This window comes from uncultured Dubosiella sp., from assembly GCF_964018005.1.
Lineage (GTDB): Bacteria > Bacillota_I > Bacilli_A > Erysipelotrichales > Erysipelotrichaceae > Dubosiella > Dubosiella muris.
In genome coordinates, this window is the sequence record NZ_CAXHOA010000014.1 from 1 (window position 1) to 56,966 (window position 56,966).

56 protein-coding genes, 1 tRNA gene and 1 other annotated feature are annotated in these 56,966 nt (G+C 53.0%); of the genes, 6 read left to right on the forward strand and 51 right to left on the reverse strand.

All coding sequences use genetic code 11. From position 1 onward, the window contains the following. Window positions 1-142 precede the first annotated feature (142 nt). The 6 genes from ABNS49_RS10035 to ABNS49_RS10060 form a co-directional block, all read right to left on the reverse strand. The gene (locus tag ABNS49_RS10035) at window positions 143-937 is read right to left on the reverse strand and encodes an ATP-binding cassette domain-containing protein (protein WP_135980381.1); all 795 of its coding nucleotides are present in this window, start codon (window positions 935-937) and stop codon (window positions 143-145) included. Continuing rightward, on the reverse strand, window positions 924-1,895 hold the full coding sequence (locus ABNS49_RS10040; protein WP_135980380.1) for an ABC transporter permease: 972 nt from the start codon (window positions 1,893-1,895) through the stop codon (window positions 924-926). Before ABNS49_RS10040 ends, ABNS49_RS10035 begins: the two co-directional genes overlap by 14 nt. A 1-nt stretch (window position 1,896) precedes the next feature. Beyond that, complete coding sequence (locus tag ABNS49_RS10045; RefSeq protein ID WP_277820816.1) at window positions 1,897-2,871, reverse strand: ABC transporter substrate-binding protein; 975 nt, start codon at window positions 2,869-2,871, stop codon at window positions 1,897-1,899. Between the two features lie 101 nt (window positions 2,872-2,972). Next, entirely contained in the window at window positions 2,973-3,530 is a 558-nt protein-coding gene (locus ABNS49_RS10050) for a hypothetical protein (protein WP_135980379.1), read from the reverse strand. Between the two features lie 44 nt (window positions 3,531-3,574). After that, the gene (locus ABNS49_RS10055; RefSeq protein ID WP_135980378.1) at window positions 3,575-4,711 is read right to left on the reverse strand and encodes a DUF4317 family protein; all 1,137 of its coding nucleotides are present in this window, start codon (window positions 4,709-4,711) and stop codon (window positions 3,575-3,577) included. 75 nt (window positions 4,712-4,786) lie between these two features. Next, complete coding sequence (locus ABNS49_RS10060; protein ID WP_135980377.1) at window positions 4,787-5,380, reverse strand: GNAT family N-acetyltransferase; 594 nt, start codon at window positions 5,378-5,380, stop codon at window positions 4,787-4,789. 98 nt (window positions 5,381-5,478) lie between these two features. On the opposite strand from ABNS49_RS10060, the gene ABNS49_RS10065 reads away from it, so the two are divergent. Next, the gene (locus ABNS49_RS10065; RefSeq protein WP_135980376.1) at window positions 5,479-6,543 is read left to right on the forward strand and encodes a hypothetical protein; all 1,065 of its coding nucleotides are present in this window, start codon (window positions 5,479-5,481) and stop codon (window positions 6,541-6,543) included. 40 nt (window positions 6,544-6,583) lie between these two features. On the opposite strand, the gene ABNS49_RS10070 is transcribed toward ABNS49_RS10065, so the two are convergent. From ABNS49_RS10070 to parE, 11 genes are all read right to left on the reverse strand, one after another. Continuing rightward, window positions 6,584-7,369 carry a metallophosphoesterase gene (locus ABNS49_RS10070; RefSeq protein WP_168353584.1) on the reverse strand — a complete coding sequence of 262 codons (786 nt, stop codon included), beginning with the start codon at window positions 7,367-7,369 and terminating at the stop codon, window positions 6,584-6,586. Further along, a complete protein-coding gene (locus ABNS49_RS10075; RefSeq protein ID WP_135980374.1) occupies window positions 7,366-7,854 on the reverse strand; it encodes a gamma carbonic anhydrase family protein in 489 nt (162 codons plus the stop codon). The genes ABNS49_RS10070 and ABNS49_RS10075 overlap by 4 nt, the downstream gene beginning before the upstream one ends. A gap of 15 nt (window positions 7,855-7,869) precedes the next feature. Beyond that, on the reverse strand, window positions 7,870-8,577 hold the full coding sequence (locus ABNS49_RS10080) for a biosynthetic peptidoglycan transglycosylase (RefSeq protein WP_135980373.1): 708 nt from the start codon (window positions 8,575-8,577) through the stop codon (window positions 7,870-7,872). An 80-nt stretch (window positions 8,578-8,657) separates the two neighbouring features. After that, entirely contained in the window at window positions 8,658-9,830 is a 1,173-nt protein-coding gene (locus tag ABNS49_RS10085) for a HAMP domain-containing sensor histidine kinase (protein WP_135980372.1), read from the reverse strand. Beyond that, window positions 9,823-10,500 (reverse strand): response regulator transcription factor, encoded by a 678-nt coding sequence (locus tag ABNS49_RS10090; RefSeq protein ID WP_135980371.1) that lies wholly within the window; start codon window positions 10,498-10,500, stop codon window positions 9,823-9,825. Before ABNS49_RS10090 ends, ABNS49_RS10085 begins: the two co-directional genes overlap by 8 nt. A gap of 37 nt (window positions 10,501-10,537) precedes the next feature. Then, the gene (locus ABNS49_RS10095) at window positions 10,538-11,272 is read right to left on the reverse strand and encodes a hypothetical protein (protein WP_135980370.1); all 735 of its coding nucleotides are present in this window, start codon (window positions 11,270-11,272) and stop codon (window positions 10,538-10,540) included. 59 nt (window positions 11,273-11,331) lie between these two features. Next, a complete protein-coding gene (gene lgt / locus ABNS49_RS10100; RefSeq protein WP_288342902.1) occupies window positions 11,332-12,105 on the reverse strand; it encodes a prolipoprotein diacylglyceryl transferase in 774 nt (257 codons plus the stop codon). A gap of 55 nt (window positions 12,106-12,160) precedes the next feature. Further along, complete coding sequence (locus ABNS49_RS10105; RefSeq protein WP_135980368.1) at window positions 12,161-12,376, reverse strand: YneF family protein; 216 nt, start codon at window positions 12,374-12,376, stop codon at window positions 12,161-12,163. A 70-nt stretch (window positions 12,377-12,446) separates the two neighbouring features. After that, window positions 12,447-13,361 (reverse strand): DMT family transporter, encoded by a 915-nt coding sequence (locus ABNS49_RS10110; RefSeq protein ID WP_135980367.1) that lies wholly within the window; start codon window positions 13,359-13,361, stop codon window positions 12,447-12,449. Then, window positions 13,354-15,843: a DNA topoisomerase IV subunit A gene (gene parC / locus ABNS49_RS10115; protein ID WP_135980366.1), complete on the reverse strand. Its 2,490-nt coding sequence runs from the start codon at window positions 15,841-15,843 to the stop codon at window positions 13,354-13,356. The genes ABNS49_RS10110 and parC overlap by 8 nt, the downstream gene beginning before the upstream one ends. Next, the gene (gene parE, locus ABNS49_RS10120) at window positions 15,843-17,774 is read right to left on the reverse strand and encodes a DNA topoisomerase IV subunit B (protein WP_135980365.1); all 1,932 of its coding nucleotides are present in this window, start codon (window positions 17,772-17,774) and stop codon (window positions 15,843-15,845) included. The genes parC and parE overlap by 1 nt, the downstream gene beginning before the upstream one ends. 314 nt (window positions 17,775-18,088) lie before the next feature. Between parE and plsY the strand changes: the two genes are divergently transcribed. Together plsY and ABNS49_RS10130 are read left to right on the forward strand one after the other, a co-directional pair. Next, window positions 18,089-18,712, forward strand: a complete 624-nt coding sequence (gene plsY, locus ABNS49_RS10125) for a glycerol-3-phosphate 1-O-acyltransferase PlsY (RefSeq protein WP_135980364.1) — start codon at window positions 18,089-18,091, stop codon at window positions 18,710-18,712. 44 nt (window positions 18,713-18,756) lie between these two features. Then, window positions 18,757-19,233: a competence protein ComK gene (locus ABNS49_RS10130; protein WP_277820815.1), complete on the forward strand. Its 477-nt coding sequence runs from the start codon at window positions 18,757-18,759 to the stop codon at window positions 19,231-19,233. Here the strand turns inward: ABNS49_RS10130 and ABNS49_RS10135 are convergent. From ABNS49_RS10135 to ABNS49_RS10170, 8 genes are all read right to left on the reverse strand, one after another. Further along, window positions 19,160-19,579: a RidA family protein gene (locus ABNS49_RS10135; protein WP_135980362.1), complete on the reverse strand. Its 420-nt coding sequence runs from the start codon at window positions 19,577-19,579 to the stop codon at window positions 19,160-19,162. The two genes, ABNS49_RS10130 and ABNS49_RS10135, sit on opposite strands and share 74 nt — an antisense overlap. Before the next feature lie 31 nt (window positions 19,580-19,610). After that, a complete protein-coding gene (locus tag ABNS49_RS10140; RefSeq protein WP_135980361.1) occupies window positions 19,611-22,064 on the reverse strand; it encodes a DNA translocase FtsK in 2,454 nt (817 codons plus the stop codon). A gap of 21 nt (window positions 22,065-22,085) precedes the next feature. Then, window positions 22,086-23,768 carry a ribonuclease J gene (locus tag ABNS49_RS10145; RefSeq protein WP_135980360.1) on the reverse strand — a complete coding sequence of 561 codons (1,683 nt, stop codon included), beginning with the start codon at window positions 23,766-23,768 and terminating at the stop codon, window positions 22,086-22,088. Window positions 23,769-23,807: 39 nt separating this feature from the next. Beyond that, window positions 23,808-25,247, reverse strand: coding sequence for a tRNA (N6-isopentenyl adenosine(37)-C2)-methylthiotransferase MiaB (gene miaB / locus ABNS49_RS10150; RefSeq protein ID WP_135980359.1), 1,440 nt, complete (start codon window positions 25,245-25,247; stop codon window positions 23,808-23,810). A 66-nt stretch (window positions 25,248-25,313) separates the two neighbouring features. Beyond that, entirely contained in the window at window positions 25,314-25,490 is a 177-nt protein-coding gene (locus ABNS49_RS10155) for a 4Fe-4S binding protein (RefSeq protein WP_135980358.1), read from the reverse strand. A 162-nt stretch (window positions 25,491-25,652) separates the two neighbouring features. Further along, window positions 25,653-27,209 (reverse strand): ribonuclease Y, encoded by a 1,557-nt coding sequence (rny, locus tag ABNS49_RS10160; protein WP_135980402.1) that lies wholly within the window; start codon window positions 27,207-27,209, stop codon window positions 25,653-25,655. A 140-nt stretch (window positions 27,210-27,349) separates the two neighbouring features. After that, entirely contained in the window at window positions 27,350-27,520 is a 171-nt protein-coding gene (rpmF, locus tag ABNS49_RS10165) for a 50S ribosomal protein L32 (RefSeq protein WP_135980357.1), read from the reverse strand. An 11-nt stretch (window positions 27,521-27,531) separates the two neighbouring features. Continuing rightward, window positions 27,532-28,071, reverse strand: coding sequence for a DUF177 domain-containing protein (locus ABNS49_RS10170; RefSeq protein ID WP_135980356.1), 540 nt, complete (start codon window positions 28,069-28,071; stop codon window positions 27,532-27,534). A gap of 115 nt (window positions 28,072-28,186) precedes the next feature. On the opposite strand from ABNS49_RS10170, the gene ABNS49_RS10175 reads away from it, so the two are divergent. Both ABNS49_RS10175 and ABNS49_RS10180 read left to right on the forward strand, forming a co-directional pair. Beyond that, a complete protein-coding gene (locus tag ABNS49_RS10175) occupies window positions 28,187-29,206 on the forward strand; it encodes a nucleotidyltransferase family protein (protein ID WP_135980355.1) in 1,020 nt (339 codons plus the stop codon). After that, entirely contained in the window at window positions 29,196-29,774 is a 579-nt protein-coding gene (locus ABNS49_RS10180; protein WP_135980354.1) for a YdcF family protein, read from the forward strand. The genes ABNS49_RS10175 and ABNS49_RS10180 overlap by 11 nt, the downstream gene beginning before the upstream one ends. 10 nt (window positions 29,775-29,784) lie before the next feature. Here the strand turns inward: ABNS49_RS10180 and ABNS49_RS10185 are convergent, their stop codons facing one another. The 7 genes from ABNS49_RS10185 to ABNS49_RS10215 all read right to left on the reverse strand — a co-directional run bounded on the left by ABNS49_RS10185 (window position 29,785) and on the right by ABNS49_RS10215 (window position 37,834). Further along, entirely contained in the window at window positions 29,785-31,989 is a 2,205-nt protein-coding gene (locus ABNS49_RS10185; RefSeq protein ID WP_277820813.1) for a bifunctional (p)ppGpp synthetase/guanosine-3',5'-bis(diphosphate) 3'-pyrophosphohydrolase, read from the reverse strand. A 40-nt stretch (window positions 31,990-32,029) separates the two neighbouring features. Beyond that, window positions 32,030-32,551, reverse strand: a complete 522-nt coding sequence (locus tag ABNS49_RS10190) for an adenine phosphoribosyltransferase (RefSeq protein WP_135980353.1) — start codon at window positions 32,549-32,551, stop codon at window positions 32,030-32,032. Window positions 32,552-32,655: 104 nt separating this feature from the next. Beyond that, window positions 32,656-34,212, reverse strand: coding sequence for a DHH family phosphoesterase (locus ABNS49_RS10195; RefSeq protein ID WP_135980352.1), 1,557 nt, complete (start codon window positions 34,210-34,212; stop codon window positions 32,656-32,658). 227 nt (window positions 34,213-34,439) lie between these two features. Continuing rightward, the gene (gene ruvB, locus ABNS49_RS10200; protein WP_277820812.1) at window positions 34,440-35,456 is read right to left on the reverse strand and encodes a Holliday junction branch migration DNA helicase RuvB; all 1,017 of its coding nucleotides are present in this window, start codon (window positions 35,454-35,456) and stop codon (window positions 34,440-34,442) included. A 3-nt stretch (window positions 35,457-35,459) separates the two neighbouring features. Beyond that, window positions 35,460-36,041 (reverse strand): Holliday junction branch migration protein RuvA, encoded by a 582-nt coding sequence (gene ruvA, locus ABNS49_RS10205; RefSeq protein ID WP_135980351.1) that lies wholly within the window; start codon window positions 36,039-36,041, stop codon window positions 35,460-35,462. Window positions 36,042-36,166: 125 nt separating this feature from the next. After that, entirely contained in the window at window positions 36,167-36,919 is a 753-nt protein-coding gene (locus tag ABNS49_RS10210) for an exodeoxyribonuclease III (RefSeq protein ID WP_135980350.1), read from the reverse strand. A 57-nt stretch (window positions 36,920-36,976) separates the two neighbouring features. Further along, the gene (locus ABNS49_RS10215) at window positions 36,977-37,834 is read right to left on the reverse strand and encodes a YitT family protein (protein WP_135980349.1); all 858 of its coding nucleotides are present in this window, start codon (window positions 37,832-37,834) and stop codon (window positions 36,977-36,979) included. Between the two features lie 96 nt (window positions 37,835-37,930). Here ABNS49_RS10215 and ABNS49_RS10220 point away from each other — a divergent pair, with 96 nt between their 5' ends. After that, on the forward strand, window positions 37,931-38,587 hold the full coding sequence (locus tag ABNS49_RS10220) for a Crp/Fnr family transcriptional regulator (RefSeq protein WP_135980348.1): 657 nt from the start codon (window positions 37,931-37,933) through the stop codon (window positions 38,585-38,587). On the opposite strand, the gene ABNS49_RS10225 is transcribed toward ABNS49_RS10220, so the two are convergent. The 19 genes from ABNS49_RS10225 to pyrH all read right to left on the reverse strand — a co-directional run bounded on the left by ABNS49_RS10225 (window position 38,588) and on the right by pyrH (window position 56,863). Next, window positions 38,588-39,382 (reverse strand): DUF3658 domain-containing protein, encoded by a 795-nt coding sequence (locus ABNS49_RS10225; RefSeq protein WP_288342583.1) that lies wholly within the window; start codon window positions 39,380-39,382, stop codon window positions 38,588-38,590. It abuts the gene before it with no gap. 13 nt (window positions 39,383-39,395) lie between these two features. After that, complete coding sequence (obgE, locus tag ABNS49_RS10230) at window positions 39,396-40,679, reverse strand: GTPase ObgE (protein ID WP_135980346.1); 1,284 nt, start codon at window positions 40,677-40,679, stop codon at window positions 39,396-39,398. Between the two features lie 122 nt (window positions 40,680-40,801). After that, complete coding sequence (gene rpmA, locus ABNS49_RS10235; protein WP_135980345.1) at window positions 40,802-41,086, reverse strand: 50S ribosomal protein L27; 285 nt, start codon at window positions 41,084-41,086, stop codon at window positions 40,802-40,804. Window positions 41,087-41,088: 2 nt separating this feature from the next. After that, the gene (locus ABNS49_RS10240; protein ID WP_135980344.1) at window positions 41,089-41,403 is read right to left on the reverse strand and encodes a ribosomal-processing cysteine protease Prp; all 315 of its coding nucleotides are present in this window, start codon (window positions 41,401-41,403) and stop codon (window positions 41,089-41,091) included. A gap of 3 nt (window positions 41,404-41,406) precedes the next feature. Further along, entirely contained in the window at window positions 41,407-41,709 is a 303-nt protein-coding gene (gene rplU, locus ABNS49_RS10245; RefSeq protein ID WP_135980343.1) for a 50S ribosomal protein L21, read from the reverse strand. A 20-nt stretch (window positions 41,710-41,729) separates the two neighbouring features. Then, window positions 41,730-41,800, reverse strand: a sequence feature (ribosomal protein L21 leader region). A gap of 69 nt (window positions 41,801-41,869) precedes the next feature. Further along, window positions 41,870-44,944 (reverse strand): DNA polymerase III subunit alpha, encoded by a 3,075-nt coding sequence (locus ABNS49_RS10250; RefSeq protein WP_135980342.1) that lies wholly within the window; start codon window positions 44,942-44,944, stop codon window positions 41,870-41,872. 38 nt (window positions 44,945-44,982) lie between these two features. Continuing rightward, window positions 44,983-45,936, reverse strand: a complete 954-nt coding sequence (locus ABNS49_RS10255; RefSeq protein WP_135980341.1) for a bifunctional oligoribonuclease/PAP phosphatase NrnA — start codon at window positions 45,934-45,936, stop codon at window positions 44,983-44,985. Further along, entirely contained in the window at window positions 45,920-47,122 is a 1,203-nt protein-coding gene (locus tag ABNS49_RS10260; protein WP_135980340.1) for an acetate kinase, read from the reverse strand. The genes ABNS49_RS10255 and ABNS49_RS10260 overlap by 17 nt, the downstream gene beginning before the upstream one ends. Window positions 47,123-47,127: 5 nt before the next feature. Continuing rightward, window positions 47,128-47,439, reverse strand: a complete 312-nt coding sequence (ylxM, locus tag ABNS49_RS10265; RefSeq protein WP_135980339.1) for a YlxM family DNA-binding protein — start codon at window positions 47,437-47,439, stop codon at window positions 47,128-47,130. After that, window positions 47,432-48,394, reverse strand: coding sequence for a signal recognition particle-docking protein FtsY (gene ftsY / locus ABNS49_RS10270; RefSeq protein ID WP_135980338.1), 963 nt, complete (start codon window positions 48,392-48,394; stop codon window positions 47,432-47,434). The genes ylxM and ftsY overlap by 8 nt, the downstream gene beginning before the upstream one ends. Window position 48,395: 1 nt before the next feature. Continuing rightward, window positions 48,396-51,329 carry an AAA family ATPase gene (locus ABNS49_RS10275; protein WP_135980337.1) on the reverse strand — a complete coding sequence of 978 codons (2,934 nt, stop codon included), beginning with the start codon at window positions 51,327-51,329 and terminating at the stop codon, window positions 48,396-48,398. Window positions 51,330-51,423: 94 nt separating this feature from the next. Next, window positions 51,424-51,500, reverse strand: a tRNA-Pro gene (locus tag ABNS49_RS10280). A 47-nt stretch (window positions 51,501-51,547) separates the two neighbouring features. Beyond that, window positions 51,548-52,210 (reverse strand): hemolysin III family protein, encoded by a 663-nt coding sequence (locus ABNS49_RS10285; RefSeq protein ID WP_277820811.1) that lies wholly within the window; start codon window positions 52,208-52,210, stop codon window positions 51,548-51,550. A gap of 48 nt (window positions 52,211-52,258) precedes the next feature. Continuing rightward, on the reverse strand, window positions 52,259-52,834 hold the full coding sequence (locus ABNS49_RS10290; protein ID WP_135980336.1) for a helix-turn-helix transcriptional regulator: 576 nt from the start codon (window positions 52,832-52,834) through the stop codon (window positions 52,259-52,261). Between the two features lie 97 nt (window positions 52,835-52,931). After that, window positions 52,932-54,005: an RIP metalloprotease RseP gene (rseP, locus tag ABNS49_RS10295; RefSeq protein ID WP_135980335.1), complete on the reverse strand. Its 1,074-nt coding sequence runs from the start codon at window positions 54,003-54,005 to the stop codon at window positions 52,932-52,934. A 23-nt stretch (window positions 54,006-54,028) separates the two neighbouring features. After that, window positions 54,029-54,799, reverse strand: a complete 771-nt coding sequence (locus tag ABNS49_RS10300; protein WP_288342679.1) for a phosphatidate cytidylyltransferase — start codon at window positions 54,797-54,799, stop codon at window positions 54,029-54,031. Then, entirely contained in the window at window positions 54,796-55,485 is a 690-nt protein-coding gene (locus tag ABNS49_RS10305; RefSeq protein WP_135980334.1) for an isoprenyl transferase, read from the reverse strand. The genes ABNS49_RS10300 and ABNS49_RS10305 overlap by 4 nt, the downstream gene beginning before the upstream one ends. A 115-nt stretch (window positions 55,486-55,600) precedes the next feature. After that, window positions 55,601-56,146, reverse strand: coding sequence for a ribosome recycling factor (frr, locus tag ABNS49_RS10310; RefSeq protein ID WP_135980333.1), 546 nt, complete (start codon window positions 56,144-56,146; stop codon window positions 55,601-55,603). Between the two features lie 12 nt (window positions 56,147-56,158). Further along, window positions 56,159-56,863, reverse strand: a complete 705-nt coding sequence (gene pyrH, locus ABNS49_RS10315; RefSeq protein WP_135980332.1) for a UMP kinase — start codon at window positions 56,861-56,863, stop codon at window positions 56,159-56,161. Between the last annotated feature and the right edge of the window lie 103 nt (window positions 56,864-56,966).

Below are 56,966 nucleotides of genomic sequence, written 5' to 3' on the forward strand. Positions count from 1 at the left end.
TATGCCCTCCTGATTCATTTGGTTTGGTCACCATTAGTGTATCATGGGTGCTTCTATGTTCCACTTTTTTAGTGTTGAACTTAAAGTGTAAATTCAAGACCTAAAAAGAAAAACAGCGATTGCTTTCTCGCTGTTTCCTTCTCTAAATCAACACGCCCCGGTCGTCCGAAAACTCCTCGCCGGACGCTTCCCGGAACTTTTGGTGCAAATCGTTGACAGTCAGTTTCTTCTTTTCCTCGCCTTTCACGTCGTAAATGATCCGGCCATCGTACATCATGATCAGCCGGTTTCCGATTTGAATGGCGTCGTTCATGTTGTGGGTGATCATCAACGTCGTCAGCTGCTGCTCCTCGACGATTTCCTTCGTCAAATCAAGCACTTTTTTCGCCGTCAAAGGATCGAGGGCCGCTGTATGCTCGTCAAGCAAAAGCAGTTTCGGCCTTTGCAGACTCGCCATCAAAAGCGTCAGCGCCTGTCTCTGCCCTCCCGAAAGCAGCCCCACCTTGCTGGACATCCGATCTTCCAGTCCAAGACCCAGACGTTTCAAATCGTTTCGATACGCGGCCTTTTCCTCTTTCGTGCAGCCCCAGCGCAGCGTCCGCGCCTTGCCGCGCCGTTTGGCCAGCGCCAGGTTTTCGGCAATCTCCATATCGGCCGCCGTCCCCATCAACGGATCCTGGAACACGCGCCCGATCCAGCGAGCCCGCTTGTATTCCGGATCCAAGGAAATGTCTTTTCCATCCAGAACAATGTGTCCGCAGTCGATTGGATACACCCCCGCGATCATATTGAGAAGCGTGGATTTACCCGCGCCGTTGCCGCCGATAACGGTGACGAAATCGCCATCGTCCAGCGTCAGCGAGAGCTGGTCCAGCGCCTTTTTTTCATTGACCGTTCCGGCATTGAACGTCTTGGATACTTTTTTAATGGTCAGCATGGAACGCCTCCTCGATCGCGTCGACTTCCGCGGTCAGTTTTTTGTATCGGGCCTTTTGTTTTGAATTTTCCATCATGATTGGAATCGACAGCGCGATGCCGACAAGAATCGCCGTGAACAGCTTCAAGTTGTCCGCGCTCAATCCAAGCTGGAGCACGATCGCCACGATGATCCGGTACGCGATCGAGCCAATCACAATAGAAGTCAGCCGTCTGGCAAAGCCGCCTTTGCGTCCAAACAGAACCTCGCCAAGCACGATGGACGCCAGCGCCATGACGATCGCACCAATTCCCATCTTGACGTCCGCGTAACCTTGCTGCTGGGCGACAAGCGCGCCGGAAAACGCGTTCAGCGCGTTGGAAAGCATCAAAGCGACCATGATCGTCTTCTTCGTGCTGATACCGTTGGCGCGCACCATATGCTCGTTGTTTCCCGTCGCCCGAATGGCCGAGCCGATTTCCGTCCCGAAAAACCAGTACAAAATTCCGATTACGACGACCGCCAAAACGATTCCAATCAGCAAAACCGTCAAATTGTTCGTCGAGATCCATTTCGATATCGAGCGCGGCAAATGGATGACATCGCTCACATTGGAGAAAATAGTCTTCGTGTTCAGCAGCGGCAAGTTGCTTTTGCCCATAATCATCAAATTAATCGAATACAACCCGATCTGGGTCAGGATTCCCGCCAAAATGGCCGGGATCTTGCAAATCGTGTTCAGAAAACCGGTAACGGCCCCGGAAGCCGCGCCAGCCAGCAGCGCGGCAAACAAGGAAAGGACGGGATCGACCCCGCTGACAATCAAAATCGCGCTAACCGCGCCACCCGTCGCGAAGCTTCCATCCACGGTCAAATCGGCAAAGTCGAGCAGGCGGAACGTGATGTACACGCCAAGGGCCATGATGCCCCATAAAATTCCCTGCCCGATCGCGCCTTCTACGGATAATAAAATCGACATACTACTCAATGATCACCGCGTCGCTTTCCAGCGTTTCCGGAATCTCGATTCCCAGCTTGCCGGCCGTCGTCTTGTTGATTGTCAGTTCGCATTTTTCACCTGGCAAATATTCGATGGCCATCTCCGCGGGATCCTTTTCCCCTTTCAAAATGTCGGCTGCCTGCTTGCCCGCCATTTTTCCTAATTCGAAATAGTCGATTCCATAGGTCGCCAAACCGCCGTTTTGAACCATGCCCTCTTCGCCGACGATCGTCGGGATGCCGTTTTCATTGGCGACTTGCGTCAGACTCGCCATGCCTTCCGCCAGCAAGTTGTCCGTCGGCACGTAAATCGCGTCCACTTTGCCGACAAGGCTTTCCGTCACCTGCTGGATCTGGTTCGAGTCCGTCACGGTCGCTTCCACGACGTCCAAACCAAGCTCTTTCGCTTTTTTCTTCGCCAGATCCGCCTGGAACGCCGAATTGTCTTCCGCGTTGCAGTACATGATCGCGATTGTCTTCGCGTCTGGCACCAGCTGTTTGAGCAAGTCCAGCTGAGCATCCACCGGCGTCAAATCCGACGTGCCCGTCACGTTCGTGTCCGGCTTGTCGTTGGATTTCACCAAACCGCTTGTCGCCGGATCGGTAACCGCGCTAATGACGATCGGAATGTCCTTCGTCTCGTTGGCCGATGCCTGGGCGGCCGGAGTCGCCACGGCGTAAATCAAATCCACATTGTTGTTGACGAACGTATTCGCGATCGTCTTGTTGTTGGACTGGTCGCCCTGGGCGTTTTTGTAGTCAATCGTTACCGTCCCGTCCTCCGCGTCGTATCCGTTTTCCTTCAATCCTTCCACAAATCCCTCGTGGGCGTTGTCAAGAGCCGGATGTTCCGCGTACTGAATAATTCCAACGCTGGCGCCTCCTCCCTTGTCCGAACAGCCTGCAAACGACAGCGCCATCGCCGCGCATGCCAATAGTTTCATTCCATTCTTCATATAGATCTTCCTCTCCTTTTATTTATAATGTTTAATTTTACACTATTTACATCCGAATGAAAAGAATGAAAAAAGGAATGAAAGATTTTTCATTCCCGAAATCAAATGTGTTCAATAATGACTTTCGCCACATACAGCACGGTGGACACGGTCAGGATCGCGACCGCCCGGTTGTACGACTTTTGCTTGCTTTCCAGCATCGCTTTAAGCGAGACGACAACTTGCTCCAGATCGAGGATCATCTTGCGCGCCAGAGCGTTGGCGTTCATGCCCATGACCGCCTCGGTCGTGAACTTAGAACTGTCGAGTTCCTTGTCGCGGTTGCTTGTCGACAGGCGCAGCGTGATAAACGTCGCGATCAGCATCCCGACCAGGGACGTGATCGAGCAGATTTGATACACGCACGTGTGCAGGATCGCCTGGCTCGAGGAAAAATCCCATACTTCCAGCATTTTCTTCCAGTGCATGTCGTTGACAACGACAATCAGCAGCGCCGACATGAACGCGATCAGGATCGACACCTTTTGGAAAATGTCGTCATGCATGCGCAGCAGCCGCTGGTATTGCGTATAGCACACGATGCCAATCACAAAGTACTGAGGATTGATTGGATCGTTTCGTTCCGCTTGCAAGTTTTGTTCGTTGTTTTGGGTTTCCATGCCTTCATTGTAAAAGGCGTGGCGACAAAAAGCATGTTCGATGCTTAAGGTTTCAATTCGATGCCGTTGATTTCAATCGAGTCGTCCATCTCGATCACGAGGCATTTTCGCCCGTTCAGCGTTTCCATTTTCACTTTCGTGTCGCCGCCATTTTTGACATTGATCGAAACATCCGGCACTTTGATCGCCATCCGGTTCAAATCGGTCATGTTGACCGCCTTAATGGGCTGGTCGTTGAGCACCTTGGCGTACACGTCGTCGAAATGGGACATCGACACCTCGTCCGCGCCGGAAACCTCCAGCAGGCGACGGACGTTTCCTTTCGAGTACGTCAGCTCGCTTTCGTCTTCCTCGCTTTCCTGGATCGCGTCGTAAATGTTCTCGTGAATAGCGGTCAACACGTCACAGCTGAGCCGATCCTCGAACATCCCGATCAGCATTTGCGAAAATCCGCTTTCCTCGTCGAGAGGCGAAAGCGGGAACGCGCAGTCAAGCACATCCTCGATAAAAAAGGGATTGAGCGACTTGACGTTTTTGGCGTGGTACAGCACGTGGTTGACATCGGCGGCCCGCTCCGAAAAACACGGGTATAAAATCGCGTCCTCGGGCGTCGGTTTGATTTCCATCTCCGAGTTCACCTTGCGCTCGACCTCGTTGGTGTCACGGTTGAAAAACAAACCAATGTTCGTCTGCTGGGCCGGCGTCACGGAAACGAGGATAAAATCGTATTTGTAGCCGTCCTCGTAGCTGGCTTCCAGATTTTTGGATTTAAGAGGAACCGAATATTCCCCGTACGCCACCGTGATGAACACATGGTTGGCATAATGTCCGTTTTCAAGGATGTCGTCGACGAATTCCCGGAACAGCGACTCGTCTTCCAGCTTGGAGCTGACAAGCGCGTACAGCTTTTCCTGCGCCGGATTTTTCTCGCCGTTCTCCCGCGGGAACCGAAACTGGAGCAAGTTTTTTCCCAGCTGTCCCGCCAGACTTTTTTTCATAATATTCAAATACAAGGTTCCCTCTTCTTCCGAAAGCAAGGTGAAATCCTTGATATCGTAGGAGAGCACCTTTTTCTCTTCCGAAGAAATGGAAGCATACGCGCTCGCGATGCGCGGAATGTACAACGCGTCGTTTTCCCATTTGATTTGCCGCTTGAGCTCGTTTAGTTCTTTTTTATTCATATTCCATCCTCCCTGAAAATCGCATGCCACACAGCACCCTGCATCTTACCATATTTCCACGGCAATTTCGACGACTCATTGTTTGGGGTCGTAGATCATGTCGTAGATCGCCACCCCTTCGCGCAACGTCCGGGTTCTTCGCAAGACGAACCCTAAATGCAAATATTTGTCCCGTTTGACACGCTCGTCCGTTTCCAAAATGCACACGCATCCCCGGCGCCGGGCTTCCGCTTTCGCGAATGCGATCATTTCGCTCATCAAATGCTCGCCCCAGTGCTCCGAGCGGACGGCCAGCAGTTCTATGTGGATGAACGGAATCTTTTTTTTGCGCAGCTCGACTTCCTGGCAGATGCCCGCTTCGGTACCGCGCTCGATTTGCCGGTATACGCGGGCGGGCCCGACGATCCACAGCATTCCCCACAACAAACGGAAATACTGCAAGATCGGGGTCATCGACGACTCATTGGAAATCATCATGTAGGCCCGCTCGTCCAATGAGTAAATTTCGCAATACGTTTTCATGACGGACGTCGTCAGCAGCAAATACCGCTCGATCATTTGCTCGTCTTGAAACCCGTCGAAAGAAGCCGACGGGTTGGGATACCATGCGAACGCGCGCGCGATGGCCAGCATTTCCTGCTCTGTCAAATTCGCTTTCCTTTTTATCATGCTTTTATCGTACACAATGGATGGACAATGCACAACAAAAGCTTTTTAGAAATACGCCCCGTATAATGAAATAGAAACCCAAAAACAAAGGAGGAACCATGAACAAATCCAAAAAATGGCTCGTTTCCTTGTGCGCCGCCGTCGCTTTGTCGTTTTCTCCAGTCACCTTGCGCGCGGCAGAAGAGACGAGTACCAACACCGAACCGACGCTGTATAAAACCGTCGACGAGCAAAAAAACGCCTTATCCGCCTATCCGTCCGTGATTCGCGCCGGATTTGACGCCAACCAGAGCCAGACCGATCAGGGCACGTATGTGATTCCCGGCTTGATCGAGACGCAAACGCTGGACAAAACCGGAAAAGTCGCCGAGTGCGACGAGATGACGCCCCAGGGTGTCACCATCGCGGACGACTATATTTTGATTAGCGCCTATTGCCACAAGCACGAGCACAACACCGTTTTATACGTCCTTTCCCGCGACGACCACAAGTATTTGAAAACGATTGTCCTCGAAAACCGGCCGCATGCCGGCAGTATCGCTTACGACACGCTCAACCGGAACGTGTGGATCGCCACCAAAGACGAAAAGACAAAAAAAGGCAGTGTTTCCTTCATTAAGCTGGCCAACATGGACAACTATGATTTCGAACACGACCATAAAGCGCTGAAATACGACTATTCCATCGAAACGCCGCAGTTGAAAGACGACTCGTTTTTAACGTATGCCGACTCGAAGCTGTACTGCGGCTACTTCACGAAAGACGAAGGCAGTGTAAAAGTGTACGATTTCGATATCGACCCGGCTTCCGGCAAGCTGGATACGACACGCCGCCACGTCGCCAAAGCGTATGGCTACGACAACATCGGCGACAACTGCCAGGGCATCGCGATGGACGACCACTTCATTTATCTGGCCGCCAGCGACGGTCCCAGCATGCAGTCGACCTTGAGCGTGTTCAAACGGGGCGAAACCTCGCTGTTAAACTCCAACGCGCAAAAAATCATCACCTTGCCGCCTCGGCTTGAGCAAATCTATCCGGATGGAAACGGCGGTCTGCTCACGTTGTACGAATCCGCGGCCAGCGCGTACCGGAACGAAGGCAGCGATCACATCGACCGCGTATTGACGATGAACATCCAGGATATGCTCGCCAGCAAATAGAAAACATCTAAAGCAAAAAAAGATCTCATCGAGATCTTTTTTATTTTGGCATTAACGTCACAAACAACAGCTCTTTCGGATTGTTGAACCGGGGCAGCTTGACCGTATTGGACAAACCAGCGCTAATCAGCCAGTGTCCCTTGTTGGTTTTTCGCATGCCGCGCGTGTAGGGGGGAAAAAGTCCCTGCCCGGGCGCGAACAAGCCCCAGTCAAACAGCCGACACTGCCCGCCGTGGGCGTGCCCGGACAAAATAAGATCCAGCGGACCAATTCCCGCATCCGACAGGATCCGGCCGGCGACATATTCCGGATGGTGAACCATGAGAATTTTTACGCCCGGCTTTCTGGAAAACGCGGCGCACCAGTTCCAGTCGGCTTTCGTGCTCAAACCGCCAATTCGAATCGGTCTTCCCTTCCAGTCCATTTCCAAATCGCTGTTGTCTACGATTCGCACACCCCACTGCCGCAGTCTGGCGCGGTCTTCCTCCTGGATGTACTTTTCATGGTTCCCAAGCGAATAAAAAGTCGGCGCGATGGCGACGCATCGCTGAAAGAACCGCATTCCGCCATCCGGCAACCCTTCTTTCGATATAAACCAGTATAAAATATGATGCGGTTTCTCGATTTTGCGACGCTTCAGCCGGCGCTGGCCGTTTCGGGTGTGCCGCTCCAGCATGTCGCCCGTGCATAAAATCACGTCCGGCTTTTCTTTTTCAAGCGCCGCGAGCACCTCCTCATACGCGTGCTCGTGCAAATCGGACACATGGGCAATCCGGATCGGCTGCGCAAGACCTTGGACGTCGACCGCGTACCTTCGTTGCTTCATGCCCATTTCCCGGCTTTGTATTCGGCGGCCAGCGCCACGTATTCGGCGGCGTTTTGGCGATTGGCCTCGATTTCCTCCTCGGTCAGCGGCCGCACCGCCCGGGCCGGACTGCCCATAATCAGCATTCCTTCCTCAAAGCGCTTTCCGCTGGTCACAAGCGAACCGGCGCCCACGATTGAGTTTTTGCCAATGTCCGCGCCGTTGAGCACGATCGCCCCCATGCCAATCAGCGTGTTTTTATGAACATGGCACCCATGCAAAATCGCCCCGTGCCCAATCGTGCACCCTTCCTCCACGATCGTGTCGTAATGCGCGTCGGTATGAAGGACGCAGCGGTCCTGAATGTTCGTGTTCTTTCCAATGCGGATGTTGGCGTGCTCGCTTCGAATGACCGTTTGAAACCACACGCTCGCGCCGCTTTCAATTTCGACGTGGCCTTTCACGCAGGCGTCGGGCGCGATCCACGCGTTCGTATTGATATGCATTTCGTTTCCTTCTTTCTAAAAGACGGGTGTTTCATACAAGGCGTCGGCTTGCGCCTCGCTCAAATAGCCGTTGTCGACCATCGTGTCCAGCACGACGCGCTGCCGGCGTTTGGCCGCGTCGTAATGGTCGCTTAGCTGAAAGTTGGCCGGCGACTGCGGAATGCCCGCCAGCAAAGTGCATTGCGCCTCGCTCAGCGCGGCCGGCTCTTTCCAGAAATAGCCGTTCGCCGCCTCTTTGATTCCCGTATATCCATCGCCATAATTAATAATATTGACGTACAAAGCCAAAATCTGCTCTTTTGTGCAGTCGCGTTCCAAATCTTTGGCTAAAAAGATTTCCGCCACTTTCCGCGTCACGCTGGACGTGAACATGCCGTACATGTTTTTGACGGTTTGCTGGGTGATGGTCGACCCGCCGCTTTGCACAAACACGTCTGGAAAAACCTGGGACAGCAGCGCGCGGACGATTCCGATGTAGTCAACGCCGCCATGTTCGAAAAACCGCCGGTCCTCGACGGATACAGTCGCGTTGATCAAGGTGGCGGGAAGCTGCTCGTACGGAACGAAATCCGGCGAGGCTTCGATTTGCGCCACCATCGCCTGTACCGGCGTTTGGGCGGTCAAATCTTTATAACGCCGATAGCCGGCGGTTCCCACGATCGCGACGATGGCGACTAGCGCGACCAAAAGAAAAACAAAAATCGAACGGAACAATTTTTTCATTGCGTCCAGGATCCCCGAAGATCCCGTTCCTCCTTTCTTGTCTGTTTCGGTAGTTTTACCTTATCACGTTCCCCGCGTTTCTATCGAACATTCTTGTAAGATTTTCCCCGGACGGAAAACGTGATCGCGCCCGTCTGGCACGTCACGCTCAACGCCAGCTTGTTCCGGCTGGCGATCTCCATTGCGATCGACAAGCCCAGTCCGTAGCTTCCGTCTTTTTTCCGCGATGGATCCGCTTTGTAGAAGCGGTCAAACACATGCGCCATTTGCTCCGGTGTCAGTGTGCCCGGGTTTTCCACATCCAGCTGGAAGCGGTGGTCCTTTCGCTTCAACCGAATGGACACGACGCCCTGGTCGGGCGCGTATTTCACGGCGTTGTCCACAAGCAGCGCCACAAGCCGATGGGCGTCTTCCGGTTCGCAAAACGCCAGGACATTCGATTCGATGTCTTCCTCGATCAAAACCCGATGGGCGTACGCGCGCTCGTACGCTTCCAGCGCGATGGTCTGACACAAATTCGAGAGATCGACTGGCTCCGGTTTGGCTTGCGGCAGCGCGTCGTAGCGGGCGAGCGCGAGCAAATCATAAATAAGGCGCTGCATCCGCAACGCTTCCTCGTGGAGCGAATGCAGCCACGCGTTTTCGGGATCGCCGGCTTGCAGCAGCTCGCAGTCCGCCAAAATAATCGTCAAAGGCGTTTTCAACTCATGGGAAGCGTCCGCGATAAACCGCTTATGGGCGTCCCACGCTTCTTGGACCGGCCGCACGATCCAGCGGCTCATGGCCCACACGGCCGCGAAAAGAACGGCCATCGTACCGAAAAATAAAACAACGCTGCGCGAAATCAGGTTTTGGTATTGGGCGTGCAAAACGGAAGCGTCCACCAGTCCGGCGATGTAGCCTTGCCGCGTTCTTTGTTTTTCCAAGTATACCCCATCTTTTCTTTCCACGCTATTGTAGGGCATGTCGTCGGTCATTTGACGCAGCGACTCGACGTCGTATAGCGTGTTGCGCCGATCCCCGAGCAGGACATACGAATCGCTTGGGGCGTCGTACAGCAGCGTATACGACGGAAGCGCGGGCACTTGTGCGGACGATCCTGTCGCTTCCAGACACCACGACAACGCGCGTCGGATTTCGTCTTCGTTGCGGACAGCGGTTTGCTCGCACAACAAAAAAAGAACGACAAACAAAAGAGCGCCTAAAAAAAACATCGTCATCCATATGAACTTTTTTTGCAGCTGCTTAATCATGGCTATCCTCCAGCCGATAGCCAAGCTTTCGAATCGTGCAAATTTTCACTGTGGTTCCCAGATAGGCGAGCTTCTTGCGCAAAAACGAAACAAACACTTCGACGTTGTTGTCCATCGCCTCGCTTTCGCTTCCCCACACCCAGGTAATCAAGTCCTCTTTGGAAAACGTTCGTCCCGCCTCCATCATGAGCCGCCGCATGATTTCAAATTCCTTATGACCCAGATGGACGCTTCGTCCGTCGCACGACAAGTTTTGCTGGCCCAGATCAAGCGCGAGATCGCCAAACCGTAAATGGTCGAGAACGACTTCCCCTTTGCGCCGGGTCAAGGCTTTCGCCCTCGCCAGCAGCTCCCGTGTGGAAAAAGGCTTGCTCATGTAATCGTCCGCGCCCGCATCGAGCCCGTCGACTTTGTCTTCGATTTCGCCTTTGGCCGACAACATGAGCACAGGCGTCTGCCGGCCCGAGGCACGCAGGCGGCGAAGTACGTCCAAACCGGAGCAGCCGGGCAGCATCCAGTCCAAAACAATCAAGTCGAACTCGTATGTTCGCAAATAGTCGAGTGCCTCTTTTCCATCCAGCGCGATCTCAACGCGGTCTTTTTGCTGGTGAAACATTTCCGCTATGGCTTGCGCCAGACGGGCTTCATCTTCGACAATCAATATGTACATCGTTGCACCTCCTTAAAAAAGAAAAGCGTTTGAGCACTCAAACGCCGGATTGGAAAAACCGCTGCGGATCCCAAATCACATTCATCAACACGCCAAGCATCGTCCCCGCCAGGCTCATCGCTAAAAACGCCAGCATGAGCGCGGCAAGCCAGGAGCCAAACAAGCCGAACGCCCAGACACCGACAGCGACGAACGCCTCCGCGGCAAACGCCGCCAAAAAAAGCCGGATATTCTTTTTCGCCAATAGAAACGCCCCGACGGCGGCGACGGCCAGCGACACCCCCGGATGGCCAAGCCCGATCATATACACGGAAACCGCGATTTGCACGCCCAGCCAAAGCTTCTGCTCGAAATCGACCGGTTTTTGGACACTCAACCCGTCAAACCATGAAAAGCGCCCGCCAAAAGGAACCCAGAGCAGCCGCGCAAGCGGAATAAGCGCCAACCCCCAGGAAAGCGAAAACAACGCGCCTTTCCATCCCGCCAAGCCAAGCAAGGCGGCCAAAATCGCGAAAAGAAACAAATCCGTCGTTTGCCTCAAGCGGCTGTCCAGCTGTTTCGCTCTGGACAAAGACGATTCGAAACCGTCCTGCGCCCGCCCTTTTCCAATCGTCCAGACACTGGAAAACACCAGTCCGATCGCGGCGGCCAGCGGTTCGATGACGATGCTTTGCACCGGCGAGCTGGAGAGCAGCAGCGCGACGCTGCCAACCCAAAGCGCGATGACGATAAAACGAAGTGCGAGTTGTAGTACGATTTCCCATTGATTCATGATTTGTATATCCCCTTTTTTTCTATTCTAGCACGAAGCGAAAAAAAACGCTTCAAAACTTACTTGTTTCGAAGCGCTTTTTGCCGTCGCGGCAAATACACGAGCAACGCCGCCGCCAGGGCGAACATAATCAAAGAAATGATTTGCGAAGTCGACAGTCCTTCCAAGCCGCCGCGAATGAGATCCCCGCGGTAAAACTCGATCACGAACCGGCCGATGCAGTACAGCATCAAATACCAAACCGCCACCTCGCCTTCGAACATGTCTTTCTTTTTCTTCACCAGAAAGAGCAGGAAGAAAAACAGCGCGAAATCAAAAAGCGAGCACAGCAGCTGGGTTGGAACGAGCGGGATGCCCGCCGGCGCCAGCGAACCTTCCGGAAACACGACGCCCCACCAGCCATGCGTTTCGACTCCGTAGCAGCATCCGGCAAAGAAGCATCCAAGCCGGCCAAACCCTTGCGCGAGGGCGACCGAAGGAATGATGAGGTCGACTTGCTGCCAGAAATCCATGTGGTGGATCCGGCAATACACATAGCCGCCAATCAATCCGCCAATGATGCCGCCCCAAACGACCCAGCCGTCCAAAAGATTCGATACGACGGATGGATCTTTCAAAATATCCTGGATCCTTGTTAGAAAATACAGGCATTTGGAGCCGACGAAGCCTGAAATCACAAAGCAGAAAGCGAGCGAATCCAGATGCGACACGTCGACACCTAGTTTTTTTCCCCGCCTTTCCGTGACGATGTACGCGGCGATGATGCCAATCGCGACAAACAGACCATACGTGTGGATCGTCACCGGACCAATGGAAAATAAATCGTTGTACATGTTCCCTCCTTTAAAAAGAAAAAGTGCTCACGCACTTTTGATTATGAATAGACGTTTATCGGTTGGAATTGACCGATTTCATGATCTGACGAATTTGTGCCTCGCTTGGCTTGCGCCCCATCTGCAAAAACATCGCACGAATCATCTTCTCGTTGATCGGTGGGTTTTCCTTGAGTTCCTTTTCGAACTTTTTACGCGTGAAATAGAACGTCAGGATACCGCCAATCAGTGCTCCAACTAAAGTAAACCCTACGGAAGCCCAGAAATTCATTTTGTTACCCCATTTCTCTAATAGGGATTTTACTCTATTTAATACAGTTTTACAAGCTTTAAGATCGAAATCACAAACTATCACAAAGACGCTCTTCCTTTGCTTCCGCTTCAGGATCGGATGCACTTTTGCGATGGAACACGCCTTCGACAAGAAGAACGGATAAAAAGATCAGAATTCCGCCCAGCACCATGACCGGCGTCTTCGTTTCACCCAAAAGCAGCCAGCCAAACACGTTCGCAAACAGCGACTCCGTGCACAGCAGCACGCTCGCGCTCGCCGCGTCTGTGTACTTTTGCGCCCATGTCTGCAGCATGTACGCCAACGTGGTGGCAATAAAAATGCTGTAGGCGATACTGCCCCACGCCATCGCCGGCACCGACGCCGGCCACGTTTCCATACCCAGGGCGTACGGAAACGACAACAGCGCCGCCACGCTCATCTGGATGGCGTTGACCGCCATGGGATTTCCGGTTTTTGCCGCCCGTTCCGTGGCGATGATCTGCGCCGCGAACAACACGGCGCAGCCCAAAGACAACCCGTCGCCCACGTTGAAGGAAAACGAGCCGGAGGAAAGCGAAAGACAGCCAATGCCGCCAAGGCAAAGCAAACTGGCCGCGAACTGCCTTCTTTGCGGTCGCTTTCGAAAAACGAGCCAAACCAAATAAGGCACCAGCACGACATTGACCGCCGTCAAAAACGCGTTCATTCCCGTACTCGTATACCGCAGGCCAATCGTCTGAAGCAAAAACGCGCTATACAAAAACACGCCGCTCCAGACGCTCGCCTTCACACACGCCCGGTTAAACCGGATTTTTGCCACAAGGCAAATGAGCCAGAACACGATCGCCGCCCCGCTGAAACGAAGCATCAACGTCGTTCCCGGGTCGAATGTCCTGAGGGCGGCCGCCGTCGCGATAAACCCGCCACCCCACACCATGGCGGTGAGCAGGCACGCCAGATTCGCCTGATTTTTCTTACGCATCCTCAAACAACCCCACCTGCTTGTACTCGTCTTTTTTTGGTTCCCACGATCCGTCTGGAACCATCGGCAGCGACGGAAGCCACTCCATCGTTTCCAGTTTGCCAAACGGCGTCGAGTACGTGGCGGCTGGCGCCATCAACGCGATATCAGACGGCTTGAACTCGATTTTCTCATCCGCCACAAAGGCGTAGTTCCGATCGGCGGTAAGCAGCCGCTCCAAACGGCCCGGACGCGACTTGACGAGCTTGAACATCCGGTTTCCCTTGGCTGGACGGGACACGTTCGCGAAGTCGCTGGCGTGCATCCGCTTCATTTGTCCCTCCTGCAAAACGAGAATGAACTGCTGGGCGCCATCGGAAACGACAAGATCGGCCACCTGGTCCTCGGCGCTTAAATTCATGCCTTTCACGCCTTTCGTTTTCAGCCCGTTTTCCGGAATTTGCTCCACGTTGTATTGAAGCCCCAAGCCATCACGGCTAGCGAGCACGACTTGATCCGCACTCGAGGTGGACATTTCGACTTTGATCAGCGCGTCCAGATCGCCCACCTTCATGCACACCATCGTCTTGTTGGGCCTGGCGACTTCAAATGCGGACAACGGCGTGCGCTTGATGCTCCCCGCTTTTGTAACCATCACGACGTGGTTTTTTGGCGTAAACGCGTCCACCCCGAACGCGGCGATGATTTTTTCGTTGTCGTCCAGACGCAAATAGCCGGAAAGGTGCGTGCCAAGATCCTTCCATTTCGCCTCTTCGATTTGATGCACCGGAATGTAGCCGTATTTGCCGCGGTCGGTAAAAAACAAAAGCTTGTGCCGGGTGTTGATCTCCCCGCTGGCGACCATCACGTCGTTGTCCTTTTTTCCGGCGAACAACTCGGAGCTGGCGTTGTACGAACGCAGCGAGACCCGCTTGACGTAGCCGTCCTGGGTCAGGCAAACCATGACCTGCTCGCTTGGAATCATCGCCATCTCGTCGATGACGATTTCGTCGATTTCGCTTTGAATGCTCGAACGTCTTGGCACGACAAACTCGTCGTTGACTTCCTGCAGCTCTTCGATGAGCTTGCGGATGCGCACAGCCGGCTTTTGAATGATTTCCTGCAAAGCCTTGATTTCCTTTTTCAGGCGCTTGTCCTCCTGCCGCAGTTCCAGGATGTCGGTATTCGACAACCGGTACAGCCGCATCGTGACAATGGCTTCGGCTTGCAGCTCGCTAAACTCGAACCGCTTCATTAAATTGCGTTTCGAGTCTTTCTTGTCCTTGCTTTGGCGGATGATCGCGATGATTTCGTCCATCACGGAAACAGCCTTCATCAACCCGTCCAAAATATGGGCGCGTTCCTGCTTGAGCTGCAAATCGAAGGCGCTCCGTCGCAGCACGACGTCCTCGCGATGTGCTAAAAACGCGTCGATGGCTTGCAGCAGTCCGAGCTGGACCGGCGCCTTGTTGACAATCGCGATCACATTGTAGTTGAACGAAATCTGCAACTCCGTATTCTTATATAAATAGTTTAAAATCGTATCCGAAGGCGCCCCTTTTTTCAAATCAATGACGATTTTGAGTCCGTTCCGGTCGCTTTCGTCCCGCACGTCGAGCATACCTTCGACTTTTTTATTGAGCCGGATGTCGTCGATTTTTTTCACCAGATTCGATTTGACGACTTCGTATGGAATTTCCGTCACGACGATTTGATCGACGGTCCGCGTGGATTCGATGGCCGCTTTCGAGCGGACGATAACCTTTCCGCGCCCCGTTTCAAACGCCTGGCGGATGCCTTCTTTCCCCATGACGATTCCGCCGGTTGGAAAATCCGGCCCTTTGACAAGCGTCATCAGCTCGTCCAAAGTGCAATTTGGATGCTCGAGCCGGTACATGCAGGCGGATACGATTTCGTTGAGATTGTGCGGAGGAATATTGGTCGCGTACCCGGCGGCGATGCCCGAAATGCCGTTGATGAGCAAATTGGGAAACCGGGCCGGCAGCACGGTTGGCTCCAGCTTCTCGTCCGAGAAATTTGGCGTCCACTCCACGGTTTTCCGGTCGATGTCCATGAGCAGGTAGTTCGCGATTCTGGCCAGCCGCGACTCGGTATACCGCATCGCGGCCGCCGGGTCGTCGTCGATCGACCCGTTGTTTCCTTGCATGTCGACAAGCGGTGTCGTGATCTTCCAGTCCTGGGACATTCGAACCATCGCGTCGTACACCGAGGAGTCGCCATGCGGGTGGTAGTTGCCGATGACGTTGCCGACGGTTTTCGCCGATTTGTGGTACGGACGGTCGTACGTGTTTTTCGCCTCGTACATCGCGTACAAAATCCGCCGCTGCACCGGCTTGAGTCCGTCACGGGCGTCCGGAAGCGCCCGCTCCTGAATGATGTATTTCGAATAGCGGGCGAACCGGTCCGCCATGATATCTTCCAGCGTCAGCTTGCGTACCGACTCCTCGACGGTTTCCTGCGTTTCCTTTTTCTTTTTCGCCATTATGCTTCCACTTCCTTCCCGTATTCATCTTCCAGCGTGAAGACGACATTTTCCTCGATCCAGTTTCTTCGCAAATCCGCCCGGTCCCCCATCAGCTCGCTGACGCGTTTTTCCGCCATGCGGGCGTTGTCGATCGTCACGCACACCAGCGTGCGCGTTTTCGGATCCATGGTCGTTTCCCAAAGCTGGGTGGCGTTCATCTCACCCAATCCTTTGTAGCGGGTGATCGTGTAGCCGGCTTTGAATTTCTTTTTGCTTTCCTCCAGCTCCTCGTCCGTATACACGTATTCCTCCTGGGCGCCTTTGGAAATCCGGTAGAGCGGCGGCAAGGCGATATACAGCATTTCGTGCTCGATGAGCGGACGCATGAACCGGTAGAAAAACGTCAGCAGCAGATTTTGGATATGCGCTCCGTCGTCGTCGGCATCGGTCATGATAATAACTTTGTAGTAGCTCGAGTCCTCGGCGACGAATCCCGCGCCCACGCCGGCGCCCAGCGCGTGAATGATCGTGTTGAGCTCCTCGTTTTTTTCAATCGCGTCCAGTTTCGCCTTTTCCGTGTTGAGCACTTTTCCCCGCAGCGGCAAAATCGCCTGGTATTTGGAATCGCGGCCTTGTTTCGCGGAGCCACCCGCCGAATCGCCCTCCACCAAATACAGCTCCTTGCGGCGGGCGTCCTTGGATTGGGCGCTGGCCAGCTTGCCGGACAACACGCGCTCGCTGCGGTTTTTCCCTTTTCCCTTCCGGGCATCCTCCCGCGCTTTGCGAGCGGCCTTGCGGGCGCTGGACGCGCGGGCGATTTTGCGGACAAGCGTGTTGGCCAGCTCGCGGTTTTCCTCCAGAAAATAGCGCAAATGTTCCGATACGATCGCCTCGGTGGCCGGTTTGGCTTCAGGCGTGCCTAGTTTTTCCTTCGTCTGCCCTTCAAACTGAAGCAGCTCTTCGGGTACGGACAAATTGAGCACAAGCGTCAATCCCTCCCGGACATCGCTTCCCTCGTACCCCTTTTCTTTTTCCTTTAAAAACCCGTTTTTCCGGGCGTACTCGTTGAACACCTTCGTAAAGCCGAGCTTGGCTCCCGTTTCATGGCTGCCGCCATCGCGCGTGCGCACCATGTTCGTAAACGAGAAAATGTTTTCCTGGTAGTCGTCGGTGTACTGAAACGCGCCTTCGACGCGGATCCCGTTGACCTCGCCGGCAAACGAAACCGGCTCGTGCATCGGTGTATGGTCTTTGTTCACTTCGTCGATAAACGCCTTCAAGCCATCCTCGTAGGCGTATACATGCTCCCGTCCTTCCTTGGAGCGCTGATCCCGGACGATCATCGTCAGCCCTTTTAATAAAAACGCGTCCTCCTGGGCCCGTTCGCAAATTTTGGAAAAGGAAAATTTCGTTTGCTTAAAAATGGCGGGATCCGGCAAAAACGTGACTTTGCTGCCGGTTTTTCTCGTCTTCCCTTCGTGAACGAGCTCGCCAACCACGCGGCCGCCTTGCTCGAACCGCATCGACCACATGTCCTTGCCGTCGCAAACCTCTACCTGACACCAGGCGGAAAGCGCGTTGACGACGCTGGCGCCAACACCATGCAAGCCGCCGGCGTTGCGGTAGCCGCCCGAGCTTGTGAACTTGCCGCCCGCGTGCAGCACGGTGAAAATCACGGCGAGTGTCGAAATACCCGACTTGTGCGTTCCCACCGGCATCCCGCGTCCTTCATCCTCGACGCTGACGCTGCCATCTTTGTTGAGCGTGATCGTGATTTGGCTGCCAAACCCGTTGAGCGCCTCGTCGATGGCGTTGTCCACGATTTCCCAGACGAGATGGTGCAGCCCTTTCAAATCGGTTGAGCCAATATACATACCCGGTCTTTTTCGAACCGCATCCAGCCCCTCCAAAATGACGATGCTTTCTTCATTGTATTGTTTTTGTGTCATAGATCCTCCTTCCGCGTGAAGCCTTTTCGACCGATTGGACTCAGCCGGTCCCCAGGACGGACAGCTTCGGATCCGGTTGGGGTGTCTTCGTCTATAATACCACTTTTTATGATTTTACACGATAAAAACACAGAATATTTTATTCTTTTCTATAAAATTCGCAGAAAAGTGGACGCTCTCTTCCCGAGCGCAGACAGTCTGCCTTCTATTATAGGAGTTTTTTTTGATTTGGCAAAACAAACATTGCCGAATCTGCGAATTCGATTCCGGCAGTTTTTAAAAAATGTGTTAAAATGAACTACGAGGTGAATGAAATGAATATATTGTACTCGCTCTTGTGTTTGGTCCTGGGCTACCTGCTTGGCTCCATCCCGTTTGCGCTCATTATTGGTAAACTCTTTTACCATACCGATATTCGAAAACACGGTTCCGGAAACTTAGGCGGAACCAACGCCGGGCGGGTGCTCGGCAAAAAAGCCGGCATCGCGGTCATCGTGTGCGATGTGCTCAAAGTCGTCGCGGCGCTTGGCGTAGCCAGCCTGATTTCGCCTGTCGTCGCCACGTGGACCGGACTGGCGTGCTGCATCGGCCACTGCTATCCGGTTTTCGCCCACTTTCATGGCGGGAAGGCGGTCAGCACCGTATTTGGTTTTTTATTGGGAATGAGCCTTTTCGTTTTCAAAGACGCGTCGTTCTTTCTTGTGCCGTTTGCGATGTTTTTTATCACTTTGTATTTGTTCAAGTTCGTATCGCTGGCCAGCATTTGCGGAATCCTTTGCGGTACGCTATACATTACAGCGGTTTTATGGTATTTTAATGCGGACAACATCCTGATCATTCTCGCCTGCTGGCTCATGTCGGCGCTTGTTGTTTACCGGCACACGAAAAATATTGTCGCGATTCGCAACGGCGAAGAACGAAAAATTTCATGGATGTAGCTTTTGGCACGTTTTGGACACCTTACTTTTGTAAGGTGTTTTTTATGATAAATTATATGATGTACAATTTCGCTCAATCCGTCGTGAACGTGCTCCACGTCCACGGGCCGATGAGCTTTTCTTTCCCGACCATTTCCTCTTTTCTTAACGAGATGTGCCTTTCTTTCGGTTCTTCCCTAGCCGGACGGATCGAAGCGTTCAAATACCATGTGGATATCCGCAAGCACGTTCCGGTGTATGTCAACGACGAGCATATTTTTTTCGAAGCAGAGGACAATTTATGGATCAACGCGCAAGCGATCGCCCGCATCGACCACACCAACAAAAAAAGATGCGAGGTCGTTTTCCACGATCACACATCCATTGTTTGTATTCATCCGCGGCGAATCGAGCGTCTAATCGGTTTGATTTTCTGCTTCCGCCACAAACTGGCGAACGAGATCCTTCCTAATGCGTCGTCTCCTCATCGCAATCTGAGCAGTTCGAGGACTGCATTGTCTTTTCATGCCGAAGCGTGTTGACTCCCGTTCCTTCGATCGCGACCATCGCGTTGTTTTCCAACCCACTCACCTCTACGATCGTCATCGCCGGATACGGCGCTTCCACAAAGTTTTTAAATACGGATAAAAATTCCTCTCTTAACGTAATGTCTGTTAAGTAAACAGTGTATTTGACGAGATGATCCATCCTCAAATCAAGATCTTTCAATACGTCAATGACTCGATAGCAAGCGGTCACGCATTGCTCCTGAAAGGTCTGTCCCCGGCCCGTTTGCGCCGACATGTACACAAAATCGCCCAGCTGCACGATTTCGGAAATGCATTCATCCCGCGGAACGGAGTCACCAATCTTTAAAAAAATATTCATCTTCGTTTACGGCCTTCCTTTCATAGTTGTATTATATGGAATCTTCCAAAGGTTCCATAGCGTTTTGCACAAGCACCTCCCGCGGCTTACTTCCATTCGCCGGACCGATAATGGAGTTTTCCTCCAAAACGTCGATCAGACGAGCCGCCCGGGAATACCCGATGGAGAACTTTCGCTGGATCAAGGACGTCGACGCCTTCCGCGTCGTAATCACGAAATGCTTCACCTCGTTATACAGCGGATCCGCGCTTTCGCTGGCGACCTCCTGCCCCTGGCTTTGCAAGTCTTTCAGCGTGATGAACGCGTCGTCGTACTTTGGCTTCGCCTGCGCCTTCACATGGGCGGCGATGCGGTTGACTTCGTCGTCTTTAATAAAGACGCCCTGCACCCGCCGCGGCGAGTTTTCGCCGTTTGGCAAATACAGCATGTCCCCGTATCCAAGCAGCCGCTCGGCGCCCGCCTGGTCGAGAATCGTCCGCGAGTCCACCAGCGAGGCGACCGCAAACGCGATCCGGCTTGGAATATTCGACTTGATGACGCCTGTAATGACATCCACGCTTGGCCGCTGCGTAGCGACAATAAGCACGATGCCGGCCGCCCGGGCCAGCTGCGTGATGCGCTGGATGGATTGCTCGACTTCCTTAGCGGCTACGAGCATCAAGTCTGCCAGCTCGTCGATAATGACGACGATTTTCGGAAGTTCCTTCAGGTTTTCTTCCGGATGGGAGCGCACATACTCGTTGTAAGCCGTGATGTTGCGCACCCCGGTCGTGCCAAACAAGTCGTAACGCGAATCCATCATTTGCACGACGACTTTTAGCGCCTTGTTCGCCAAATCGCCGTCCGTGATGACGGGCGCGAGCAAATGCGGAATGTCGTTGTACGGCGTGAATTCGACTTTTTTCGGATCGATCAAAATGAGTTTCACCTCATCCGGACGGGTACGCATGAGCAACGAGCAAATGATCGTGTTGACGCACACCGATTTTCCCGAACCGGTCGCGCCCGCGATCAGCAAGTGCGGCATCCGGTCCAGCACGCCAAAGACGTTGTCGCCCATCAAATCCTTTCCGAGCACGAACAACAGCTTCTGCCCGGCTTTGGAAGCGGGAACGCTGCGCATCAAATCCTTCATTTGCACCGGAGTCTTGTCGATATTCGGAATCTCGATGCCGACCGCGCTTTTGCCCGGAATCGGCGCCTCGATGCGGATGTCCGTCGCCGCCAGCGCCATTTTGATGTCGTCCTGAAGTCCCGAGATCCGCGACACCCGCACGCCAAGCTCCGGCTTGATTTCAAACTTTGTGACCGAAGGACCGATATGGATCTCCTTGAGCTCCGCCTTGACATTGAATTCCTCTAAAATTTCAATAAGCTTTTGTCCTTGCGTTTTGGCGGCCTGCATATTGGACGAGCCGCGTGCCGGCGACTGGATGTCGTCGAGCAAGTCAAGCGGTGGCAGCGCGTATTCGGCATCGGTCGCGTCGTACGATGCCAGCGGTTCCACAATGTCCGGCGCCGGACCGGATTCTTTTTTCGAAGCCCGGGCCGGCTTTCGAGTCCGCTCCTCTTTAAAAGGATTGGCCGCGCTGTCGTGAATGACGACATCCTCGTTTTTTTGCGTCGAATGCGACGTGGAAGCAGCGGGTTCCGGCGGCGTTTTCACCGGTTTGGCGGCCTTCGTTTTTTTCTCGGCCACGATATCCGGCGTCATGCCAAGCATCGTCGCCTTTCTCGCTTTTTTTGTTTTCTTCTTCGCTGGCTTTTCCTCGTCGTACATGGAAGCGGCGTCGATGATCCGAAACGGGCTTTGTTTTGGGGCCGGCTCGAATTCCTCGTACACTTCATCGAAGAGCTCGTCGTATGGATCGGGTTCTGTTCGCTCCTTGCGCTTGGGCAGCGTGATGGATTGCGGATGATCCAAAAACCACGTGTAGCTGAGCATGATGACACCGATCAAAGCGAAGATGCCCGCAATCAAATACGTTCCGGTTTTGTCGAACATGCTGCGCGTGACGCCACTGAGCAGCGCCCCGACCAGTCCCGAGGAAAAGCGAATCTGGCTGCTAAGAACAGGCCACAAATTCACAAAGATCTTCTGGGCCCCGTACCACGCCTCATGCGCCTCGAATTCGCGGCATCCTTGAAAAAGCAGGATCGCGATCCCGATGAACGCCGTCCCGGCATAGTAGCGCTTGGGAATCTTTTTTTTGTCGTTGTTGTAGATGATCCAGACCGAATAGGCCACGCCGCCAATCAGGACCGGATACGTCAGCACTCCGAAAAAGTACGCCACCAAGTTAAAGAAAAACGAGCCCACGATCCCCAGCTTGAAGCTGGCGAGCAAAAAGGCGCAGATGACGCAAAGCAGAAAGCACAAACGGAACAACCGGGACTTTTGCCAGTACGTTTGTGCTTTTTTAGAGGCTGATTTTGAGGCAGTTGTTTTCTTTCGTGTTTGTTTTCGTTTTTTGGCAGCTGCCATATTACCCTCTCTTTCTACGTGTTATTGGTTGATCTCCAGGATCACCGGCAGAACCATCGGCCGTTTGGCGGTTTGTTTGAACAAGTATTTCGCCACCTTGTCGCGGATGTCCTGTCTTGTTTCGAGGTTGTCGTACGTCTTGTTTTTGACGTTTTCCTCGATCGTTTCCTCCATGATTTTCGCCACATCGCTCGTGATGTATTCCGAATCCTTGAGGTAGATCAGCCCCCGCGACTGGATATCCGGTCCGTTGACGATCTTTTTCGTTTTCGCGTCGACGCCGATGGCCAGGATCATGACCCCATCCGTCGACAGGATCTCGCGGTCCTTGAGAACGACGCCGGCCATATCCCAGTTTTCCTTACCGTCGATCATCGTGTCGTGAAGCTGGAGCTCCATTTTGGTGGAAACAAGCTCGCCGTCTTCAAACTGCGCCACTTGTCCGTTGTCCAGCAATAAGATGTGTTCCGGCGGAATGCCCATCTCCTCGGCGATCATCGCGTTGGCGCACAGCATGCGGTACTCCCCTTTGACTGGAATGTAGTATTTTGGCCGCGTCAGGAAGATCATCATCTTCAAGTCCTCCTTGGACGGATGCATGCTCAGCACGTTTTTATCGAGAATCTGCAACCGGCCGCCCCGTTTGTAAATATCGTTTTCCATGTTTTTGAACACTTTCTCAACACCTGGAACGATTGGCGAGGCGATGACGATCAAGTCCTCCGGACGAATGTCGATGTTTTCCACCTCGTCGTTGGCGATATTCGACATCAAGGTAAACAGAGGCCGTCCTTGTCCGCTAATGAGAACCACGACGTCCTTGATCTTGCCGATTTGCGACGTGTCGACAAGCAAATGATCCGGAATTTGGAATCCGATTTGCTGGAGGCCCTTGATGCGCTCCTGAAGCTCCCGCGTGTAAAGGACGAACTTTCGATTGTGCTTGATACAGCACTCGATGATTTCCTGGATCCGGTAAACGGATTGCGTATACACGCTGACAAAGATCCGGGTATCGTGGTTCAAGTCGAGAATCTGGTCGAAGTTTTTCGTCACCTGATGACTTGGCGACGTGTGCCCGGCCCGCTCGGCGCCTTTGCTTTCCTGCAAAAGAACGAGCACGCCCTCTTTGCCGAGTTTGGCTCCAATCGTGATATTGCCCCGGTAGTTGTCGTCCAAGTCATTATAGTCTTCGATGAACTCGCCCGAATAGACGACGTATCCTTGCGTGGTCGCGATCGCCACCCCGAACGTGCCCGGGTAGGCGTGCGTGATCGGGAAGAACAGCACCTTGCGGCGCGCGATTCGTTTTTGATCGTGGCGCTTGACCGTGTGGACGCGAACGCCCGTGATCTTCTCTTTTTTCAGCATCTTCATGATTTCTTTGGCGGCCAGAGGCGACGTGTAAATATCCGCCTTGACCTGCTTGAGCAGATGCGGCAGCGCGCCCATGACATCGTCGTGTCCATGCGTAATGATAATTCCCGCAATATTATCTTTGTGTTCAATCAAATAGGAAAAATCCTGAATAATGTATTCGATTCCCAGCGATTCTTTCGCGTCCGGGAATTTCAAACCTGCTTCGATAATGTAGATTTTTCGCTCGACTTCGACGCAGATCATGTTTTTTCCATCTTCGTCCAGTCCGCCAAGCATAAAGATCCGGATTTTTTCTTTTTTTAGTTCCGGTTTATTTTCGCTCATAATACCTCCTGTTGTTTCGTTGACATTTTATACATTATATCACAATTCAACAGCTTTCCCGTCGAGAGAGAATGTTTTTGCGTCGGTAATCAAAACCTCGACGAAATCGCCGGCGCGCACATTCGTCCCTGTAAAGTTGACAAGCTTGTTCGTATCGGTGTGGCCGGCAAAGACATTTTGGTTGTTTTTGCTCGCGCCATCGACTAAAACCGTCACTGTTTTTCCGACATACGCCTTGTTTTTCTTTAAAGCGTGCCGGTTCCACTCCTCGTTGAGCCGATACAGGCGCTCCCGCTTCGTATCCATGTCGATATCGTCTTCCATCCGGGCCGCCGGCGTACCCAGACGCGGAGAGTAAATGAACGTGAACGCGTTGTCAAACTGGCACTGGCGCACCAGCTCAAGCGTGTGCTCGAACGCCTCGTCGCTTTCGTTTGGAAAACCGACGATGATGTCCGTCGACACGGCGGCGTTCGGAATCGTGTCCATGATTTTTTTGTACAGCTTCAAATACGATTCGGCGCTGTAGCGACGTCCCATCCGGCGCAGGATCTCATCGTCACCGGATTGAACAGGTAAATGGATAAACGGCATGATGTTGTCGTATTGGGCAATGACGTCAACCATCTCGTTTGTGAAATCCCAAGGATGGCTCGTCATAAACCGGATCCGCGGAATGCCAATCTTGGCGGTTTCTTCCAGCAAAGTCGCGAAGTCGATGCCTTCGTCCAGATCCTTGCCGTACGCGTTGACGTTTTGTCCAAGCAGCGTCACTTCCTTGTAGCCGGCATCTTTGAGTTCCTGCACTTCTTTTAAGATCTCGTCCATCGTCCGCGAACGCTGCTTGCCACGGGTGTACGGAACGATGCAGTACGTGCAAAACTTGTCGCAGCCGTACATGATATTGACCCAGGCTTTGTGCTGTCCAAAGCGTTTCACAGGCAGATTTTCATACACTTCCCCTTCTTTGGAATACACTTGCACGACTTTTTCGTGATTCACCATCACGTCATACAGCATCACGGGAAGATCTTGAATGTTGTGCGTGCCAAACAGCAGACGCACTTGCGGATATTTCTCAAGCACGAGATGGACGAACGCGTCTTCCTGGGCCATGCAGCCGCAAACGCCGATCACGAGGTTTTTATTGTTGCGGTACAGGCGTTTGAAGTTGCCGATTTCGCCAAGCACCTTTTCCTCCGCGTTTTGGCGAATCGCGCACGTGTTGATGATAATGAGGTCGACGTGTTCAAGATCGTCGGCCGGCCGGAAACCGATCGTTTCCAAAATACCGGCAATCGTTTCCGAGTCCCTTTCGTTGGCCTGACAGCCATACGTGGAAATCGCGTATGTTTTGCCCTCTCCCAAATCAAGGGCGTTGGCTGGAATATAAAACTGGTCCACCCGTTCCACAGCGGAGCGGGTCCGCCGCGCTGCTTCCTTCAAATTCGGGAGCGACCATTTCTCTTTGATTTTCATAGAAAACTCCTCCAAAAAAAAACCAAGCGTTTTCGCTTGGTTTCATTATAGCATGATTAATGCCAATTATTCTAATGTGATTGCGCCAACTGGGCAAACGCCTACGCAAGCACCACAGTCGATGCACATATCAGCGTCTACATGCGCTTTTCCTTCGTCGTTCAACGTGATTGCGCCAACTGGGCAAACGCCTACGCAAGCACCACATCCGATGCAAATTTCCTGATCTACTTTTGCTGCCATTTCCTGGTTCCTCCTGTTTTCATTTTTATTTCACTTATAAATTTATTATACTCATAGAAATCGTTGAATCAAGGCGGTTTGGTAAGCGATGACTTACTTGTAAGAGGTTTCTTTCGCATAAAAAAAGAGGAAACCGGTTGGTTTCTTCTTTTCTCGGATTGTTTATTTCGCCAGTTCCTGCGCCCGAACTTCGCGGATGACATTGACTTTGATCTGACCGGGGTATGTCAGCTCGCTTTCGATCTTCTCGCGGATCTCGCGGGCGATCTTCACGCAAGTCACGTCGTCGACGCGCTCCGGATTGACGAGGATGCGAATTTCGCGTCCCGCCTGGATCGCGTAGGCCTGTTGTACGCCATCGAAGCTTGTGGCAATCTTTTCCAGATTTTCAAGCCGGTTGATGTACGCCTGCGCGCTTTCCTTGCGCGCGCCTGGTCTGGCGGCCGAAATCGTATCCGCCGCGATCACAAGATGCGAAGTCAAATACTTCGGTTCCACATCGTAGTGGTGGGATTGAATAGCGTTGAGCACGATGTCCTTTTCCCCGTGCTTTTTACAGAACTTGTATCCCAGCTCCACATGGCTGCCTTCCTGCTGCTCGATATTGAGCGCCTTGCCGATATCGTGAAGCAGTCCGGCCCGTTTGGCGATTTGCTGGTTCAAGCCCAGTTCCACCGCCATGGCGCCGGCCAGAAACGCGACCTCGATACTATGCTGCAACGCGTTCTGCCCGTAGGAGTAGCGGTATTTCAACGTGCCGACCAGACGGATGATCTCGCGGTCGATGCGGCCGATTCCCAGTTTGAAAATGGCTTCCTCTCCCGCCTTCATGATCTCCTGATCGACTTCGTTTTGATACTTTTTCACGACTTCCTCAATGCGGCCCGGCTGAATGCGGCCATCCCGAATGAGATGCTCCAGCGCCAGACGCGCCACTTCGCGCCGAATCGGGTTGAAGCATGTGATCGTGATCAAATCCGGCGTGTCGTCGATGTTCAGCTCGACGCCGGTCGCCTGTTCGAAACAGCGAATGTTTCGCCCTTCGCGGCCAATGATCCGGCCTTTCATCTCCTCGCCCGGAATGGCGACAACCGATACGGTGCGTTCCTGCGTTTCCTGCTGCGCCATCCGCTCGATCGCCAGCGCGATAATGTTTTGTGCTTTCTCGGTTGCGGTCGCTTTCGCTTCTTCTTCTTTGTCTTTGATATAAGCGACCGTTTCATGTTCCATCTTTTTTTCTACTTTCGCAAACAGTTCCTTTTGCGCGTCCTGGCTCGACATCTTGGCGACGCCCTCCAGCACGACGATCTGCTGGTCGATCTGCTTTTGTAGCTTTTTCTCTTTTTCATCTAGGGATGAGAGCTTTTCGGTTACTTTTTGCAGCTTATCCGAAATCTGGCGCTCTTTTTGCGAGAGAGCCTCATCACGAAAATTCAAGTTGTCCTCTCGACGAAGCAGCTTGTTTTCAAACTGCATGGATTCTTGTTTTCTCTCTTTGATTTCCTTCTCCGCTTCAATACGCAGTTCATGGACCTGCGTCTTTCCATCGAGAACGGCCTGCTTTACCTTCGCGTCCGCTTCGATTTCCGCCTCTTTCAAGATTTGCTCTGCTTTTTGCTGATTTTTATTCAAACCTGCGCGGGAGTACCCGACCATAATCAGAACTCCCAAAACTATACCTGCGATCCCAGACAAAGAGACGATAACACCTGTGTTCATCATGACCCTCCTTTGTCTTTAAAATGAGTCCGTAAAGCACGTTTATTATACTCCAGAACCCGATGATTGTCTATATTGCGTAAACGTCGCCATTTTCTTTCAAAAAATACAAAAAAAAAAGGAATGTATCTTCTACATCCTTATTTTTCAACGACTTTTCTGCCGTTATATTCTCCACAAGAACACATTTTATGCGCCAGTTTGTATTCACCGCAGCTTGGACATTTCGTCAGTTCCGGTTTTACCAATTTGTAATGAGTTCTGCGCTTTGCTTTCCGTGTTTTTGAATTTCTTCTTTGTTGAACAGCCATGCCTGCACCTCCTAGTCATCATCCAATTTGAATTCACTCAGTTTTTCCCATCGCGGATCAATCTTTTCCTCGTGATCGTTCTGGTCCTGATCCGAAATCACCTGCCATCCGTTTCCTTTCGGATATTGATCTCTTGGAAGACGGGTGATGCTCATCGGCGCCTCGTACAGCACCGCCTGAAACACCTCGGGGTTGATGTCGATCGTGTCGTGCTTGACGACGATGACCTCTTCATCCCGCCTCTCCTCTTTGATCGGAACAAATGAGTACGTTTCATGCGACTCCGTGTCAAACTCCACTTCCAGATCCTCCAACGTAATGGAATCCAGAACGATCATCACGCCCTCCAATTCCAGATTGGAATAGACTAAAGTGGATCCGTCATATTGCAGATCGCCTGTAATATGCACCTTTGGAATGGACTTGACTTGAGTATGATGAAGCAAATCGTTTTCCTCGACCGCGATCCATTCATCGACGGCGATTTTCCCCAGCGGGGCGGATAAAAATTCTTTTTTCGTAAACTTCACGATTTTCACCTCATGCCGCATCTGATATTATAAAGAATCCCAAAATAAATGTCAACGTTTCTTCTCCGGTTTCTTCGGATGCGGTTTTCTTTTTCTATCATATCACAATCCTTGCCATCCATGATAAGATAACCCTATGAAAACTTGTGGAATTATTGTCGAATACAATCCCTTGCATGCAGGCCACCTGCACCACTTGCAGCAGGCCCGGCAAGTCAGCGGCTGCTCTGTGCTTGTCGTCGTGCTCTCCTCATATTTTACCCAGCGCGCACTGCCCTCGCTTATCGAGCCTTACCAAAAAGCCCGTCTGGCCATCGAGCATGGCGCCGACATCGTCGTCGAGCTGCCGGCCGTCTACGCGGCTCAAAGCGCCGACCGCTTCGCCCGCAACGCCATCGACACGCTGCGCAACCTGCACGTCGATGGGGTGTGCTTTGGCTCGGAAACCAACGACATCGACGAGCTGGAACGACAGCTGGCCGCCTTGAACGCGCTGGAAGCCAATCCCGGGACGAGCTGGCAAAAAAACATCGGCGCCCGCGTCGGGCCCAACGATATTCTTGGCATGCAGTATATTCGTTACGCGCGGCAAGCCGGCATCACGCCTTTGTGCATTCAGCGCGACGATCGGTTCAAAAGCGCCACCAAAACGCGCGACGACTTTTTTTCCGGTTCCCAAAACGAATGGATGAGCGAATGGTTTCTTCCCGAGCAGCGGTGGGAATCGTACTATCCTTATTTACGCACCTTTTTACAAATGAGCGCGCCCGCCGCGCTTTCGAAGCTATTTCTCGTCAACGAGGGAATCGAACACCGCCTCATTGAAAACGCGAAAAAGCACGCGGACTGGAACGGATTTTTAAACGCCTCCATTTCCAAGACGTACACCAAGGCGCGTATTCAGCGCACCTGCTTGTTTTTGATGCTGCAAATCACCAAAGAACAAATGCGCGAGCACGAACGTCTGGAAGGCTCGATCCTGCTAGCCTGCAACGAAACCGGCCGCAAGTATTTGAACACGATTAAAAAAGACTGCGTGCTGTACTCGAAATTCGCCCAGATGCCGCCCTTCCTGAAAGAAGTGCGCCTGAAAACCAAAGCGCTGTACGAAAGCGTCATGACCCATCCGGTCCGGGAGGAGTTGTATGTCCGCTAACGCTTTTTTGTGGCTCCTGCTCCTCTTTCTTTTGCTTGGCCTTCTCGTTGCCTTTCGCGTGTACCGCGCATATATCCCGCCCGTTCAGCCGGCGCGTTTGCATTATCCGTACGCGCTGCTGCTTGGCTGCCCGAGCCACGACGACGGCACGATGTCCACTTCCCAGCGTCTGCGGTGCGAAACCGCGCTCGAAGCCTGGCGACAGGGCCGGTTCGACACGCTGGTCATTAGCGGTTCGAACGTGAAAAACGAATTCGTCGAAGCGCGGGAAATGGCAAAATGGATCGAGGCGGCGGCCCCGGTTCCACTCATTCTCGAAACCAAAGCCCGTAACACGTATGAAAATTTAAAATACGCAAAGGAGCGTATAGGAGATGTCCCGCTTTTAATTATCACGTCCTCTCTCCACGCCCCGCGCGCCGACGCCATGGCTCGCGATTTTTTCACAGACCACAGCGTTTATACGTATCCGGATCACAAGCCGCGCCATATCCTTCGCGAAATCGCCTCCCGCTGGATCTTCATTTCCATCGAACGGCAAAAAAAAGCGACAAAAAAAGAAGTTTGAAACTTCTTTTTTATTGGATCGTCCGCACGATCTCATTGACGGAGCGGACTTTTTTTAAATTGGCGATAATGACTTGCAAGTGGTCTGCGTTGCGTACGCCCACCGTCAGCTTCGTAGTCGCCGTCAGCCGGTTGTCGTCCACCGACGAATCGACCTGCTTTAAATACGCGTTGGATTGCTGAAGCATGGTGACGATATCGCTCAGCAAATAGTTCCGGTCATCCGAATACACGACAAGCTTGACTTCGTAAATTTTCTCTTCCAGATTTTCATCCCACGCCACGGGAATGAGCCGTTTCGTCTCGTTGACGATGTTCGGACAGTCTTTGCGATGCACCTTGACTCCCTGCCCTTTGGATATATAGCCTAAAATCGTGTCTCCCGGAATCGGGGAGCAGCAGTTGGCCAAAGACACCGCGATCGTGTCGATTCCCGGCACCACGACGCCGCAGCCGCTTGACTTCGGCGTTTTTTGTGGCGATTTGTTGATGATCTTGACAATTTCCTCGGCGCTGAGCGCGGAGTTCCGGTTTTTCGCCAAACGATCCACCATCGCTTGCAGCGAAACGCGCCGGTTGGCGATGCCGACAAACAAATCGTCCACCGTCTTGAAAGACAGCGTCTGCAAAATCGACTCGATCCGTTTATGGGTGCGCAGCGAGTCGTCCAAATCGAGCCGTTTGAACTCCTCCGCCAAATCGTGCTCGCCCTTTTTGATTAGCTCCTTGCGGTTTTGATGCTCCTGTTTTTGCAAAAAGGCGCGGATCTTGTTGCGGGCGTGGCCCGACTTCACGATTTTGATCCAGTCCTTGCTCGGGCCGTTGGAATTGTTGCTCGTCAAAATGTCGACGACGTCCCCCGTCTTCAACTCGGTATTCAACGGAACGATCGCTCCGTTCACCGTGGCGCCCACCGTTTTATGTCCAACCTCGGTATGGATGCGGTACGCGAAGTCGATTGGTGTCGAGCCCGGCGGCAGCGCGATGATTTTGCCGCGCGGCGACATGCAGTACACGTTGGCCTCGAAAATATCTTTTTGCAGTACGTTCATGTACTCGAGCGGATCCTCGCTCTCCTCGTCGGTCATCATCGAGAAATCGCGGAACCACGACAGTTTGTCCTCGATCTCTTTTTGCTGGATTTCCATGGACGCGCCCGGTCTTTCCTTGTATTTCCAGTGAGCCGCCACGCCGCGCTCCGCCACCGCGTCCATTTGCTCGGTACGGATCTGGATCTCGAAAATATGGCCGTTTTCCGGATCTACGATTGTCGTGTGCAGCGACTGGTACATATTGGCTTTCGGCATCGCGATGTAATCTTTGAAACGGCCCGGAATCGGCCGGTACTTGGCATGGATATACCCGAGAATCTCATAGCAGTGCACTTCGGAGTCGGTGACGATTCGAATCGCGAGCAAGTCGAGAATTTCCTCGAACCGCTTGTTTTTCGTTTTCATCTTTTTATAGATGCTGTAAAAATGTTTGGAACGACCAAAGATCCGGTACGGGATCTTGTATGTCTTCATGATTTGCTCGATTTCGCCAATCATATTTTGCACCTGCTCGTTGCGGTCGCTTTCCCGCTGCCGCACAAGCTGCTTGATTTGCTCGTATTTTTCCGGGAACAAATACTTGAAGGACAAATCCTCCAGTTCGTTTTTGACCTGGGAAATACCGAGCCTGTGCGCGATCGGCGCGTACACCGCCAGTGTTTCCGAGGCGATTTTCTTTTGTTTTTCGGGCTTCATGTATTCCAGCGTGCGCATGTTGTGCAGCCGGTCCGCCAGCTTGATCAAGATGACACGCACGTCTTTGGCCAGCGCAATAAACAGCTTGCGGTGGTTGCTCGCCAAGTATTCCTTCTCGTCTTTGAACTTGATCGCCTTGATTTTCGTGACCGCGTCCACAAGCATGGCGATTTCCTCGCCAAACGATTCGACGATCGTGTCGTGATCCACGCCTTCACAGTCCTCGACTGTGTCGTGCAGCAACCCGGCCGCGATGGTTTTCGGTCCCGAGTGAAGAAGCGCCAGCGTGTTGGCGACTTGGATGACATGGACCTCGTAGGGCGCGCCGCTTTTCCGGAACTGCCCGGCATGATGCTCGTGCGCGAACGCGTACGCCCTTCGAATCAAATCGAGATTTTCCGGTCTTTTGATATATGTCTGCACGTTTTGCATGCATTCTTCAAATGTCACTTCGTTTTTTACACCCAACGCCAATCACCTTTCCTTTCATCGCCTCGTTTTGTTTTTTTTATTCTCCCTCGTAATGGGTTAGAGCGAGGACGGGAATGTCCTTGAATTTCTCTCTTCCTTTTAAATCATCCAGCTCGATCACAAACGCGATGCCCACCACTTTGGCTTTGCGCGATTCCACGAGCCGCACGATCGCGTCCACGGTTCCGCCGGTCGCCAGCAAATCGTCCACGATCAGCACCCGATCCCCTTCGTGGATCGCGTCCACATGCATTTGCAGCTCGTCCTCGCCGTATTCCAGCTCGTAGGTTACCGACATCGTCTCGCGCGGCAGCTTGCCTGGCTTGCGCACCGGCGCGAAACCGATATTGGCCTCGATTGCCGCCGGCGTTCCAAAAAAGAACCCGCGCGCTTCCGGCGCCACAATCAAGTTGGCGTCCACTTTTTTGGCGAACTCCACGATTTGCCCGGTCACATAACGCATCGCTTCCGGATGTGCCAAAATCGGCGTGATATCGCGGAACATGATTCCTTTTTTTGGAAAATCGGGAATGCTCTCGATGTAGTTTTTGATATTCATAGATTGTCCTCTTTCTAAACCCATGAAATTGGATTCAATGGTCTTCGTGTTTACATTTACTTATTTTATCGGGTAACGAAAACGAATACAAGAAATTCCGCCCTTTAGTCGTACACGATTTTGTCGATCATAAAGCTGGCTTGCTTGCGTCCCCGATACTCGCTGATTTGCAGCTCGCCCTCAAAGCACTGGATCCGGTTGACGCTTTTGGAAATCTCGCTTCTTGGCTGGTTGAAACGCATGCAGCACACCCCGCTTTGCAGCGTGTACCGCCGATGGCGCGCGTTTTGGAAATCGTACAGGTTTTTAATGGCCGGCTTGCTGATTTTAAACACCGGCATCTCAAAGCCCGGTCCAAACGGACGCAAGGCGTCCAGACTCTCGATGGCCTCGATTTGGATCTGGCTTTCGTCGATTTCGATTTCGTTTTTTTCCAGCGGCACGCTCCACTCGTACTGGGCGCCCCGCTGCCGGATAAAGCGCTCGAACGCCTCGTAGTCGTCTAAATCGACCGAAAATCCCGCCGCCTGCTTATGGCCGCCACACGCCGAAAACGAGGGAAACGGATTGAGAAACGCCATGCAGTCGAACCCTTCCGGCGCCCGCATGCTCATTTTAAACCCGTCGACGTTTTTCGCCGCCACGATCGTCGGCTTGCCGGTCTGGTTCATCAAGTTGCCGGCAACCAGCCCGATGATCCCTTCGTGAAATCCCGGGGACATGATCAGGTTGACCGGCTGTCCCGGATCGACCTGTCGCATCGCCTGTTCACTCATTTGCGCGGAAATCGTCTTGCGGCGCTCGTTGATTTGCTCGATTTGGGCGTTCAGCTTCATAATTTCCGCCGGATCCTCCGAAAGCAAATACCGGACGACGTTGTTGGCGTTCGCCATGTTCGACAGCCGGCCGATCGCGTTGATTTTCGGCACGACCTGGAACGCGAGCGTCGTTTCCGTCACGTGGCTGTCTTTAATAAAGCTGGAAATATGGATTTCCTTTTTCTCGTTGAGCCGGTCAAGGCCATGCTGAATGAGGCGACGCGTCTGTTTTGTCACCGGCATCACGTCGGCAATCGAAGCCACCGCCGCCATGATCAAATGATAGTCGGTAGCCTGTCCGAGCGCGCGGACGCACTCGTACGCCACCCCGGCTCCACACAGCGTGGAAAACTCGTCTTCCAGCCTGGCGGGATGAATGAGCACATCGCAGTCCGTTTCCTCCTCGATCGTATGGTGGTCGGTAACAATGGTCGTCATGCCCAGCGTTTTGGCCAGCTCCAGCGCCTCGGCGGCCTTGATGCCGTTGTCGACCGTCACAATGATCTGGTATCCTTTTTCATGCGCGAGCCCAACGGTACGCGGATGCAGTCCATAGCCTTCCTTGATGCGGTCCGGAATGTAAAATCCGACTTCCAGCCCGAACGCGCGCAACCCCGAAACCATGATCGAGGTCGCCATGATTCCGTCGCAGTCGTAGTCGCCCGCTACGAAAACCTTTTGACCTGCTTGCTTGGCCTCTTCCATCCACTCTTTAAAGCTTTCCATTTCCGGATCCTGGCTGACTGGATACAGCGGCGCGTGTTCGAGCCATTGCGCCTGCCGGGTTGGATCGGGTTCGAGCGTCTGCAAAATTTCCTGCGCCAAAGGTGTCAAATGTTTCATCGCGATTCAGGAGCGGATACTCGCGGCAGCGCCGCGCGAGGAACCTCCTGCTTCTCCTTTCGATCTTTTATCCTTTTCATCCTCTGTTTTCTCAAATTCAAATGTTGTTTTTCGGAAGTCCGTGTCCAGGCTCCCTGTTTGCATGCCCTTCATTATACGGCAATGCGGCTGAAAACGAAACAAAAAAAGCGCTCCGCAGCCGGCCATCCGCCACCGAACGCTTTTTCTCATTTGTTTCCTGTTGCTTTTTCCTCTCGCGGAATATGAAAGTGGTCGTACGCTTTTTGCGTCGCGATCCGTCCTTTCGGGGTCCGGTTGATGAATCCGATTTGAAGCAAATACGGCTCGTACATATCCTCGATCGTCATCGGCTCCTCCCCGATGCTCGAAGACAACGCCTCCAGTCCGACCGGACCGCCCCGGAACCGCTCGATAATGCCAAGCAGATATTTGTGATCGACCGCGTCCAAACCGAGATGGTCGACATGCAGCCGGTCCAGCGCGTCTCGCGCCACATCCAGCGAAATCACGCCCTCGTTGTATACCTGGGCGAAATCGCGCACGCGCCGAAACAACCGGTTCGCGATCCGCGGGGTCCCCCGCGAGCGAAGCGCCACCTCGTCCAGCGCCGCCTCCTCGATGGGCGTGGCCATGACCCGTGAGGTGCGGGCGACAATTTTTCGCAAGTCCGCCAGTTCGTAATATTGAAGCTGATCCACGATACCAAAGCGGTCGCGCAGCGGCGCGCTCAAATCTCCGGCCCGCGTCGTCGCTCCCACAAGGGTGAACGGCGGCAGCGAGAGCCGGATGTTGTGCACCGATCCCGTATCCTTGCCAACCACGATATCCAGACAATAGTCCTCCATCGCCGGATAGAGCACTTCCTCGACTTGTTTGGGCAGACGGTGGATCTCGTCGATAAACAGCACGTCCCCTGGCTCGAGCGTGGACAGGATCGCCGCCAGATCGCCGCTTTTTTCAATGGAAGGCCCGCTGGCCGTTTTCAGGTTTCCGCCCATCTCATGCGCCAAAATATACGCCAGCGTCGTCTTTCCAAGCCCGGGAGGCCCGTACAGCAACACGTGGTCGAGCGCCTCGTTGCGCGCTCTGGCCGCGTGGATAAACACCCTCAAGTTCGCCTTCAGCTCGCTTTGCCCAATGTATTCCTCCAGGCTCGCCGGCCGCAGCGACACCTCGATCTGGTCGCCCGCCTGCTCTCTGGCGTCCATCGTTCTTTCTTCCATTGATTACACCCCGTTTCGTTTGGCCAGCAGCATCAGCGCGTGGCGAAGCATTTCGTCCACGCTCTCATAGCCGGCGTCCTGCAGTTCCTTCTTGATGGACTGCAGCGTGTTCGCTTTGTATCCAAGCGCCTCGAGCGCCTCCTGCGTCTGCATCCAAACCGGATCGCCGATCTCGATTTCCTCGCGCTGGATCGAAACGAGCTTTCCTTGCAGATCCAGCACGATTTGGCTGGCGCTCTTGACGCCGATGCCCGGCAGGCTTTTAAGCAGTTTGACATCGCCTTCCTCGATGGCGCGCGCCATGTCGGCGCCCGGGCATTTTGTCAGCATCGCCAGCGCGGTTTTGGCGCCGATCCCTTTCACGTTGAGCAGCCGCGTAAAAATCTCGTAGTCCATTTCCGTATCGAATCCAAACAACGTCTGCGCGTCTTCCCGGATTTGATGATACGTGTAAAGAAACGTGACTTTTCCGATTCTATATTTATAAGGATCGCACACGAACACCTCGTATCCGACGCCGTTGACGTCCAAAACAACGGACGCCGGCCGGACGATGCGAACGATCCCTTCCACAAAAGCTATCATACATTCTCCTCTTTTTCCTAGTATACCAGACAATCTGCATCTTATAAATCCCATTCCCGTTTTTATTGGTCTTCGGATAAAAAAGAAGGACACAGACAATCGTCTGAATCCCGTCGATTTTCGATTCAATCGTTTAAGTCGATGTCCAGCAGCACCGGACAGTGGTCGCTGCCGCCAACGCCGTCCAAAATCTCGACTTCCTCCACCTTGCTTTCCAGCGAAGGCGAAACAAGCCAGTAGTCGATGCGCCAGCCCCAGCCCTTTTCCCTGGCCCGGTCAAAGTAGGACCACCACGAGTACTTGCGCTCTTTCGGGTGGACGAGCCGGTAGGCATCCGTCAGCTGGCTGAGCAAATGGCGCCGGAAGCCAAGCCGCTCCTCATTCGTGAATCCGGTCGAGCCCGCCAGCGTCAGCGGATCGTACACATCCAAATTCGTGTTCGCCACATTCAAGTCCCCGCAAAGCAGCACCGGCTTGTCCAGGGCGGCGACAAAAGCCCCAAACGCCTTATCCCACGCGATGCGGTAATCCAGACGCCGAAGCTCTTCGCCGGCGTTTGGCGTGTACACCGTCACGACGTAGTAGCTGTCGTATTCCAGTGTAATGACGCGGCCTTCCTGATCGTGTTCCTGGCAGCCGATCCCGTAACGAACCGACAACGGCTCGCGGTTGGTCATGATCAGCGTGCCGCTGTATCCTTTGCGGACCGCCGAATTCATATATACATACGGATACAAGCCGTCGACGTCGATTTGCTCCGGCTGCGCTTTCGTTTCCTGCAAGCAAACAAAATCGGCGCCGATCTCCTCGATGGCTTCGTTGAATCCCTTTTTCTGGATCGCGCGGATCCCGTTGACATTCCATGTTAATAATTTCATGCTTTCACCTGTTTCCCTTTAAGAGTAGAGGAAAACGGCCGGAAATTCAACATTTTCTCATCCAATCTTGCCCGGCCGGTGCGAAAGAGGCTTGAATCCGCGTCCCCGCACTTCCGAAACTTTGGAAACGACCACAAACGCTTCGGGATCCACTTCGTAAATCGCCTTTTGGACTTCGTACAGCTCTTTGCGAGCCACGATGGCGCAAATCGCTTTCGCCTCCTTTTTCGTGTAGCCGCCTTCGATCCAAAACAGCGTGGCACCCTTGTCGAGCGTATCGACAAACAGCTGGCGCATCATTTCATGCCGGGCGCTCATAATCATCAGCTGGAGCGCCGCCTTGCCAAACGTCATGATTTGATTCATCACAAAATACGTCACGAACACCAGCGTCAAGCCGCAAATGATTTGTTCCGGCGTCGAGTACGTGATTTGGTATACCAAAATAAACAAGTCCATGATGTTCATCGTGACCGAAACGCTCCAGCCAAACTTGCGCTCCAAAATGATTGGCGGGATGTCGAGTCCGCCCGTGCTGGCGCCGGACTGGATAACGAGCCCCAGACCGCATCCCATCAAACCGCCCGCCATGATAGCGGCAATCAGCGGATCGGAAACGAGTTCAATATCGGCTAGAAAAGCGGTCATGGATAAGAAAAGCGGGTAGACGATGGTGGAAACCAGCGTCGTGAGCGCGAACTTCTTTCCAAGAAAGAAAAAGCCGATCGCAAACATGCACAAGTTGATGCCCGTCACGATGGTCGAATACGGCAGACGCGCCCAATGCATAATGATCAAGGCAAGACCCGTCGAGCCGCCCGCGATAAAGCCCGATGGAACGACAAGCATGTTGACGGCCACAGCCAGCAAAAAATTTCCAAGTAAAATACGCGCGAAGAATTGAATGGTTTTCATAAGCTTCCCTCCTTGCACGTCTATTATAAAAAAAGCGGTTTGCAAAAAATGTAGCTTAAGCTACAATTCAAACGTTTTTTTCGATAATATAAAGATATGAAAACGATTCCGCTCAACGCCCGGTCCAAAGCGATTTTAACCCGGATCGGCACAAAAAAAACTTTTTCTCCCGCCCAGACGATTTATTGGCAGCAGGACTTTGGCAATACGTTTTTTTACATTCAAAAAGGCCGGGTCCGGGCTTTTCTTCTTCACGCAAGCGGCAAGGAGCTCACGTATGAAATCGTTGGCGAAGGCCGGCTTGTCGGCATGACCGATCCGCTGCTGGAATCCATTCGAACGACGTCCATCGAGGCCGTTACCCAGGTTGAGCTCATCGAGCTGAAAATCGACGACTTGCTTCGCTGTCCCCAGGAAAGCGGCGAGCTTGCCATCGAGATCATCCGCCTTTTGTCCTACTCCGTCGAGGCTCTGGCCCGCCACGTCCGCCGGCTTACCTTTTTAAACGCGCCTGAGCGAATCGCCGACTTTTTGCTGGAAATCAGCGAGGATCCGCATCCGTCCCTCGAAGTGGCAAACGACACCATTCCATATTCCCACCAGGAGATCGCGGAGTGCTGCGCGCTTCAGCGCGTGACGGTGACAAGGGCGCTCAAAGCGCTGGAAGCCCGGGGGCTGATCGAGCTGGGATACCGGCGCATCACGATCAAAGACCGGACAACCCTTGAAAAGTTCGCCCGGTCTTCGCTTTGATCAATTCGTTTTAATTAAAACGCGATGATACGGCAGCTCGCAGTCTTCCAGAATCGTCAGCGCGTCTTCGTCGATGAGCGTCTGGATCCGGTCCGCGAGCAAATAATCGCTCAGCTTTTGCTGGTAAATCCCTAAAATTTCCCCGATGCCCTGGCTTTCGTATTTCGGTGTCTCGAACCGGTTCAAAATCACGATGTCGTAAATGTCCTCCCGAACCGACATGAGCTGCCCGTTCACGACCGCCCGCAGCGAACTGTTTTCGTTTTTCAGCGATTCCCAAATCATCGAGTAGTAATTCACGTCGAAATAAGGAATCTCGATTTTGAGCGAAAGCACATAGTCGAGATATTCGTACAAAATGTTTTCAAGCGACGGAAACAACGTCGTGTAGTCCGGATTGTGGACGATTTGCGGCAGCTCCACGTACTGCAAGCTGATATCGTATGGATCCAGCAGGGAGCAGACGAAGATGAAGCCGGATACGTCGCCTGGCGAGTTTTCCGAATAAACGCAAATCTCCTCGCCGTTTTTCGCCGCCTCGATCAACCGATCGACATTTTTCACATACGAGTAAATCGACTCCCACAAATGGTCCGGATTTTTGATCTGCCCGTTTTGCGTGTACATTTTGTAAATGAGGTCCAGGCGGTACTGCGAATCGTATGGAAGCCGGATATCGCCTTGGTCGAGCATGAACGCCAGCGCGACGATTTCGTCCTCCGCCGCGATCTTGCCGGCCTCCTGATGCAGTTTCATGATACCGGCGCCGGCTTCCGAGAAAAATACATGGATCATACAGTTTCCCTTCTTAATTTTCTACAAATTCAAATTCAAATCCATCCAGACGGACCGTGTCGCCGTCCTGCACACCCGCGTCGCGCAGCATTTTATCCACGCCCATATAACGCATGCGGTTGGCAAACAAATAATAATCTTCCTCCGTGTTGAGCTTTTTGATATCGAACGCCTTCTCGATTTTCGGACCCCGGATTTCCCAGACATGCGGCGCAAGCTCGGTGATTTCCACGTCTTTTTTCTTTTCCTCGAACTTGTACACCACACCGGTTTCCTTGCCGTCCTCGGCTTCCAGCGGGAACGCCGGCGTCGTCGCGAGCAAGTCGGCCGCTTTGCGCAAAACCGGATCCAGTCCTTCGTGGATGATCGTCGTCGTTTCGTAAACCGGAACATCCGGATACGCCGCCTTGAAACGAGCCAGATTTTCCTGGGCGTTTTCCAAATCCATTTTGTTGGCGACAACGATTTGCGGCCGCTCCATAAGCCGGAGATGATAGTTTTTCAGCTCCTCGTTGATGACACGGTAGTCCTCCACCGGATCGCGGCCTTCCTCGCCGCCCATGTCAAGCACGTGAATGATGACCCGGCACCGTTCGATGTGCTTCAAAAACTGGTGGCCAAGTCCCTTGCCCTGGCTCGCTCCTTCGATAAGCCCCGGCAAATCGGCCAAAATAAAGCTGCGTCCGTCTTGGGTCTGGACCACGCCGACGTTTGGCGTGATTGTCGTGAACGGATAGTCGCCGATTTCCGGCTTGGCGCGGGTGACCGCTTCCAGAAACGTCGACTTCCCAACGCTTGGAAACCCAACGAGTCCGACGTCCGCCAGCACTTTCAGTTCCACGATGGCTTCGTACTCCTCGCCTTCACGGCCGCTTTCCGCGTACTTTGGCGCCGTGTTGCGCGCCGATTTGAAATGGCAGTTGCCACGGCCGCCGCGGCCGCCTTTCGCCACGACCTGCTGCTGAAACGGCTCCGTCAAGTCCGCGACGATCGCGCCGTTGTCCAGCCGTTTCACAAGCGTTCCCAGCGGCACTTTGACGACGCGGCTTTCGCCGTTGGCTCCGTGCATGCGCTTGTTTTTTCCCTTTTCGCCGTTTTGGGCAATCAGTTTGCGGTGATAACGCAAATCGAGCAGCGTCGTCATGCCCGGGTCCGCTTCGAAGATGACGTCGCCGCCGCGGCCGCCGTCCCCGCCAAACGGTCCTCCGTACGCTACATACTTTTCATGACGGAAGCTGACGATTCCGTCGCCTCCGTTTCCTGCTTTGATAAATACTTTTACTTGATCTACAAACATTGGAATGCCTCCATTGGTTTTATTATACGTTTTTCAAAAAAGAAAAACGACCCCCTTGACTTTTTTGGCCGCGGAAGTGATTTTTAAAAGAAAAAAAGAGAGACCTCGCGGCCTCTGCATGTTTACGCTTCTGGGTAAACAGAAACTTGTTTTTTCTTCTTTCCCAACCGTTCGTATTTTACGACACCGTTTACCGTTGCGAACAATGTGTCGTCGCCCCCACGGCCTACGTTTTTACCCGGATGGATCTTCGTTCCGCGCTGACGATAAATGATGCTTCCGGCATGGCATTTTTGACCATCGGCCAGTTTGGCACCAAGACGTTTCGAATGGGAATCACGACCGTTCTTTGTCGAACCTACTCCCTTTTTAGAAGCGAAAAACTGAATATCTAATGTAAAACGCATGATCACACCTCTTTCCTAGTGAATTTGAGTTTATCGGAATACGATTCCTCTATCGTTTTGAGCTGAAGGACCACGGCCCGAAGCACAAGCTGAAGCGAATCGCTGGATCGCTTGACATAAATCCCGATGCGGTCATCGTCGACGGTGAAATCACAGAATTCGGGAAACAACGTGTCCAGCGCGTTCATCGCGCCAAACACAATGCTTGAGATTCCGGCGCATACGACGTCCTGTCCGTATTCGCCCGCCATCGCGTGACCTTTTATATCAATGTTTTGTATATCTTTATGATGGGTAGATATACGAATCTTTACCATGACCTACGCCTCGATGGACTCGATCTTGATTTGCGTATAAGGCTGACGATGTCCTTGTTTGCGGCGTGTCGAGGATTTTTTCGGCTTGTATTTCACGATCGTGATCTTCTTGCCTTTTCCTTGTTTTTCAACGACACCAGTCACTTTTGCTCCTTCGATGAAAGGATGACCGATTTTTCCATCCGCGAACAGAACTTTATCGAATTCAACAGTATCTCCTTCGCTGGCATTGATTTTTTCAACAAAGATCACACTGTCTTTTTCCACTTTGATCTGCTTTCCGCCTGTTTCAATAATTGCGTACATTCCATGCACCTCCTGTCATTTCTAATTGTGAGACTCGCCATCAAGGTGCGATTTCTCGGCTTGAACCTTTTCTGGGCGGTTGCAATACCTTCAACAGTCTGCAACGAAAGTATTATACAAAACCAAGGCGGCGGATGCAACTGGAAATTTGGAAAATTTCCTAGCTTTCCGGCGATAAAACGACCAGGGTGATCCGGTTGGCGAGAATCGAATCCTCTTTTTCCTTCTTTCCCTCCAGCACCAGCAACGCCCCCGGCTTGAGTTCGTCTTTGACGCGCTCAAACAGCTTGGGCATGACGACGGCCTCGCTGGTCCGCGACTCGTCCTCGATGTTGACAAACGCCATCATGTCCCCGCGCTTGGTTTTGTGCGGCTTCACCCGCACGACACGGACAAGCGCTTTGACATAGCCGAGCTGATGCTCCATTTGCGCCAGCGTAGGCACGTTTTGATAGCGGCGGTTGCGCAGCGTTCGAATCGGATGCTCGCTTAAATAAAAGCCATACACGTCCCGCTCCCGTTGCGCTTTTTCAAACGGCCGTTCCTCGTAGCGCGTCAAATTCGGCTTGGAGGCGATCGAGAAGTCGAAGCGAATCTCGTCGGCGTCCTCCACCTTGACGATCCGGGCGTAGTTCCAAATCTGGGCGAGGTTTTCCCGCAACGTGACGCGGTTGATTCCAAACTCGTCAAACGCGCCCCCGTCAATGAGGATCCGGATCGCGCCTTCCCCGACCTTGACGGCGTTTAGCCGGGTCATGCATTCGAACACGTCCGCGAACTCCCTTTTTTTGCGTTCCTCGATGATTTTCGGATACACGCTTTTGCCAATGCCCTTGAGCACTTGCAGCGGCATGCGAAGCGCGTTACCCTCGATCACATACCCTTCTTCGGAGCGCAGCACGCTGGCGGGCAGGATCGGCACGTTCCGCTTCGTGCACTCGTAAATGTACTCGGCGCTTTTTTCCGACGCCCCGATCACGCTGTTGAGCAGGCTTTGATAAAAATACAATGGATAATTCGCCTTTAAATACGCCATGATGTACGCCACGATAGAATACGCGTACGAGTGCGACTTGTTGAAGCCGTACTTGGCGAACTGTTCCATCGTCTCGAAAATGCCTTCCGCCACCGGCTTCTCAATGCCCTGGGCCATCGCCCCGTTCAAAAACGTCGTCCGGTACGACTCCATGACGTCCTTTTTCTTTTTCGACATCGCCTTGCGCAAACTGTCGGCCTGAGCGAGCGTCATTTTCCCAACGACCTGGGCGATTTGCATGATTTGCTCCTGATAAATCATGACGCCATACGTTTCCTTTAAAATCGGCTCCAGCAGCGGATGGGCGTAGCGGATCGTTTCCGGATGTTCCCGCTGCTTCAAATACAACGGAATGTTTTCCATTGGGCCCGGTCTGTACAACGCCAGTGTGACCGAGATGTCCGCGAACGTGCGCGGCTTCACCTTTTTTAGCAGCGCCTTGATTCCGTCCCCCTCGAACTGGAACACACCCACCGTATCGGCCTGGGCCAGCAGCTCGTACGTTTTCGCGTCGTCTTGCGGAAGCTTGAAAATTTCGAGCCAGCCTTTCCCGGCTTTCTCGATCGCGCGCAAGATCCGGTCAATCGTCGTCAGGTTGCGCAATGCGAGCACATCCATCTTGATCAGCCCGAGCGGTTCCAGGTTTTCCATCGTGTACTGGACCGCGTGTAATCCGCCCTCGATTTCAAAAAGCGGACACACATCCAAAATCTTTTTGCGGCTCAGCACGATGCCGGCCGCGTGCACCGAGGTGTGGCGCGGCAGCCCTTCCAGCCTGCGTGCCTGCGCGAACAAGCGTTTCCATTTCGAATGCGATTCCACCATCTTCCGAAACGCCGGCACGCCTTCATAGGCGCCTTGCAGCGTCATCGGAACGCCCTGGATGGAAGGAATGAGCGACGTGATTTGGTCCAGTTCCCGGCTTGGATAGCCAAACGTCTTTCCCACATCGCGCAGCACCTGTTTCGCTTTTAAATTCGAAAACGTGATGATTTGCGAAACGTGGTCGATCCCGTATTTTTCAACCAGGTAGGCGATGACCTCCTCGCGGCGGTCGTCTGGAAAATCCGTGTCGATATCCGGCATTGAAATTCGTTCGGGATTGAGGAAGCGTTCAAACAGCAAGTGGTTTTGTATCGGGTCGATGTGCGTAATGCCTAAACAATACGCCACCAGCGAGCCGGCGGCGCTGCCACGCCCCGGACCAACTAAAATTTTCCGGCTGCGGGCAAACCGGATCATGTCGTACACAATTAAAAAATAATCCGTGAACTCCATGGAGGTGATGACGGACAGCTCGTATTCCAGACGTTGCACATAAACCGGATCCATGCGCCCGTTCAGGCGCTTGGCCAGTCCGGCTTTGCACAGCTTGATCAAATACGAACGCGAGTCGATTCCCAGCTTGTTTTCGAATACCGGCAGCTGGCTTTGCGCGAATGGCTCCGTCAAATGACAGCGCGCCGCGATTTGCTCCGTCATTTCCAAATCGGCCTGCTCATACAGCCGCTCCATTTCCGCGTCCGTTCGAAAATAGCGCCCGTACGACACGAGCAGCGCCGGGTCCTCAATCGTCGTCTGCTTTTCAATAGCGCGCAGCACCTTGAGATCCTCCACTTCGTTTTCTTCCAAATAGAGCACCCTGGACAACGCCACGGTCGGTAAGCCGCAGCGCCTGGCCGTGTCGCGCAGCGTTCCATTCAAGTTGGCACGGTAGCGGGAATCGTTCATCGCGATTGCGATGGTCAAATCCTCGAACGCGTCTTGAATCCGTCGCAGCCAGGCGACAAGTTGTTTTTCGTCGTTTTGCTCCAGCGCGGCTTCCAGCGCGTCGTTGTCGCCATACGTGATCAACGCGCACCCCGCCTGCAGCGCGGCCAGCTCGTCCAAGGTCGGCTCTTTCCTTGAAGCCAGCGCGGAGATTTGATACAGGCTGGCGAGTCCTTCGTTGTTTTTGGCAAGAATGACAAATCCAATCTTTTCCGTTTCGCCAACCGACGCTTCCACTTCCAGGCCAACGATCGGAGCGATGTCATACTGCTTGCAGGCGCGCAAAAACGCCGGCACGCCAAACAACACGTTCCGGTCGGTGAGCGCCACGTATTTTTTTTGTTCCATTTTAGCCTTTTTTACGAGCTGCTCGATTCGAATCGGCGATTGCAGCAGCGAGAAGGCGCTTTGTGTGTGTAAATGAATCATACTTTCATTTTAGCATAATTTCTGCACAAAAAAGAGGTCTATACAGACCTCTCGCAGTTCTCTTCTTCGTTTTCCTGCGCCAGCGCCACAAGCTGATGAATGATTTCCTCCACTTGCTCGAGCCGCAGATCTTTGATTCCGGAAGCGCAGGCGTGGCCCCCGCCGCCAAAACGGGTCGCGATTTGACGGATATCGAGCGTTTTGGCTCGAAGCGACGCGTTGTAGATTCCCGGCGTTTTTTCCGTAAACAACGCCCAAACCTTCACTTCTTCGATATTGGACAAAGCGTAGACTTTATCCTTGGCTTGTGCGAATGTCAAATGGCAGCGCTCATAGTCCTCGATGGACAGGATGGATGTCAGCGCGCCCTTTTCGAACCGGGCGCGTTCGCGAACCCGGTTTTCGTAATAAAACTCCGGCAGCGTAATCGCGAAGTTGTGCTCGTTGGCCCGCTGCACATCGGCGCCCTGCTCTACCAGGTACCGTCCCGCCTCAAACGATTCCGGACGGGTGTTGCTCGTTGTGAACCGGATGTTGTCGGCGATTAGCCCCTCGTATAAATACTGGGCCGCGTTCGCCGGGATGGTCTGATGGCGGGCTTGAAAATACAACGCGACGAGTTCGCACGTCGCTGAGGCGTCCTGGTCGATCCACTCGGTTTGCCCCATCGTTTCGACCGGAACATGGTGGTCGATTCGAATCACCTGCGCGGCGCGCAAGGCCCGGTCGTCGTCGATGCGGGCTTGGTTGGCCGTGTCCAGCACGATGGCCAGCGCGTTTTGAATCGTGGCGTCGTCGGCTGTGTCCATCACGATCCCGTCGACGCTCATCGTTCCAAGCGCCAGCACTTTCTTTTTTGGATACAAGCTTTGCAGCGCGGTTTTCAACCCCATTTGCGAGCCGATCGCGTCCTGATCCGGGAACTGGTGGCGGAAAATACAAATCGTGTCCGCCTGTTCGATGGCTTCGGCGATCTTATTGATCGTTTCCATGGGTGAGATCCTTGTATGCGTCGCGCGCGAGCATGACCTCTTCGTTTGTCGGGATGACCCAAACCGCGATTTTCGAATCCGGCGCCGAAATCAAGGCTTCCTTGCCGCGCACGTTGTTTTTCGCCGCGTCAAATTTCACGCCCAGACACTCGATTCCTTCGCAAACGTGTTCCCGGATGTCGATAGCGTTTTCACCGATTCCGCCGGCGAACACGATGGCGTCGCAGCCGCCCATCAGCGCGAAGTAGCCGCCAATCGTCTCGATGATGCGGTTGACGTACACTTTTTCCGTCAGGATGGCGCGCTCGTTGCCGGCCTTGATGCCGTCTTCGATATCGCGCGAATCCGACGAAATGCCCGACAAGCCGAGCATACCGGACTGTTTGTTCAAAATATCATCAAGTTCGGCTGCCGTATACCCGTATTTGTTTTGAAGGAAGATCAGGATCGCCGGGTCGATGTCGCCCGAACGCGTTCCCATCATCACGCCGGCCAGCGGTGTGAATCCCATCGACGTCTTCAGCGATTTTCCGTCTTTGATCGCGGTAATGGACGCGCCGTTTCCAAGATGGCACGTGATGATGTTCATTTTGTCCACTGGCTTTCCTTCGATTTCGGCCAGACGTTCCACGAGGTATTTGTGGCTCGTTCCATGCATTCCGTACCGGCGGATATGGTCTTCTTCATAAAACTTGTAAGGGATCGGATAGATGAAGTTTTCCTCCGGCATCGACTGGTGGAACGCGGTGTCGAACACGAACGTGTGGCTCGCGTTTGGAAGCGCCTCCTTAAACGAGCGGTAGCCTACAAGACCAGCCGGATTGTGGAGCGGAGCCAGCGGGATGCACGCTTCGAATTTCTCTTCGGCCTCGTCGCTTGCTTTCACGGAATCCGAGTAGAACTCGCCGCCATGCACCATCCGGTGTCCTACGGCTTCAATATCTTCAAGACGGTTGACGACGCCATGCTCGATCAAGGCGTCGATCAGTTTTTGAACCGCTACGGAATGATCGGGGATGTTGGAGATTTCCTCGAATTTTTCATCGCCGACTTTGATGGAGAATACGGAATCGTTCAATCCGATTCGCTCCACAAGACCTTTGGCAAGAACCTTTTCGCTTGGCATTTCGAATACCTGGAATTTCAAAGATGAGCTTCCGGCATTCACACTCATTACTATTGACATAATATTTATTCCTCCTGTTGCAAAGTGAGCAGCTCATTCAGTGAGCGCTTGCATTCCTCTAATGTCACAGACAATTCTATTATAGAATAGATTTCTGTTTTGAATTGTAAAAATTTGATGTTTTTTTCGTATTTTTCTAATAGCTGCACGCTCTTGTGCACCGCGTCCATGACCGCCGTGCGCGAGATGCCCAGCTCCTGCGCGATCTCGCTGTACGAAAGATCCTCCTTCGTATACAAATCCATGATCTCCTGCTGGCGGCTTGTGAGCAGCGAGCCATAGACATCCATCAAATCGTTGACTTGGATATTATTCATCTTCCAGCCCTTTGGTGATGCCGATCAAATACGCGTTCAAGTCAAACGGACGCAAGTCGGCCGGTTTTTCGCCCAGTCCCAAAAAGCGGACCGGCAAATGAAGCAAGTCGCGAATGGCCATGACGACGCCGCCTTTGGCGGTGCCATCCATTTTCGTCAAAATGATGCCCGTCACGTTGGTGGCTTCCAAAAACTCCTTCGCCTGCGAGATGCCGTTTTGGCCTGTCGTCGCGTCGAGCACGAGCCACACTTCCTGCGGCGCGCCCGGAATCTCCTTTTCGCATACGCGGTTCATCTTGGACAACTCCTTCATCAGATTCGTCTTGTTTTGAAGGCGCCCTGCCGTGTCGGCGATCAGGATGTCGATGTCGTTTTCTTTGGCGTAGCGGCACGCGTCCACGAGCACACTGCTTGGATCCTGTCCCTGCTTGCCTTTGATGCATGGCACATCCAGGCGCTGGGCCCAAGTCGCGATCTGGTCGATCGCCCCGGCGCGGAACGTGTCCGCCGCGGCCACTGCCACGCTTTTGCCTTGCTCTTTGTAGTACTCGATCAGCTTGGCGCTCGTCGTCGTTTTTCCCGCGCCGTTGACGCCAACCATTAAAATCACCGTAGGTCCGTCCTCGTTGTACCGGATTTGCGGATCGCTTTCCGGATCGTAAAAATCATATAAAATCGAAATCAGGTAGTCTTCCATCGAATCGTAGTTTTTGATGTTCTTACCTTCTTTCTCGAACTGGTCCACAAGCTTTTGCGCCGTGTGGATGCCGACATCGCTTTCCAGCATGAGAATCATGATTTCTTCCAGCAGCTCGTCGTCGATGCCGTGAAAGTTGTTGGAAAGCGCGCGCAGCCGGTCCCCGAACGTCTTTTTCGAACGGGACAGCCCGCTTAAATACTTATCCTTGTCTTTGTTGCGCGCGAACGCGTCTTTGATTTTTTGAAAAAAAGCCATATTATTCCTCCTCGCCGTGCGCGTAGGACACAGCGTCTTTCAAAAGCACTTTCAAGATTTGCGACACGCCATCCTGCTGCATCGTGACTCCATACAACGTGTCGCACTGCTCCATCGTCCCGGGCCGGTGCGTCACCACGATAAACTGGGACTGGTCCCGGAAATGGGACAAGTAGCGGGCGAACCGCTCGACGTTTCCCTGGTCGAGCGCCGCTTCCACCTCGTCAAAAATACACAAAGGAATGAGCCGCGCCTTCAGGATCGCGAACAAGACGCTGATCGCGATCAACGCTTTCTCGCCCCCGGAAAACGACTGGATGTTTTTGATGAGCTTGCCGGGCGGCTGGACGTCGATGTCGATTCCGGTATTTAGCACGTCTTGCGGATCCACCATGGACAGCCGCGCTTTTCCGCCGCCGAACATCGACTTGAACACGACGTCGAGCTCCGCGTTGATCTTGTCGAACATTTCGGTGAATTTTTCCACCATCGTTTTGTCCATCTCGTCAATCGCGTGTAAAATTTGCTCGCCTGCTTCCTGCAAGTCTTGTTTCTGGTGCTCGAGATAGTCGAACCGCTCCTTGATCTCGTCGAATTGAGCCGGCGCGTCCAGATTGACGTTGCCAAGCCGGGCAATCAAATTGCGCAGTTCGCGCACACGTTCGCGCGCGGCGTCGATGTCGATGTCCTTGCGCTTCGTGCAGGCGAAATCGTACGTCATTTGATAGTCCGCGTTGAGCCGGTCAAGCGCGTTTTCCTGTTTGGTCTTGTGTTGGGCGAGCTGCATTTCGCTTTGATGGATCGCCTGCAAAATGGCGTTGATTTCCCGGCGCTGGCCACGGACGCTCGTTTCGAGCTGCTCAAGATCCTTGCCTTTGTTCATGCGCGTCGTCCGCAAGGCGCTCATTTGCGCCGCCAGCGTGTCGATCCGGCTGTGGATGTCGGCGATGGCTGCCACGAGCGAGTCGTCCATTTCCTTTTCGTCCTCCTCGCCGGCCGAGATGGCGATTTGATCGTATTCGTCTTGCAGGGAGTCGAATTTTTGTTTTTTGACAAGAACGATGTTTTCCAGCTTGGCCGACTCGATTTGCAAGGCGATCAGCTGTTCCTGCTCGTCCTCGTTGCGCCGCTCCGTTTGGCGGATTTTGGCGTTTTGCTGCTCGATGGCTTGCGTCTGCCGCTCGATTTTTCGCGCGAGCTCGTCGCGCTCCTGACCAAGGGTCACCGGCGTCGACTGGGACTTGTTGCGCCCGCCCGTCATGGCGCCGCCGCTATGGACGATTTCGCCGTCGAGCGTGACGATCTTGGTTGAATAGCGCAACCGCTTGGCGCACTCGTTGGCGTTTTCGAGCGTGTCGGTAATAAAGATGCCGGCAAGCAGGCGATCCCGCACGTCGTTGTATTTGGGGGCGCAGTCGACCCATTCGTTCGCCCATCCGATAGCGCCGGGCACGCTGGCGGCAATCGCCTTGTTCTGGCTGGAAGGATAGCGCGGATGGCACACGGTCATCGGCAAAAACGTGGCGCGGCCCGACTGGTTTTTTTTCAGGAAGTGGATCGCCGCCCGGGCGCTTTCCTCGTTTTTGGTGACGATTTGGTACATCGTTCCGCCCAGCGCGTTGGAAATGGCGACCGCTTTGTCGTCTTTTGGCACGATTAGCTCGGACACCGTTCCTTCGATGCCTTCCAGCGAGCGTCTGGCGTGGATGATGGCACGTACCCCCGCCTGGTGCTGGTATGGCTGGCGGATCATGTTCTCGACGATGTGCATCCGGTTTTCCAGCTGCTGCCCGATGGAGCGGGCCTGGGCGAGGGCGCGCTGGTCGAGCGCGAGCTGTTCCTTTTTTTGCGCGAGCGTCTTGGCTCGCAAGGCGTATTCCGTTCGCAGGGCATCCAGGCGCTTCTTCCGGTCCTCGTATTCGTAGCGGGCTTCCTGCCGCATTTCGTTGAGGGCCGCTTTTTTCTGGCGCAAATCCGCTACCTGAAGCGTGTACTTGCGCTTTTCGTCCAGCTCGACTTTCCGCTTTTCGAGCTGCACGCTTTCCTCCATCGCTTGCGTGTAGTCTTGCTGGAGGCTTTGGACTTTGGCGTCAAGCTGGTAAATTTCCTGGCGCAGCGCGTCGATGTCGGCTTCGTTGCGCTCCAGCATGCGCGTTTGCTCGACTTGGTTTCCTTGCGCTTCCAAAATCGTCCGTTCGATTTCCCGGATCGAGGCGTCTAGCGATTCCACTTCCTCGACGAGAACGCTGATCTCGATTTCGAATAGCTCGTTTTTGTACGCGAGAAACTGCTTCGCCTTTTTCGCCTGCCGTTCCAGCGGTCCGATTTGCCGTTCCAGCTCGTCCAAAATATCTTGCAGGCGCTCCAGATTTTCTTTGGTCTGTTCCAGTTTTTGAAGCGAGATCTTTTTTCTTTTTTTATATTTCGCCACGCCCGCGGCTTCTTCGAACAAGCCGCGCCGCTCTTCCGGCTTGGCGTCGGCGAACGACGAAATGTTGCCTTGGGAAATGATGCTGAGCGAATCCCTTCCCAGACCGGTATCCATGATGAGCTCCTGAATGTCTTTGAGCCGGCACGGCGTCTTGTTGATGAAATACCCCGCCTCGTTGTTGGCCCGATGGATTTGACGCGTGATCTCGATTTCGTCAAACGGCGAGTCGAACACCTTGCGGGTATTGTCGAACACGAGCGTCACTTTCGCCATATTGACGCGTTTTCGCTGTTCGCTTCCGGAAAAGATAATATCGGCCATGTTCGTTCCGGAGCGTAGCGACTTCACGCTCTGTTCCCCGAGCACCCACCGGATGGCGTCGTTGATGTTGCTTTTGCCGCAGCCGTTCGGTCCGACAATTCCGGTGATGTCGTGATCAAACTGCACGATCGTTTTGTCCGCGAAACTTTTAAACCCTTGCAGTTCGATTCGTTTTAAAAACATATATTCACCTACCAATCTTTTTTATTATACACCGGAATGAATCCGGTACGATAGAAAAAAACCGATCGACTTTCATCAATCGGCTTCATAGGCATGGTCAGGACGACGGGATTTGAACCTGCGGTCTCTTGGACCCGAACCAAGCGCTCTACCAAGCTGAGCTACGTCCTGATAGACAATAGATTATCACTCAACTTCATAAATAGCAATCCCTATTTTCACATAAAATATAAAATTCCGGCTAAATGGCACAAACTCGCCAAAATAATAAAGATATGCCACGTAAAATGGAAAAAGTTTTTTTCGGGATGCGAGTAAAAATACGTCCCTATCGTGTACAGCACGCCGCCGGCCACAAGCAACGTCAAAAAGATCCAGTTCGTATGGGCGATCAGCGCCGGTAAAATGAAGAGCGCCATCCATCCCATAACCATGTAGATCGTCATCGACAAAACTTTGTAGCGTTTTTTGGCGATGCTTTTAAGCAACACCCCGGCCAGCACCATCGCCCACTCAATGGCCAGCACAGTGTACCCGACCCAGTTGTGTAGCACGACAAGGCAAATCGGGGTGTATGTGCCCGCGATCGCGAGCAGGATCATGATGTGATCCAGTTTGCGAAACACGTATTTGTACGTCGTGTGATACGGCATCATGTGGTAAAGGCAGCTGCCGCCAAACATGAACATCATGCAAAAGAAGTACACCGAGATCCCGGCCGCCTCCATGGCGCCGCCCATCGTGTAGGCGCGTATGGCATAGTACGGAAGCGTGAACAGGAGAATAAAAAACATGACGCCGTGGGAAATCGAGTTGCCGATTTCCTCGCCAAATGTCAACGGATAAGGTTCTTTCATTAAAGTGTCTTCATTTTTTTTCATACGAGCATCTTAACTTTAATGAGGTTAAAATTCAAGCCGGATGAAAAATTACAAGACCAGGCACCACAAAAGCGCGATCAAACCGCCAATCAAGGCGGCGATCAGCGCGGCGAACACCTTTTGATACGGACGCACCGCTTTTTCCCGCTCCTTTTGAATTTGCGAGAGCGAAACGCCTTGCATGAACGCGTCGATTTCCTTGTAGCTTTGAATATCGAGCGCTTTCTTTTGCTTTTCCACCTTCAAGGCATACGCCATCGTAACCGCGAAAAAAGCGATATCCAAGACGATGCCAATCCATTTTCCAATCAAGCCAATGGGCACGCACAAAATCGTGAACGCGATCAATAAAACCGCAAAGATCGTGGCGTCCCGGTTGAACACCGCCTTGCTTTCCTGGTTGTGAATGACTTCTTTCATTTCCTGCTGATCTCCTTTCACGAGGTCGTCGATCGTCGTCGAAAACAAAATACTCATGCGCAGCAGGCTTTCCAGATCGGGATACGTCTTGTCGTTTTCCCAGTTGGACACCGACTGCCGGCTGACATAAATCTTTTCCGCCAGCTCCTCTTGCGTCCAGTGGTTCGCCTGCCGCTGCTTTTTGATTTGCTTTCCGATTTCCATAAACGAATCCCCCTTGTCCGCATTGTTTCATTTCTCGTGTTTTTTGTCGATCCAACGTATTTGACATCGCAAAAAAAGACTGTTTTTTTCACAGTCTTTAAAACATTTTCGCGATATCGTTGTACGTCGCGAATAGGAAAATTCCTATGAGCAGCACAAAGCTGGCCAAAATGATGTTTTCCACGAGCTTCTCGTTGATTTTACGGCGCGTGATGCGCTCAATAAGCAAGATCAGGACGCGGCCGCCATCGAGCGCCGGAATCGGCAGCAAGTTGAAAATGCCGATATTTAGCGAGATCAAGGCGAAAAGCGACAAGTACGACATCCAGCCCATCTCGGTCGTCTTCTTCGTCAAATTCAAAATGCCCACCGGTCCAGACAAGTTTTCATAGCCTTTTCCTTTGACAAGCTGGCCTAGCGAGCGGAAAATCGAGGAGCCCGAATCGACCATGTCGTCCCATCCGACTTTGAACGCTTCGTACCACGCGATCGGACGGGCGTACGACGTGGCAATCGAGCCAATCTCGTACGTCTGGGTGTCTTTGTTGTAGCGCGGCGTGATCTTCACATCCAGCGTCTCGTTTCCGCGCGCGATTGTATACGTGCTTTCGGTTGGATTGTACTGGATGAATTCGATCACATCGAACTGCCGTTGCGGCTCGATGCTTTCCGAACCATTCGTGACGCGGATGATTTCATCGTCCTTTTGCAGTCCTGCCTTGGCGGCCGGCGAATTTTCCACGACTTCGTACACGACGGGCTTGGCGTCTTCGACGACATAGCCGCGCGCCATCGCCAAGCCGGTAAACAAGGCGTAGGCAAGCACGATGTTCATCGTGACGCCCGCCAGCATGATGACGATTTGCTTCCATGGCGCGATGTTGTTGAGGCGCCGGGCAGCCGGCACGTCCTTGAGCCAGTCGTCTTCGCTCTCGTCCTGGCTGCCGTCCTGCTCGCCGGCCATCATGACGTAGCCGCCAAACGGAATCGCCCGAATCGAAAACGTCGTTTCCTTCCCCTCTTTTTGCCACAGCGCCGGCCCCATGCCGATGGAAAATTCCTTGCAGAACACGCCAAATTTTTTCGCCATCGCGAAGTGGCCAAGCTCATGAATAATCACGATGACGCTCAGCATGAACAAGAACGCGATCAATCCAATGATTAGATTCATATTTTTTATCCCCCTTCAAATGTTTAAATCAAAAAAATATGGAACAGGACACCAAAAACCAAAATATTGATCAGCAGCGAGTCGACCCGGTCCAGCACGCCCCCGTGCCCCGGCAGCAAATTGGAAAAGTCCTTAATGCCGAAGTGGCGTTTGATGGCGCTAAAGCAAAGATCGCCGAGTTCCGCGAAAACCGGACAAAGCAAACAGAGCAGCACGTTGACCGTCACATTCAGATTGCTCCAGTACAGCGAGCTGAGCGCGATGCTGATGATGGCTCCCGAAACGACACCGCCAAAAAAGCCCTCCCAGCTTTTTTTCGGCGAGATGCGCGGATTCATCTTGTGCCGGCCAAACGCCCGGCCGATAAAGTAGGCGCCGGTATCCGATCCGTATGTCGCGAAAACAATCGTCCATAAATACATATGGTTGGCGATAATTTCCCCCATTGAAATATAAAAGAGGGAAAACAAAACGAAAAACACAACGAGGGAATTGGCGTCGACGATCGAAAAGCGTTCCATAAAAACAGGCAGTCCCCACAAAAAGAGAACGACGCAAGCTACCAGCACGAACAGCCAGCTTCCGGGCACGAACCTCGCCCCCAGAACCCCGCCAATCGCGACGACCAGCAGCCACGACCAGTTGGAAAAACCGGGCAGGATGCGCATCCATTCCCAGGCGCCGGCGCATACGATAAAGAGGGCCAGCAGCTCAAGGGGCCAGCTTCCGTAAAAAACCGGAAACGCGACGACCAAAATAATGAGGATCGCCGTCAGGATTCTCGTTTTCATCATACGCCCCCAAAGCGGCGGTCGCGTTCGCTGTATAGACGCAGGCACTCGTCGAGTTTCGCCTCGTCAAAGTCCGGCCACGCGACAGGCGTGAAAATGAGTTCCGCGTACGCGATTTGCCACAGCAAAAAGTTCGAGATGCGTTCCTCGCCGCTTGTGCGAATGAGCAAATCCACGTTTTCGGGCACGAACAAATAGCTGGAAAAGTCCTCTTCGCTTAAATCGTTGGCGCGTTCCTGCTCGAGCACTTGCCTTGTGTATTCCCGGATCGCCAAAACGATTTCCCGTCTGGATCCGTAATTGATGGCGATGCAAAGCTCCAGACCGGTGTTGCGCTCCGTCTGGTTGACCGCTTTGCGAATTACCTTTTGCGTTTCTTTCGGGAAGCGCTCCAGCTCGCCGGCGAACGTGACGCGGATGTTGTTTTCCATCAGCTCTTTAATGAATTTTGAAAAAAAGATGCCTGGCAGCTTGCACAAATAGGAAATCTCGTCCTCGGGGCGTTTCCAGTTTTCGGTGGAGAACGCGTACAGGATCAGTTTTTTAATGTGGAGTCGATTGGCTTCCAAAGCGATCGTGCGGATTTGGTCCGCGCCTTTTTTATGGCCGGCGGTCCGGGGCAGTCCTTGTTTTTTGGCCCAGCGCCCATTTCCATCCATGATGATCGCGACGGTTTCAGGTACTTGCATAGGTTTGACGATATACGGCGTGTATACTTTTCCTTTCTATTTTAGAATAACGAATTTTGGGGATTCATGACAATCGTTTGCTACGGGAATAGAAAAAACCCAATGGGGATTGGGTCTAAACGTTTAAGATCTCGTTTTTCTTTTCCGTTGTGATCTTGTCGACTTCCTTCGTGAATTTGTCCGTCAGTTTTTGTGCGTCGTTCAGTAATTCTTTTGTGATGTCCTCGCTGATTTCCTTGTCTTTTTTCAAGGCGTCGTTGCAGTCGCGGCGGATGTTGCGAATCGCCACTTTGCATTCTTCCGCGAATTTTTGCGCATCTTTGGCGAGCTGCTTGCGCCGGTCCTGTGTCAGCTGCGGAACGAGAATTCGGATTTGATCGGCTTCCGCCTGCGGGTTCAGCCCCAGATTGGCCGCCTGGATCGCGTGGGCGATGGCTTTGACCGTCGAACGGTCGTAAGGCTTGATGACCAGTTGCGTTCCTTCCACAACCGAGATCCGCGCGATTTGGTTGATTGGTGTCGGTTCCCCGTAGTAGTCCACGTGTACCCGGTCCAGGATTTGGGAATTAGCCCGTCCTGTCCGGATCGTCGCGAGATTTTCCTCCAGGTTCTCGATCGCGTCCATCATTCTCAATTCGGCTTTTTCTAAATGTTCACTCATATGTTTTCTCCTTTATTTTGATATGACTGTTCCGTCCACGTCCTGCTGAACGGCTTTTAAAATGTTTCCCTCTTCATTCATGTTAAACACAACCAGGTCGATGTCGTTGTCCATACACATGCTGATCGCGGTGGAATCCATGACTTGCAAGCCTTTGTTCAAAACATCCATATAGGAAAGATGATCGAATTTCTTGGCGTTTGGATCTTTCTTCGGATCGGCGTCATACACTCCGTCCACGCCGTTTTTAGCCATCAGGATCACATCGGCGTCGATTTCGGAAGCCCGCAGCGCCGCGGTCGTATCCGTGCTAAAATACGGCGATCCGGTGCCGGCTCCGAAAATAACGATGCGGCCTTTGTCCAGATGACGCAGGGCGCGCCGCAAAATGTACGGTTCGGCTACTTTTTGCATTTCCACCGCCGTCTGTACGCGGGTGTCGACATCTTCCTGCTCCAAAGCGTTTTGTACCGCCAGCGCGTTGATGACGGTGCCCAGCATGCCCATGTAGTCGGCCTGCGAGCGGTTCATTCCCATTTCCGCCATCATCTTGCCGCGGATAAAGTTGCCCCCGCCCACGACGATCGCCAGCTCCACGCCGGTTTCTTTTACTTTCTTCAATTCTTTTGCCAGCCGTTTCAAGACTTTCGGCTCCAGAGCGTTTTCATTGGAGGAGAGCGCTTCTCCGCTTAATTTTAATAAAACTCGTTTATACATGAATTTCAAGCTCCTTTGATTATCATTCCAATTATACTAAATCCGCCTTTAAATGAAAAGACTCGGTTGGCAGAAACCAAAAACAGCCATCGCAAAAAAAAAG

Coding starts and splice junctions, on each gene's coding strand:
- ABNS49_RS10060 (WP_135980377.1), bottom strand. CDS start 5,380: ATGATAAAAAGGAAAGCGAATTTGACAGAGCAGGAAATGCTGGCCATC.
- ABNS49_RS10145 (WP_135980360.1), bottom strand. CDS start 23,768: ATGAGCGAAAATAAACCGGAACTAAAAAAAGAAAAAATCCGGATCTTT.
- ruvA (WP_135980351.1), bottom strand. CDS start 36,041: ATGATAGCTTTTGTGGAAGGGATCGTTCGCATCGTCCGGCCGGCGTCC.
- ABNS49_RS10290 (WP_135980336.1), bottom strand. CDS start 52,834: ATGGAAATCGGAAAGCAAATCAAAAAGCAGCGGCAGGCGAACCACTGG.
- ABNS49_RS10045 (WP_277820816.1), bottom strand. CDS start 2,871: ATGAAGAATGGAATGAAACTATTGGCATGCGCGGCGATGGCGCTGTCG.
- ABNS49_RS10305 (WP_135980334.1), bottom strand. CDS start 55,485: ATGCAAGTACCTGAAACCGTCGCGATCATCATGGATGGAAATGGGCGC.
- ABNS49_RS10080 (WP_135980373.1), bottom strand. CDS start 8,577: ATGAAAAAATTGTTCCGTTCGATTTTTGTTTTTCTTTTGGTCGCGCTA.
- ruvB (WP_277820812.1), bottom strand. CDS start 35,456: ATGGAAGAAAGAACGATGGACGCCAGAGAGCAGGCGGGCGACCAGATC.
- ABNS49_RS10095 (WP_135980370.1), bottom strand. CDS start 11,272: ATGAATCAATGGGAAATCGTACTACAACTCGCACTTCGTTTTATCGTC.
- ABNS49_RS10190 (WP_135980353.1), bottom strand. CDS start 32,551: ATGAATATCAAAAACTACATCGAGAGCATTCCCGATTTTCCAAAAAAA.
- ABNS49_RS10075 (WP_135980374.1), bottom strand. CDS start 7,854: ATGCATATCAATACGAACGCGTGGATCGCGCCCGACGCCTGCGTGAAA.
- ABNS49_RS10110 (WP_135980367.1), bottom strand. CDS start 13,361: ATGCGTAAGAAAAATCAGGCGAATCTGGCGTGCCTGCTCACCGCCATG.
- ABNS49_RS10250 (WP_135980342.1), bottom strand. CDS start 44,944: ATGATTCATTTACACACACAAAGCGCCTTCTCGCTGCTGCAATCGCCG.
- ABNS49_RS10195 (WP_135980352.1), bottom strand. CDS start 34,212: ATGAAACATTTGACACCTTTGGCGCAGGAAATTTTGCAGACGCTCGAA.
- ABNS49_RS10090 (WP_135980371.1), bottom strand. CDS start 10,500: ATGTACATATTGATTGTCGAAGATGAAGCCCGTCTGGCGCAAGCCATA.
- ABNS49_RS10135 (WP_135980362.1), bottom strand. CDS start 19,579: ATGAATATTTTTTTAAAGATTGGTGACTCCGTTCCGCGGGATGAATGC.
- ABNS49_RS10175 (WP_135980355.1), top strand. CDS start 28,187: ATGAAAACTTGTGGAATTATTGTCGAATACAATCCCTTGCATGCAGGC.
- ABNS49_RS10070 (WP_168353584.1), bottom strand. CDS start 7,369: ATGAAGCAACGAAGGTACGCGGTCGACGTCCAAGGTCTTGCGCAGCCG.
- parC (WP_135980366.1), bottom strand. CDS start 15,843: ATGGCGAAAAAGAAAAAGGAAACGCAGGAAACCGTCGAGGAGTCGGTA.
- ABNS49_RS10140 (WP_135980361.1), bottom strand. CDS start 22,064: ATGGCAGCTGCCAAAAAACGAAAACAAACACGAAAGAAAACAACTGCC.
- parE (WP_135980365.1), bottom strand. CDS start 17,774: ATGACACAAAAACAATACAATGAAGAAAGCATCGTCATTTTGGAGGGG.
- ABNS49_RS10220 (WP_135980348.1), top strand. CDS start 37,931: ATGAAAACGATTCCGCTCAACGCCCGGTCCAAAGCGATTTTAACCCGG.
- rpmA (WP_135980345.1), bottom strand. CDS start 41,086: ATGCGTTTTACATTAGATATTCAGTTTTTCGCTTCTAAAAAGGGAGTA.
- ABNS49_RS10210 (WP_135980350.1), bottom strand. CDS start 36,919: ATGAAATTATTAACATGGAATGTCAACGGGATCCGCGCGATCCAGAAA.
- ABNS49_RS10050 (WP_135980379.1), bottom strand. CDS start 3,530: ATGGAAACCCAAAACAACGAACAAAACTTGCAAGCGGAACGAAACGAT.
- ABNS49_RS10065 (WP_135980376.1), top strand. CDS start 5,479: ATGAACAAATCCAAAAAATGGCTCGTTTCCTTGTGCGCCGCCGTCGCT.
- ABNS49_RS10035 (WP_135980381.1), bottom strand. CDS start 937: ATGCTGACCATTAAAAAAGTATCCAAGACGTTCAATGCCGGAACGGTC.
- ABNS49_RS10300 (WP_288342679.1), bottom strand. CDS start 54,799: ATGATGAAAACGAGAATCCTGACGGCGATCCTCATTATTTTGGTCGTC.
- ABNS49_RS10240 (WP_135980344.1), bottom strand. CDS start 41,403: ATGGTAAAGATTCGTATATCTACCCATCATAAAGATATACAAAACATT.
- ABNS49_RS10260 (WP_135980340.1), bottom strand. CDS start 47,122: ATGTCAATAGTAATGAGTGTGAATGCCGGAAGCTCATCTTTGAAATTC.
- rseP (WP_135980335.1), bottom strand. CDS start 54,005: ATGAATCTAATCATTGGATTGATCGCGTTCTTGTTCATGCTGAGCGTC.
- rny (WP_135980402.1), bottom strand. CDS start 27,209: ATGAACACAGGTGTTATCGTCTCTTTGTCTGGGATCGCAGGTATAGTT.
- frr (WP_135980333.1), bottom strand. CDS start 56,146: ATGAGTGAACATTTAGAAAAAGCCGAATTGAGAATGATGGACGCGATC.
- obgE (WP_135980346.1), bottom strand. CDS start 40,679: ATGTTTGTAGATCAAGTAAAAGTATTTATCAAAGCAGGAAACGGAGGC.
- ABNS49_RS10285 (WP_277820811.1), bottom strand. CDS start 52,210: ATGAAAAAAAATGAAGACACTTTAATGAAAGAACCTTATCCGTTGACA.
- plsY (WP_135980364.1), top strand. CDS start 18,089: ATGAATATATTGTACTCGCTCTTGTGTTTGGTCCTGGGCTACCTGCTT.
- ABNS49_RS10255 (WP_135980341.1), bottom strand. CDS start 45,936: ATGGAAACGATCAATAAGATCGCCGAAGCCATCGAACAGGCGGACACG.
- miaB (WP_135980359.1), bottom strand. CDS start 25,247: ATGAAAATCAAAGAGAAATGGTCGCTCCCGAATTTGAAGGAAGCAGCG.
- ABNS49_RS10085 (WP_135980372.1), bottom strand. CDS start 9,830: ATGATTAAGCAGCTGCAAAAAAAGTTCATATGGATGACGATGTTTTTT.
- ABNS49_RS10055 (WP_135980378.1), bottom strand. CDS start 4,711: ATGAATAAAAAAGAACTAAACGAGCTCAAGCGGCAAATCAAATGGGAA.
- pyrH (WP_135980332.1), bottom strand. CDS start 56,863: ATGTATAAACGAGTTTTATTAAAATTAAGCGGAGAAGCGCTCTCCTCC.
- ABNS49_RS10170 (WP_135980356.1), bottom strand. CDS start 28,071: ATGCGGCATGAGGTGAAAATCGTGAAGTTTACGAAAAAAGAATTTTTA.
- ABNS49_RS10225 (WP_288342583.1), bottom strand. CDS start 39,382: ATGATCCATGTATTTTTCTCGGAAGCCGGCGCCGGTATCATGAAACTG.
- ABNS49_RS10180 (WP_135980354.1), top strand. CDS start 29,196: ATGTCCGCTAACGCTTTTTTGTGGCTCCTGCTCCTCTTTCTTTTGCTT.
- rplU (WP_135980343.1), bottom strand. CDS start 41,709: ATGTACGCAATTATTGAAACAGGCGGAAAGCAGATCAAAGTGGAAAAA.
- ABNS49_RS10215 (WP_135980349.1), bottom strand. CDS start 37,834: ATGAAAACCATTCAATTCTTCGCGCGTATTTTACTTGGAAATTTTTTG.
- ylxM (WP_135980339.1), bottom strand. CDS start 47,439: ATGAATAATATCCAAGTCAACGATTTGATGGATGTCTATGGCTCGCTG.
- ABNS49_RS10155 (WP_135980358.1), bottom strand. CDS start 25,490: ATGGCAGCAAAAGTAGATCAGGAAATTTGCATCGGATGTGGTGCTTGC.
- ABNS49_RS10040 (WP_135980380.1), bottom strand. CDS start 1,895: ATGTCGATTTTATTATCCGTAGAAGGCGCGATCGGGCAGGGAATTTTA.
- lgt (WP_288342902.1), bottom strand. CDS start 12,105: ATGTACAACGATTTATTTTCCATTGGTCCGGTGACGATCCACACGTAT.
- ftsY (WP_135980338.1), bottom strand. CDS start 48,394: ATGGCTTTTTTTCAAAAAATCAAAGACGCGTTCGCGCGCAACAAAGAC.
- ABNS49_RS10275 (WP_135980337.1), bottom strand. CDS start 51,329: ATGTTTTTAAAACGAATCGAACTGCAAGGGTTTAAAAGTTTCGCGGAC.
- rpmF (WP_135980357.1), bottom strand. CDS start 27,520: ATGGCTGTTCAACAAAGAAGAAATTCAAAAACACGGAAAGCAAAGCGC.
- ABNS49_RS10105 (WP_135980368.1), bottom strand. CDS start 12,376: ATGAATTTCTGGGCTTCCGTAGGGTTTACTTTAGTTGGAGCACTGATT.
- ABNS49_RS10130 (WP_277820815.1), top strand. CDS start 18,757: ATGATAAATTATATGATGTACAATTTCGCTCAATCCGTCGTGAACGTG.